The following is a 57218-nucleotide window of genomic DNA, read 5'->3' as shown; positions in this document are numbered from 1 at the left end:
GCACGGCTGTCGTCATGCTGGTCGCGCTTCTCGTTCTGCGGCTCGGGCGTCGCCGCTCAATCGCCTTCCAGTTCACTGTTGTCGTGATTGCCGCGATTGTGTCGATCGCACTCACGACCGTGGTGGTGACCGCGCAAATGTATCTCTCTGCCCACGATCTGCAGGTCGTTCTCTGGGTCGTGGGAATCTCCACGGTCATGAGTCTCGGTGCGGCCCTCGTGAGCGGGCGTGCGGTTCGGCGGGCGTTTGCCAAGCTGCGAGAAAGCGTCGCGCAGGTTGGTGCCGGCGACGTCGTTGCGGCCAACTCCGACACGTGGAAAGAGGTTGCCGAAGTATCGGTGCAACTCTCTGAAGCCTCCCAGCGGCTTGCTGCCGCTCGCGACGAAATCACTCGCCTCGACGCCTCGCGCCGCCAGTTCTTCGCCTGGATCTCCCACGACCTGCGCACTCCCCTGACCGGCATCAGCGCCCTCGCCGAAGCCCTCGATGCGGGAGTCGTGGATGACCCGAGTGACTACCTGCGCCAGATTCGCGCCCAGGTTGGCACGATGAATCGTCTCGTCGATGACCTCTTCGAGCTGTCGCTTATCCAGAGCGGCACCCTCAAGCTCCGGCCCGAGAACGTTGAGCTGCTCGATATTGTGTCGGATGCCGTTGCCGACGTCAGCCAGCTGGCTGCGGCCCGCGGCATCCAGATCAGCCATGCCGGCGTGGAGGGGCGGATGCTCTGGGCCGACCCCCACGAGCTCACTCGCGTCGTCGTGAATCTGCTCACCAACAGCATCCGGTACTCGCCGGCAGACTCGCAGATTCTGGTGAGTGCCGACCAGCGCGACGACACGAGCCTCGTGCTGTCGGTGCTCGATCAGGGCAGCGGGGTCGCCAGCGAAGACCTCAGCCACATGTTTGAGATCGGCTGGCGTGCCACCGAAGCCCGCACTCCCGATCAGGAGTCGAGCGGTTCAGGCGGTGCAGGACTCGGGCTCGCGATTGTGCGCGGCATCGTCGAAGCCCACGGTGGCGGCGTGAACGCCGAGAACGGCCCCGAGGGGTTCCGTCTCAACGTCGCACTGCCGACCGGTGTGGTAGCCCGCTAAGCGAGTAGTTCGTCGAGTTCGAGCCAGCGGTTCTCGACGGTGTCGAGCGCCTCTTGCAGAGCCTGCTGCTCGCCAACAAGGGCACCAAGACCAGCAAAGTCTGACTGGTCGTGAGCGGCCATGCGCTGGTGAAGTTCAGCGATCTGCCCCTGCAGCTTGGCGATCTTGCGACCGGCCGCAGCGTGCTCCTTTTGCGAGTTGCGCAGTTCAGCACCGCCCAACTTGGGCTTCGCTTTGGCGGCTGTGGCATCCGGAGCACCAGCGGCAGCGCCGCTTGCCCCCGTGGAGCCCTTGAGCTGCTGCGTGCGCAATTCGAGGTACTGGTCAACACCGCGCGGAAGGTGGCGGAAGCTGCCCTCCATCACGGCATACTGCTGGTCGGTGACGCGCTCGAGCAAGTACCGGTCGTGGCTCACGACGAGCAGCGTGCCGGGGTAGGTGTCGAGAAGGTCTTCGATCGCCGCAAGCATGTCGGTGTCGAGGTCGTTAGTGGGCTCATCGAGAATCAGCACGTTCGGCTCGGAGAGCAAAATGAGCAGCAACTGCAGGCGACGCTTCTGACCACCCGAGAGGTCTTTCACCGGGGTGGAGAGCTGCGTGCTTGTGAAGCCAACGCGCTCCAGCATCTGGGTCGGCGTCATTTCTTTGCCGCCCGTGACATAGGTGCTCTTGTGGCGACCGATGACCGTGCTGACGCGCTCGTTCCAAATGTCTTCGAGCTCAGCAAGCTGCTGCGTGAGCGTGGCGACCTTGATGGTCTTACCGCGCTTGACGCGACCCTTGGTGGGCAAGAGGGTTCCCGAGACGAGCGATAGCAGCGTCGATTTTCCGGCGCCGTTGACACCCAGGATGCCCGTGCGCTCACCAGGAGCGATGCGCCAGGTGACGTCTTTCAGTACAGTCTTCTCGCCCGCGGCTCCGGAGGCGGGATCCGTGACCTGATAGGTGACGGTGACGTCTTCGAGGTCAACGACATCCTTGCCGAGACGCTGCATCGCCATCGACGACAGCGAAACGCTATCGCGGGCGGGCGGCTCGTTTTCGATCAAATCATTCGCCGCATCGATGCGGAACTTCGGCTTCGTCGTGCGCGCCGGAGCACCGCGGCGCAACCACGCCAACTCCTTGCGCATGAGGTTTTGACGCTTCGACTCCGATGCAGCCGCCATGCGGTCACGCTCAACACGCTGCAGAATGTAGGCCGCATAGCCGCCCTCGAAGGGCTCGATCAGACGATCGTGCACCTCCCACGTTGCGGTACAAATCTCGTCGAGGAACCACCGGTCGTGAGTGACGACCAGCAACCCACCGGCGTTAGTGCCCCAGCGGCGCTTGAGATGGTTCGCAAGCCACGAGATACCTTCGACGTCGAGGTGGTTAGTGGGCTCATCCAAGAAGATGACATCCCAGTCACCAATCAGGAGAGCAGCGAGAGCAACCCGGCGACGCTGACCACCGGAAAGGTCGCCAACTTTGGCTTCCCATGGGATGTCAGCAGCAAGACCCGCAATGACGTCGCGAACCTTGGGGTCGCCCGCCCACACGTGCTCATCAATGTCGCCAATGACGGTCTCGTGCACCGTCTTGGTGCCATCGAGCTCATCGGCCTGATCGAGCATGCCGAGAGTGACGCCGTTGCGTCTGGTTACTCGCCCGTCGTCGGGGTCGAGCTTGCCCGAGAGCATCCGCATAAGGGTGGTTTTGCCGTCACCGTTGCGACCGACGATGCCGATACGGTCGCCCTCGTCGAGGCCGATGGTGACATTGTCGAAGATTACGCGGGTCGGAAATTCAAGATGAAGGGACTCAGCGCCAAGAAGGTGTGCCATTCGGGCAAGCCTACTGCGGTTAGGCGTTAATGATTCGCGCTCCGTGCACTGGGCCGGTTGCTCGCACCACATTCATTTGGGCTGCGCTGAGCGCAATCTGCAGTTCGAGAGCCGAATCGAGGTCGGCTGTGAGAAACGCTACGGTCGGCCCTGAGCCCGAAACAACACCCGCGAGAGCACCGTTCTTTTCGCCAAGTTCGATGACCGCGGCGAGAGAGGGCTGCAACTTGAGGGCGGGAGCCTGAAGGTCATTGTGGAGACATTCGGCGAGCATGTGCGGGTCGCCGGCGCGCAACGCCTGCAGCACATCGGTCTCGACCGTTGGTGCAACCTCGGCGGGAAAAATGTCTTGAGAGTGACGCTGACGGTGGAGGTCGAGCTCGGTGTAGACCTCCGGGGTGGAGAGCCCGAAGTCGGCGAGCGCCAACACCCACTGAAACTGTCCCTTGGCGAGAGCCGGGCTGAGTCGGTCGCCACGACCTGTTCCGATCGCGGTTCCGCCGGTGAGCGCGAACGGCACGTCGGAACCCAGTTCAGAAGCGAGGCCGAGCATTTCTTCGCGAGAGATGTTGGTGCCCCACAACGCGTCGCAGGCAAGGAGGGTTGCTGCGGCATCCGCAGAACCGCCACCCATGCCGCCGGTGACAGGAACATGCTTTTCGATCTCGAGACGAACGCCACCGCGGTAGCCGGTGCGGCGGGCAAGCAGGCGGGCTGCTTGAATCGCAATGTTCGAACCATCGGTGGGAACGCGCGACAGGTTTACCGTTCCCGTGACAGAAACAGAGAAGTCGTCGGCGTGGAATGCTCGAACATCTTCACACAGCGAAAGGGCCTGATAGGCAATCGCAACATCGTGATAGCCATCGTCGAGCAGCGAGCCCACTTTGAGAAAGACGTTGACCTTGCCGGGGGCACGGGCGTGAACCATTGTGGAGGCTGCCGGGGCGGTAGTCATGAACCAAACTTACCTTGTGCGGCGGACCTGTCTGTGCGCCGGATGGGGATAACTGGCCCCCGCGCACAATTGTGAGGGTCTCGTTACCGTAGCGAAATCACGGGGAAATAGTGAGCCCGCGGATCGCCGCATAGCGCGCTGTGACTGACTCCGCCCACTCGCTGCTCACGTGAGCAGCATTGGCTTCAAACCAGCTCAGAAACTGGGAGTGCTGCCACGTGGTTGCGCCCGCCATATCGAGAAAAGCAAACCACTCATCGGGATGCCGCCCTGTTCCTTCTAGAACGTCGCGGTCACTGGGGGTGCTGTTCGTTGCTTCCGACATGAGGTAAACCTACCGTCGTTCGGCACCAAACGGAATGGCTGCGCTACGCCGCGCGGGCAATAGCAAGGAAATCGTGCACCGTGAGCTCCTCGCCCCGAGCCGTCGGAGCGACACCCGCCGCAATGAGACGATCGGAGGCGGCGGTTGAGCTGCCCAACAGACTCGAGAGCGACTGACGCAACATTTTGCGACGCTGCTGGAAGGCGGCATCCACGAGCGCGAAGGTAGCTTTGCGTTCGTCGATCGTGCCGGGCTGTTCGCGGCGTTCGAAGCGCACGAGCACCGAGTCGACGTTGGGCACGGGCCAGAACACTTGACGGCTGACGAGACCCGCGGTGGAGAACTCGCCGTACCAGGCAGCCTTGATGCTCGGCGAACCGTAGACCTTGCTGCCGGGGCCCGCCGCGACGCGGTTGCCGACTTCGGCCTGCACCATCACGAGGCCGCGATCGAGCGAATCGAAGTGCTCCAAGAAGTGCAGCAACACCGGCACCGACACGTTGTAGGGCAGGTTCGCGACGAAAACACGGGGGTCGTTGGGTAGCTCAGTGACGCGCAACGCGTCGTCGGTGATGACGGTGAGTTGAGCATCCGGCTGCATCTGGCTGACGGTGATTGGCAACTGGGCAGCGAGGCGCTTATCGATTTCGACAGCGACGACGGATGCCCCGGTCTCGAGCAACCCGAGGGTCAACGATCCCAGCCCTGGTCCGACCTCGACCACGGTCTCACCCGAGACGACGTGCGCGGCCTTCACAATGCGGCGCACCGTGTTGGGATCAATGACAAAGTTTTGGCCCAACTTCTTGGTGGGCTGGATGCCGAGCAGATCAGCGAGATCGCGGATTTCGGCGGGACCGAGCAAAGTATTCATCGCGTGCCTACATTCTGTGCGCTCGAGACGGATGCAGCGGTCGCGTCGCCGCGCGCGGGTGCGGCCTCGATGCCGGCGGGAAGTTCGGTATCCCACGAACCATAGACGGCCTCGGTAGTGGCGGAGAGCTGAGCCGAAAGCTCGAGCTCGGTGATCTCGAGGTGGGCTGCCATCGCGCGCACTGTGTGCGGCATCAGGTACGGCGCATTGGGCCGTCCCCGCAGCGGATGCGGCGTGAGGTAGGGAGCGTCGGTTTCGACCATAATGCGGTCGAGATCGATCACCGAAAGAGCTTCACGCAGGTTCGCCGCGTTCTTGAACGTGACCGTGCCGGCGAACGACAAGAACCAGCCGTTATCGGCCGCGATGCGCGCCATTGCCGCATCGCCCGAGAAGCAGTGGAAGACCGTGCGCTCGGGAGCGCCGACGCGCAGCAGCGTCTCGATGACGTCGTCGTGGGCGTCGCGATCGTGAATCTGCAGCGCAAGGCCGTGCCGCTTGGCAATCGCAATGTGTTCTTCAAAGGAACGGAACTGCGCGGGGCGACCCGCGTCATCCGTGCGGAAGAAGTCGAGACCCGTTTCGCCGATGGCGCGCACTCGTGGAAGCGCGGCGAGTTCGTCGATGGCCGCGAGCGCGGCATCCAACTCTCCTGCTGCGTCGAGTTCGGGTGCATCGTTCGGGTGAATCGCTACCGCAGCGAGAACGCGCGGGTTGGTCGCGGCAAGTTCAGCCGACCAGCGACTCGTCGCGACATCGGTGCCAACCTGCACGACGCCACGCACACCGACCGAGGCTGCGCGCGCGAGGTGTTCGGTGAAGTCGAGCGCGCCGTCTGGCCCGCCGTCAGCGATCTCGAGGTGCGTGTGATTGTCGTAGACAACGCCCTCGAGCGGCTCGGGCAGCGGCGGATACTGCATCTTCTCAGAGGCTTTATCGTCGGCGCTGCGGTGACGCTGCCTAATAAACGGTTCGGTCACGCCGTGCCGCTCTCGGCATCCACTTCGATGCGCGGGAACAGTGACGATTCGAGCGCGGTCACGCGACCGGTGTTCGACCAGTTCGTGGCATCGTCGATGCGCTGCTCACGCAGTTCACCCACACCACCGATGGCTTGCCAGAGCTTTTCGGTTGCCTTCGGCAGCACGGGCGACAGCAAAATCGCGAGGGTGCCCAGACCGTTGACGGTCGTGGCCAACACGGTGCCAAGGCGTTCGCGGTTGGCGGGGTCTTTCGACAGCGCCCACGGCTCTTGTTCGGTGATGTACCCGTTGAGTTCATCCACGAGTTGCCATACCGAGGCCAGCGCTTCGTTGATCGCGAACGTGTCAATTAACGCGTTCGACTGCTCGGTCGCACGCTTCTGGGTGGCAATAATCGCTTCGTCGGATGCCGTCAGCTCACCGAGCGCCGGAATCTCACCATCGAAGTACTTATTCACCATCGCAATAACGCGCGAGGCAAGGTTGCCGAAGCCGTTGGCCAGCTCTGACTGGTAGCGCGCGCTCAGGTCTTCCCAGCTGAAGGAGCCGTCTTGACCGAACGTGATGGCGCTCATGAAGTAGTAGCGGAACGCATCCGAACCGAACGTGTCGGTGATTTGGCTCGGGGCGATACCGGTGAGCTTCGACTTGGACATCTTTTCGCCACCGACGAGCAACCAGCCGTGTCCGAAGACGGCGCGCGGCACGGGTAGCCCAGCGGCCATGAGCATGGCGGGCCAGATGACCGCGTGGAAGCGGGCAATGTCTTTACCGACGAGTTGTACGGCAGGCCAGCGCTTAGCGAACTGTTCGTCGTCGACGCCGTAACCGATGGCACTGACGTAGTTGAGCAGGGCGTCGAACCAGACGTACACGACGTGGGTTTCATCCCACGGAACCTTGACACCCCAGTCGAAGCTGGAGCGTGAAATGGAGAGGTCGTCGAGCCCCTGCTTGACGAACTGCACGATTTCGTTGCGCACGCTCGCGGGCTGCACGAAGTCGGGCTGGCTTTCGTAGAGGTCGAGCAGCTTCTGACCGAAGTCGCTCATGCGGAAGAAGTAGTTCTTCTCTTTGAGAATTTCGACGGGGCGCGAGTGAATCGCACACACGAGCTGCCCCTTGTATTCGCCGTCGGCGGCTGTGACGAGGTCATCAAGCTGCTTGTACTCTTCGCAACCGACGCAGTAGTAACCCTCGTATTCGCCGGCATAAATGTGGCCGTCGTCATAGAGGCGCTGCAGGAAGGTCGACACTGCCTTCTCGTGACGCTCGTCAGTCGTGCGGATGAAGTCGTCGTTGGCAATGTCGATCGTCTCGAGCAGCGGCTGCCAGGAGTCGGCAACGAGGCGGTCGGCCCACTCTTGCGGAGTCGTGTTGTTGGCCACGGCGGTGCGCAGAATCTTTTGGCCGTGCTCGTCGGTGCCTGTGAGCAACCAGGCGTCTTCACCCCGCTGACGGTGCCAGCGCGCAAGAACGTCGGCGGCCACCTCCGTATACGCGTGCCCGATGTGGGGAACGTCGTTTACATAGAAAATGGGCGTCGCAATGTAGAAGGAGTCGCCGGCAGACATGCCCCCATTCTATTCGCCTGTGTCGATTGATTACGCCGGGGGTGTTCAGAGCGCAGCAGTGACAGTCCACGACCGAGTCGGGAGTCGGATGCACGCCTCTCCAATGTGGGAGTGTGTGGTTTTTTCTGTATTTGTGTTGCATTGCCGTGGCAACAGGCGTACTCTCGCAGAAACGCAGTCGGGTGCGTTGGCAATCACTGGAGATTACGGATGTACGCAGAAGAGCGGCAACAGCACATAGAGGGCACGCTTGCTGACGTTGGTCGCGTCGCCGTAATCGACCTCGCCCGCACGTTCGACGTGTCAAGCGAAACGGTCCGTCGAGACCTCGATCAGCTCGAAGCACGAGGCGTATTGCGTCGCGTGCACGGGGGCGCGGTCTCGGCGGCTCGGATTAGTCGCGTCGAGGAAAGTGTCGCTGCCCGCACTGACCGCAACTCGGATGCCAAAGAGCGCATTGCGGTGGCCGCGATGGCCCTTATTCCGTCCACCTTCACCGGCGCGATCAGCATCGACTCGGGCACCACCACGAGTCGCTTGGCGCAGCACTTGCGTGACTGGCAGCCCGCGGCATCCACTGGTTCGCTGACCGTCATCACTCACTCGATTTCCATTGCGGCCATCGTGAGCGAGAGCCCGCACATTGAGGTTCAGCTCATCGGCGGTCGCTTGCGCGGCATCACGGGGGCTGCGGTCGGTTCCGCCACGCTCACCCAGCTGGCGGGCATCCGCCCCGATATCGCATTCTTGGGAGCCAACGGTGTTCACGCCGACTTTGGTTTCAGCACGCCAGACCCCGACGAAGCAGCAGTCAAGAGCGCGCTCACTCGCGGTTCGCGTCGCGCGATCGCCCTCGTCGACGCTTCTAAGCTCGGCATCGAAACCCTCATCAGTTTCGCGTCGCTCTCGGAGGTCGACACGATCATCACCGATCACTCCCCCGACGACGATCTCACTCGAGCGCTCGAGCGTGCGGATGTCGAAACGGTGATCGCATGATCGTCACCGTCACCGCCAACCCGAGCCTCGATCGCACGATCGAGCTCGACTCTGCTCTCGACCGCGGCGAAGTTCAGCGCTCAGCAGCTAGCAGTGAGCAGCCAGGCGGCAAGGGTGTCAACGTGTCGCGAGCGCTCATTGCGTCGGGCCTCGACACGATTGCTGTGCTGCCCGGCGATGCTTCTGACCCGATGCTGGTCGCCCTGCGCGCCGAGCACACTCCGACCGCTGGGCTGCCGATCGCGGGTCGCGTGCGCTCCAACGTGACGATCACCGAGCCCGATGGCACGACCACCAAGATCAACGAACCCGGCCCGCAGCTCACCGCTGATGACGATGCCGCCCTCATCGACCTTGTCGTCTCGCACGCTCGCCGTGCTGAATGGGTTGTTCTTGCCGGCTCGCTTCCTCCCGGCCTGAGCGACGACTTTTATGTGCGCGTCATTGAAGCCATTCGCGCTGCCGCTGCTGACGATACGGCTGCTGGCGCGTGCCCGCGCATCGCCGTGGACTCCTCCGGTGCCCCCATGCTCGCGCTCATTGAGTCGGGTGTTGGCGTTGACCTCATTAAGCCCAACGCCGAAGAGCTCGCCGAAATGACCGGCCTTCCCGACACCTTTGAGGACGACCCGGATGCCGCGGCCGCCGCCGCGCTCACGCTCGTGCACCGTGGCTGCCGTGCCGTTCTCGCGACCCTCGGATCGCGCGGAGCACTTCTCGTGACCGCCGACGAGACGTGGCGCGCGACCATGCCTCCCGTGGCGGCCAAGAGCACCGTCGGCGCCGGAGATGCCTCCTTAGCCGGTTACCTTCTCGCCGACCAGCGCGGTGCTGCCCCCGAACGACGCCTCGCGCAGGCCGTCGCTCACGGAGCAGCCGCCGCCTCCCTGCCCGGCAGCACCATGCCGAGCCCCGAAGACACCACCCCCACCGCCGCTGACGTGCGCTTACTCAGCCGCCCCACCGCACCATAAATCTCAGCATCACCACTGCTGCCTACAAGGAGAAAGCAATGTCGCACCTCATCACTACCGACCTCGTGTTGTTGGATGCCGATCTCGGCACCGACCGCGAAAGTGTCATTCGCGCGCTGACGAATCTCGTCGCCGAACAGGGCCGTGCCACGAACGCGGAGTCGCTCTTCGACGACGCCTGGGCTCGCGAACAGCTCACCGACACGGGAGTTCCCGGCGGAATCGCCATCCCCCACTGCCGTTCAGAAGCCGTCACCGAACCCACCCTCGTGATGGCACGCCTGAAGCCCGCCGTTGATTTCGGGGCGACGGATGCTGCAGCCGACCTCATCTTCTTGATCGCGGCCCCGGCCGGCGCCGACCAAGAACACCTCACGGTTCTCTCCGCTCTTGCCCGGTCGCTCGTGAACCCCGAGTTCGTTGACAGCCTGCGTGCCGCGGAAACCCGCGAAGACATCGTTGCTCTCGTCGAGCAGGCCACCGCGCCCGAAGAGAAGGCTGCTCCCGCCGCTGGGGCTGGATCTGCTGCTGGTGCTGGTGCCGCCGGGGCAGCGAGCACCGCCAAGCACGCTGCTCCCGCCGCGACCGCTGCCTCGGGCTCAGACGGCGCCGCGCGCCCCGTGTTGATTGCCGTCACCGCGTGCCCCACCGGCATCGCCCACACCTACATGGCCGCCGATTCACTCGCCGCCGCCGCAGAACGAGCTGGCGTCGAACTCCACGTCGAGACTCAGGGTTCGTCGGGGGCAACGCCGCTGGATCCTGCGGTTATTGCTGCGGCATCCGCTGTCATCTTTGCTGTGGATGTGGATGTGCGCGACAAGGCTCGTTTCGCCGGCAAGGCTCTTGTGCAGTCGCCTGTGAAGCGCGGCATTGACGCGCCAGACGAGATGATCGCTGAAGCTCTCGCCGCCGCGAGCGACCCCGACGCTGCGCGCGTTGCCGGTGACAGCGCAGCAAGCGAGGCCACCAGCAGCACGAGCGACGAGCACTTCGGCCAGACCGTCAAGCGAGCCCTGCTCACGGGTGTGAGCTACATGATTCCGTTCGTGGCGGGTGGCGGTCTGTTGATCGCTCTCGGCTTCCTGCTTGGTGGCTACCTGATCACCGACACCGCGAGCGACATCATCGCGCAGAACAGCCTCTGGAACTTGCCTGAGGGTGGCCTCGCGGCGTACCTCGGCGCTGCAGCCTTCAAGATCGGTGCTGCCTCGATGGGCTTCCTCGTTCCGGCCCTCGCCGGTTACATCGCCTACGCGATTGCTGACCGCCCCGGCATCGCCCCCGGCTTCACCGCCGGAGCCGTCGCTGGCCTCATGGGCGCTGGCTTCCTCGGCGGAATCGTCGGTGGACTCCTCGCCGGTGTCGCCGCGCACTGGCTTGCTCAGCGCAAGACCGCAGCTTGGTTCCGCGGTCTCATGCCCGTCGTCGTGATCCCGCTGCTGGCGTCGATCTTCGCCTCCGGCCTCATGGTGCTGATCCTTGGCGGACCGATCGCCTCCCTCACCGTTGCTCTCAACAATTTCCTCAACGGCCTGACCGGCGCCTCCGCTGTCGTTCTCGGCCTCATCTTGGGAGCCATGATGGGCTTCGACCTCGGTGGCCCCGTGAACAAGGTGGCGTACGCCTTTGCTGTCGCCGGTCTCGGTGCCGGTGCCATCGACAACCAGGCACCATGGATGATCATGGCCGCCGTCATGGCATCAGGAATGGTTGCGCCTCTCGCGATGGCGCTCGCCTCCACCGTGCTTGCTCGCCGCCTGTTCTCGCCCGTCGAGAAGGAAAACGGCAAGGCAGCCTGGTTGCTCGGCGCTTCGTTCATCTCGGAGGGCGCCATCCCGTTCGCTGCTGCTGACCCGCTGCGCGTGATCCCTGCCAGCGCCATCGGCAGTGCCGTCACGGGTGGAATCATCATGGCTGCGGGCGTTACCTCGCAGGCGCCGCACGGTGGAGTGTTCGTGTTCTTCGCGATCAATCCGTTCCCGATGTTCCTGCTCGCGATTGTTGCCGGAACCATCGTCACCGCCCTCATCGTCGTCGCCCTCAAGCGATTCGTGCGCAGGAGCAGCACCGTCACTGACGCGAACGCGCAGGTGCCCGTCGCGGCATAAGGTCGTAGGCTTCATCTACGCAACGCTGCCGCTCATGCGCCGAGAGCTTCACGTCGTGCGTCGAATTTGGGAGACTCAATGAAGATCACCGAAAGCGTGCACATTGATGCGCCAACGCAACGCGTCTTCGAGATTTTCACTGACCTCGACAGCACACCGTCCCGAGTCAGCGGCATCCTCTCGCTCGAAGTTCTTGAGGGCCCTGCGCAACTCTCTGTCGGCACCAAGTGGCGTGAGACCCGCGTGTTTGCGGGAAAAGAAGCCACCGAAGTGATGTGGGTGACGGCCTACGAGCAGGATGTGTCGTACACCGTGGATGCGCAGTCGCACGGCATGCACTACCAAAGTGTGTACCTGTTCATGCCGAGTCACGGCGGAACTCGGCTGGACTACCGCTTCACGATGACACCGCTCACCTTCGGGGCACGTCTCATGAGCGTGGTCGGATTACTGTTCCTCGGAGCAACAAAGAAGGCGCTCACGAAAGACCACCACGAGTTGAAGGTTGCGTGCGAGTCAGCGGCCTAAACCGCTCACGATGACAACGATCCCTCGCTTCAGCGGCGGGATGACCGTCAGCTGGAGTCGAGAGGTTACGGCTTGGAGCGCAAGGCCGCTTCGTAGAGTTCGCGCTTGCTGAGCCCGGTTTGCTCGGCCACTTCGGTCGCCGCCTCTTTCAGGCGAGCACCATCGGCGACCAGCGCGAGCACGTAAGTGACTGCGGTCGGGAGATCGGATGTCGCGGGCGGCGCACCCTCGACGACGAGACAGATCTCGCCTCGGGCGCCGTCTTTGAACTTGGCGGCAAGTTCAGCGGCGGTGCCGCGGGCAACCTCTTCATACATCTTGGTGAGTTCACGGCAGACGACGGCGCGACGGTCATCGCCCAAGGCGGTGGCGAGGTCGGCGAGCGCCGCGGGCAGACGGTTAGGGCTCTCGAAGAACACCATCGTGCGCTCTTCGCGCGCGAGGGTGCGGAAGTAGGCGACGCGGCCCTTGCGCGGCAAGAAACCTTCGAAGCTGAAGCGGTCAGTCGGCAGGCCGGAGACGGCGAGGGCGGTAAGCACAGCGCTCGGTCCGGGCAGAGCTGTCACGGTTACCCCCGCAGCGGCGGCTGCCGAGACGAGAGGAAATCCGGGGTCGCTGATGGCGGGCATCCCAGCATCGCTGAGCACCAGAACGTCGGCGTCACGGGCCAACTCGACGATCTCGGCGGCTTTCTCTGACTCGTTGTGTTCGTGCAGCGGGATGAGCCGCGGCCGGTTGTCGATGCCGAGAGCGCGCATGAGATGGATGGTCGTGCGGGTGTCTTCGCTCGCGATCACCTCAGCGTTCGTGAGGGCCTCGATGAGGCGCTGAGACGCGTCGCCAAGGTTGCCAATGGGAGTCGCCGCAAGAATGATCACTCGGCCATTCTCCCACCCGCGCACAACGCGCAGAATTCGGCTCCCGTTCGCGCGCAGATCACCCCTTCTGAGGTCGTAGGGTTGCACTATGTCGACTCGTCCGCCCTTGAGGGGAACGCCCCTCGGCGCTGTCATGCTTGTGGTGTTGGGCCTGATCTTTCAGGACGTCGGCGCTTCGGTAGCGGTGCTGCTGTTCCCCGAAGTCGGCCCCGCCGGAATGGTGTCGCTGCGCCTGGTTTTCTCCGCCGCGATTCTGCTGGCGATTGCCCGCCCCAACCTGCGCGCCATCTCGAAGCGCGCGTGGATCATGGCGGTCATTTTTGGTATTTCGCTCGGCGGCATGAACCTGCTGTTCTACGAAGCTCTCTCGCGCGTTGACCTTGGGGCGACCGTCACTATTGAGGTGCTCGGCCCGCTCGTACTCTCCGTTATCGTCGCCCGCCGCGCCAGCGCGTGGCTGTGGGCGGTGCTCGCCTTCGCCGGTGTCGCCCTGCTCAGCCTGGGCAGCGTTGGCGCCCTCGACCCCGTCGGTGTTGCCTTCGCGCTCGCCGCCGCCGTGTCGTGGGCAGGCTACATCTTGGCGTCCCGCAAAACCGGCCAAGTCTTTGCCGGCTTGGATGGCCTCGCTATCGCCATGGCAATCGGCGCGATCATCAGCCTCCCCTTCGGCATCTCGCAGGCCGGAAGCACTCTGCTTGAACCATCGATTCTCGTGCGCGGCCTCGCGGTCGCCATCTGTTCATCAGCGATTCCCTACGCCCTCGAACTCATCGCACTGCGTCGCATCTCCGCCGCCGCGTTCTCGGTGCTCATGGCTCTAGCTCCCGCTATCGCGACCGGCGCTGGCTTCTTCGTGCTCGGGCAAAGCATCACCCTGATTCAGGGAGTCGGAATCGCGCTCGTGATCGCAGCATCAATCGGGGCCGTGCGGGCGGCATCCCGCGTGCCCGGAGAACCCGGGGCGGGGCCGAACGCACTACTGCCCGAAGAGACCCCGCTGTAGCGGAAGCCTCCCCGGGCAGCGGGAGCGAGTGTTAGCGGTTAGCGCTCAGCGGGTGCAGGCTCTGAACTGCTGCTCGCGTCATCCGGAGCAACAACGTGCATGGGGTGACTGCGCTCGAGAGCGGCGCCCTCGACATCCACACTGGGCAGGATGCGGTCGAGCCACTTCGGCAGCCACCACGCGGAGGCCCCAAGCAAGTGCATGAGCGACGGGATGAGCAACATCCGCACGACGAAGGCATCGAACAGCACGCCGACGGCAAGACCGAAGCCGAGCGGGCGCACCATCGCGAGGTGCGAGAAGACGAAGCCTCCGAAGACGGCGATCATGATGATCGCGGCGGCCGTGACAACCGCTCGCCCGCTGCGCAATCCGCTCATGACCGCGGCCCTAGCCGGGACACCGTGAACGTACGCTTCGCGCATGCCCGAAACTAGGAACAACTGGTAGTCCATGGCGAGGCCAAACAGCACGCCCATGATGATGATCGGGGCGAAGTTCAACAGCGGCCCCGGATCGGTGACGCCGAAGACGGCACCCAACCAGCCCCACTGGTACACGGCGACCATCGCGCCGAACGCGGCCAGCAGCGACAACACGTAGCCGAGAGTCGCAATAACCGGCACGAGTAGCGAACGGAAGACCAGAATCAGGATGAGCAGCGAGAGCCCCACGACCACGGCGAGGTAGAGCGGCAGCACTCCCGCGAGCTTCTCGGAGATGTCGATGTTTCCGCTGGCCGAACCCGCAACACCGAGTTCGATTCCACCATCGAGCGGCGAACTGTCGCGCAGGTCGTGCACGAGTTGGCCGGTCGACTCACTCGACGGACCGTCAACAGGGATGACCTGGAACGCGAAGTAATCTGACTCATCCGAGACACCAACGGGGGCAACCGCGACGACGTCATCGAAGGCCAGCAGCATGTCGGCGAGGTCGGCTTGCGTCTCGACAACGGCATCCTCCTCCACACCTTCGGGCAGGGTGGCCGTGACTAAGAGCGCACCGTTCTGACCGGCACCGAATTCTTCAGCGACCGTCGTGTAGGCACGGTACTGGGTCGAATCGGCCGGCTCAGACGAACCATCCGGCAAGCCGAGACGCATCGAGAGCGCGGGGATGGCAACCACGAGCAGTCCAAGAATGGCAACCACGAGGATCGCAATCGCGCGGCTCGTGCGCATCGGTCGCGCGGCAACCTGCTTGTGCACCTCATGCCCGATTTCCTGGCGGGCACGACGCGACAGAACGCGAGTGCCGAGCAACGACAACAGTGCCGGGGTGAGGCTGACCGCAATAAGAACCGAGACGAGCACGCAGACGGCGCCGACCGTTCCCATCACACCGAGGAACGGGATGCCGCTGACATTGAGGGCGAGCAACGCCACCAACACCGTCGACCCGGCGAACAACACCGCATTGCCAGACGTGCCATTGGCGAGACCGATCGACTCGTGGAGCTCCATGCCCGCCGCCAACTGACGACGGTGACGCTGCACGATGAAGAGTGTGTAGTCGATACCGACAGCAAGGCCAAGCATCACACCAAGAATCGGCGTCACCGAGGTCATTTCTACGACGCCCGACAGAGCGAGCGAACCCGCAACACCCACGCCAACACCAATGAGCGATGACACGATCGGCAGCACCGCAGGCAAGAACGAGCGGAACAGCACGAGCAGGACGAGACCTGCAAGCAGCACACCGATCAACTCGCCGATGCCGAGAAGGCCATCGGTCGAGGTCGCAATCGACGACGAATAGTCGACGGTCACTCCATCGATCTGGATGGCATCCAGCTCAGCAGCGATCGCGCTCTTCGTCTCCCCCGAGAGGTCGAGCAGTTCGCTGTCGAACGTGAGGAGGCCGAGCGCCGTAGCGCCATCGTCGGAGACAAAGGTGATTGCGGCGGCGGCATCCATGAGGCGCTCGCCGTAGCCAAGCTGCTGCTCCTGCTCGTCGAGCAGCGTCGCGTTCTCGTCGATCGTGGCCTGCTGGGCGGTGAGCTCGGCTAGTCCGGCATCAATCTGAGCCTGTTGGGCATCGAACTGGGCGACGGATGCCTCGTAGAAGCCTGCCGCTTTGGCCTGCTCGATCGCGGCATCCAGTTGGGTCTGACCAGCCTCAAGTTCTTGAGCGCCTGCATCCAATTGGGCCTGGCCGTCAATGATCTGCTGCTTGCCTGCGTCGATCTGCTCGCGACCGTCGACGATTTGTTGCGCTTGCTCGTCGCGTTGGGCGTCAGTCTCGAAGGGGTCGATGACCGCGCTGACATCGTTCTGTGAGGTGAGCTCGGCGAGAGCATCCGTAATCTCAGACTGCTGCGAAGCAGAGAACGCTTCGCCGTCTTCTGAACCGAACACAACGGTGGCGGAGATGCCGCCAATGTCGCCGAGGCGGTCGGTGAGTTCGGAGGCCACACGCTCTGTTTCGGTGCCGGGAATCGACATCGTCGACGACAGCGTGCCGCCGAAGAGGGCGAAGCCACCAACGGCGAGACCAAGAACAGCGATCCAGCTCACGATAAAGAGCCAAGCGCGGCGGGCCGAGAGTCGGCCAAGGCGATACAGAAGTTCAGCCATGCTGAAGAGGACCTCTCGTAGAAAACAGTACGGGGCACTTCATCGGGCCATGGCCATCGTATTCGTCTTCAACGAGTTTTCCAACAACTGTCGGAAAACTCACATTCGCGGTGAGATTGTCTGCCAGAATCAAAGAATGGATGTGCGCGTAGAACGAACAAGACAGAGCCTGCAACAGGCACTCTTCGCCCTCACCCAAGAACGCGCCTTCGACGAAGTAACCGTCAGCGACATCGCCGAACGCGCCGGCGTCAACCGCAGCAGCTTCTACCAGCACTACGCCGACAAAGAGACCCTGTTGGCCTTCGCCATCGAAGCCGCGGCGGATGAGGCCGGCGTTCAACTGGCCGACCTCGACCCCGAAAGCGCCACAGCCCCGCCCGCGCTCAGCAACTATCTCGGCCACATCGATGCCAACGCGGCGGTCTACTCGAGCGTTTTAGGTCCACGAGGTTCAGCCCTCGTCGCCTCGCGCATGCGCACCCGGCTCAAACAGATCGTGCGCGAAGGAATCATCAACCACGGCAGCGACCAGCTGGAAGGCATCGCCCTCGACATCGAAAGTGCCAGCATCACCGGCGCAACCTTCGGCATCATCGAAGCGTGGCTCGCGATGGAACCGCGCCCATCGGCCGAGACCGCAGTGACCTGGATCTGGCAGTCCTTCGGAACCCCGAGCGGGCGCTGGGACGAAATCTTTCCCGCGAGCTAGCGTCGACTCCCCCAGAACACTGGGCTCCGGTCTGCAGCGCATGGTTTCCCTCAGTACCATTGCGGGGTGAGCCAGACGAACCCGCGCGACTTCGACGACATCCTGTCGAACGAGTTGCCGGCACGTGCGTCTGAGATTTCGGACGGCTCAGAGGCTTCGGATTCTTCAGCACCCCCGGGCCGCCACTATGCCGCCGACGAGGGCTCGGCGCTCGATCACTGGTGGGCGGCGAGAAGTCCGCTGACCCGCCGCTGGCTCGGCTGGGCTGGGCCGGCGATTGTGGTGCTGATTGCAGCATTCACGCGACTGGTTGGCCTCGGGCATCCGTCATCGCTGGTGTTTGACGAGACCTTTTATGTGAAAGATTCGTGGACGCTCGTGAATCTCGGCTACGAGGCACAGTGGCCAGCCGAAGCCGATGCCCTGTTCAACAGCGGCAAGGTCAACATCTTTCTGAATGACCCGTCGTTTGTGGTGCATCCGCCGCTCGGCAAGTGGCTGATCGGGTTGGGCATGCTGCCGGGCGGAGGCGAAGATCCCTTTGGCTGGCGCATCGCGACCGCCATTGTCGGCATTCTCGCGGTCGTGGTGCTCATGCTGATCGCCAAGAAACTGTTTGGCTCCACGCTGTTGGCGACTCTCGCCGGGCTCTTGATGGCGATCGATGGCAACGCGATTGTCATGAGTCGGGTCGCGCTGCTCGACAACTTCGTGATGATCTTCGCCCTGCTCGGGGTCGGTGCGATGCTGCTGGATCGCGAGCATTCGGCCACCCGGCTGGCGCTATGGATCAGTCGCCGTGGGCTCCGCGGCGCGAGCACCGAATGGGGTCCTGCGTTGTGGTGGCGGCCCTGGCTCATTCTCGCCGCCGTCGCCTTCGGGCTTGCTGCCGCCGTCAAATGGAATGGTCTCTATTTTTTGGCCGCCTTCGCCGTCTACAGCCTGGTAGTGGATGCTCTGGCGCGCCGCAGCGCCGGCATCAGCTTCTGGGGCTCCGGCACTCTCTTCAAGCAAGCCCCCGTCAGCTTCCTGCTGACCGTGCCGATTGCGCTGCTCGTGTACCTCAGCACGTGGACCGCCTGGTTCCTCAGCGACAACAGCTACGACCGCAACTGGGCCGAAAACGACGGCAACGCGTGGACAGGTTTCTTCAGCTGGGTGCCGCTCGACCTGCAAAGCCTGTGGCACTTTCAGTCGAGCGTCTACAGCTACCACGTGGGCGAAAGCCGACCACATCCGTATCAAGCAAACCCGCTGACCTGGCTGCTGCTCATCCGCCCCACGAGCATGTTCTACGAAAACTTGTCCCGCGGCGACGACGGCTGTCTCGCGGATGCCTGCGGCGCCTCCATCTCTGGAATCGCCAACCCCATCATCTGGTGGGCTGCGACCGCGGCCATGCTGTATCTCGTGTACCGGCTGGTGCGCTACCGCCAGTGGCAGACCGGCTTCATTCTGATGGGCATCGCCGCCGGCTACCTGCCGTGGTTGCTCTACCTGAACCGCACCGTGTTCCAGTTCTACACAATCGTGTTCGAGCCGTACCTGATCCTGGCGCTCGTGGCCGCACTCGGGGTGATCATCGGCAGATCCGACGACGATCGCTATCGACGCACGAGCGGGCTCGGCGTCGTCGCCGTCTTTGTCGTCGTCGCCATCGCGGTCAGCGTGTTCTTCTGGCCGCTCTGGACCGGCCAAACCATCGACTACGACCTGCTCCGGCTGCGCTGGTGGCTGCCGACGTGGATCTAGACCGACCACTTTCGTGGCGTTCTGTTACGTCGAAAGACCGCTGGCGGCATCCGTTCTCTGTAGCCTGAAGCCATGGCTGATCGCGACTATGGTTTCCGCACGCGTGCAATTCACGCGGGCAACATCCCTGATGCGGCGACGGGCGCTCGCGCTCTGCCGATCTATCAGACCAGCGCCTACGTCTTTGATGACACCGCGGATGCCGCAGCCCGTTTCGCTCTGCAGAAGTACGGCAACATCTATTCCCGGCTGGCCAACCCGACGGTCGCCAGCTTTGAGGAACGCGTCGCTTCGCTTGAAGGCGGCCTCGGCGCTGTGGCCACCGGCAGCGGACTGAGCGCGCAATTCATCACGTTCGCGGCGCTCGCGGGTGCAGGCGATCACATTGTTTCGAGTGCCAACCTCTATGGCGGCTCGATTACGCAGTTGGATGTCACGCTGCGCCGTTTCGGGGTCGAGACCACGTTTGTGCGCTCCTCCGACCCTGCCGACTATGCGGCGGCGATCACCCCGAAGACGAAGCTGATCTTTGCGGAGACCATCGCGAATCCCTCCGGCGAGATCGCGGACATTGAGGGACTCGCTGAGGTCGCGCACGCCCACAACATTCCGCTCGTTATCGACTCGACGGTCGCGACCCCGTATTTGAGCCGCCCGATCGAGTGGGGCGCCGATATCGTCACTCACTCGGCGACCAAGTTTCTCGGCGGTGCCGGCACCACTCTCGGCGGTGTCGTCGTCGAGAGTGGTCGTTTCGATTGGGCCAACGAGCACTTCCCCCTCTTCGATGAGCCTGTTCCCAGCTATGGCGGCCTCAACTGGAGCGGCAACTTTGGCGAATACGCCTTCCTCACTCGATTGCGCGCTGAGCAGTTGCGCGACATCGGGCCCGCCCTTGCGCCGCACTCGGCCTGGTTGCTCGCGACCGGTGTGGAGACTCTGCCTTTCCGGATGCAAGCCCACGTCGACAACGCCCGCATCGTTGCCGAGTGGCTCGAAGCCGACCCGCGCATCGAAACCGTGTACTGGGCAGGCCTGCCGGGGCATCCGCATTTCGAGCGTGCGCAGAAATATCTGCCCCAGGGTGCCGGTTCGGTGTTCTCGTTCGAGGTTCGCGGCACGGGAACGCAGAACAGTCGGGCCGTCGGTCAGAAGTTCATTGAGAGCGTTGAGCTGGCCAGCCACCTTGCCAACATTGGTGATGCGAAGACGCTCGTAATTCATCCCGCGTCGACGACACACGCGCAGCTCACCGAGCAGCAACTCATCGACGGCGGTGTACTGCCGGGCGTTGTGCGCATTAGCGTGGGAATCGAAGATCCAGAAGACATCATCGCCGACCTCGATCAGGCGCTGACCATCGCAGTGAAGGGCTAAGGATGTCGACAGAAGAAGTGCAGACCACCCAGCTCAGCAATGGGCTCACGTGCGATCTGCCCGCCAGTTCCCCGCTCGCCAAACTGCTCAAGTCGCAGCGAACCTGGGTGGGGCCGGATGCCAAAAAGCGTGCCGCGATCCTGCGCGCGGCGAAGTCAATCGCCATTGTCGGGGCCTCCCCGAATCCCTCACGGTCGAGCTATTTCGTGGGCACGTATCTGCTGCAGTCCACCGACTACCGCGTGTACTTCGTGAACCCCAACGCCGACACGATTTTGGGCCACAAGGCCTATCCCGATCTCGCGTCGCTGCCCGAAGTGCCCGACATCGTCGACGTGTTTCGCAAGGCCAGCGACATCCCCGCCGTGGTCGAGGACGTACTCGCCATCGGCGCACTGCATGGCCAGAATCCGGCCGTGTGGGTTCAGCTCGGAATCTGGAATGAAGAGGCCGCCGTTTACGCCGAATCGCAGGGGCTCACCATCGTCATGGACCGTTGCCTTAAGGTCGAGCACGCACGCTTCAACGGTGGCCTCAACCTCATGGGTTTCGACACCGGGGTTATCTCGTCGCGTCGCGCGGGGCGCTAGCCTCACGGGGCGTTACTCGCTCGGCACTCCCAGCAGGGCAAGGCCGTTGCGATCGCCGTGCTCGATCATGTCGCCGTAGTACTCAATAACGAAGGTGCGGGCGAGCTGCCCAGCCCGAGCGCCATCCTGGGCTTCGATGGCGTTGAAGATTTCGTAGTCATGGGCGAGCGACAGCTTCATTTGCGCGCCGGAGTCTGGCGCACTGTTGATGCGGTCGTTCACCAGATCAACGAGCGCGCCGCGGGCGGCATCACCGCAAATCTGCATGAGTTGGTTGTGGCTTGCCTCCCACACCGTGGCGTGGAATTCGACATCTGCTTGGCTAAACGCCGCTGAGCCGCCGGCGATGCTCGACTCCATGGCTTCCACCGCGGTGCGCATTACTTCGAGCTGCTCCGGTGTGCGATGTTCGGCAGCCAGGGTGCAGGATGCCCCTTCGAGCATGACGCGGAATTCAACCAGCTCAGTGAGCTGGATTGTGCCGCTGCGCACCAAGCGGTTCATCGCTTTATGCAGCGTTGCCGGTGATGCTTGGAGGATCTCTGGCCCGCGAGGATCGCCGGGGCGTGAGCGCACCAGCCCACCGCTTTCGAGCACACGAAGGGCTTCGCGCACGGTCGCGCGGCTCACAGCGAAGGTGCCCATCAGGTCTCGTTCGCTCGGCAGACGATCTCCGGGGTTGAGTTGACGCGTGGCGATCGCTTGCTCGATCTGTTCCACGATCGCTTCATACGCGCGCACAGGCTTGACGGCGACGAACTCAGTTTTGTCAGTCATCTACTTTCCTTTTGCACATCATTGTTGCCGATTTTTGATCATTTCGCGCCCCGTGTTGACGACCCTCGTGGAGCGTGCAACACTATCGGACACGTCCCAAGTGTACTGGTCAGACCAGTTGTTTCGGGCCGTTATCCATCACATTTCAACCCCGTTTCGCACCACTCCCTTTCCCGCAATAAATCGGAAACAAACCAAGGAGATTGTCAAGACATGAGGTCCTTTACCCGGCGGAAATCCCTCGCCATCACCGCAACCGCAATGGTTGCTTCCCTCGCACTCGTCGGATGTTCAGCCGCCGACGATTCCAGCGATGCTGCCGCAAGCACCGAGCTTGTTGTCGGCCTGCTTGCTTCCCCGGCAAGCCTCGACTACTCGACCACCGGCGGTGCCGCGATCCCGCAGGCACTGCTTTACAACGTCTACGAAGGCCTCGTCAAAATCGACAACGCCGGCGACATCCAGCCGCTGCTCGCTGAGTCCTACTCGGTCAGCGACGATGGACTCGTCTACACGTTCCTGCTCCACGAAGGCGTGACCTTCTCCAACGGTTCGCCCTTCACCGCCGAGAGCGTCAAGTTCAGCCTCGAACGCGTCGCCGACAACTGGACCGCCAACGGCCCTGGCTACCTCGACCCCATCGCATCCGTCGATGTTGTCTCCGACACCGAGGTCACGATCACGCTCAGCACTCCGAGCAACAGCTGGCTCTTCAACATGGCCGGCCCGGTCGGAACCATGTTCAGCCCGGACGGCATCGATGACCTCGCCACCGACCCGGTCGGCACCGGCCCCTACGACGTGAGCGAATTCACCTCAGGCACCAGCCTCGAGCTGACCGAGCGTGACGACTACTGGGGTGAAGCACCCTTCATGAGCGACGTCACGTTCAACTACTACGCCGACGCCACAGCACAGACCAACGCCCTGCTCGGTGGAGATATCGACCTCATCTCCGCGCTCACCGCGTACCAGCTCATCGGTCAGTTCGAATCGGATGACGACTTTGCCGTCTACGAGGGAACATCAACCGGCGAGACCACGATGACCTTGAACAACCAGAGCGACGCCTTCAGCGACGTTCGCGTTCGTCAAGCCGTCATGTACGCCGTCGACCGCCAGGCCGTGCTCGACACCGTGAACAGCGGCTACGGTTCGATCATCGGCTCGATGGTTCCGCCGACTGACCCCTGGTTCGATGACTCACTCGTTGACCTCTACCCCTACGACCCCGCCAAGGCAGAAGCACTTTTGGCCGAAGCAGGCGTCAGTGACCTCACCGTTTCGATGAAGCTCCCGAACCTGCCCTACGCGGTGGATGCCGGACAGGTCGTCAAGGATCAGCTCGCGCAGGTCGGCATCACCGCCGACGTCACCACACTGGAGTTCCCCGCAGTCTGGCTCGACGAGGTCTTCACCAACCACGATTACGACATCTCGATCATCGCTCACACCGAACCACGCGATGTCAGCGCATTTGCGGCGCCAACCTACTACGCGGGATACGACAACCCCGAAGTAATGGCACTGTTCGCTGAAGCTGACGCGAGCGACGAAGAAACCTTCGTCGAGTTGATGAAGGAAGCCACCGCGACCATGGCCGAAGAAGCCGCGGCCGACTGGCTCTTCCTGAACCCGAACGTGACGGCGGCAGACGCTGACCTCACCGGGGTTCCGCTGAACGCGCCGACGTTGTCATTCGACCTGACAACAATCGCACGCTAGAACTAGCCTCACCAGCACCACTCCCCTGACGGGTGGGGCCAGTACGTCACCATCCCTGACGCTCCGGCTCCGCCCGCCAGGCCCCAGATCCATCACTGCGAAAAGGCCCAATCATGTTGTTGACCATCGCCCGCCGAATCGGCATCTTTGCTGCGACTCTGGTGGCGGCATCCATCATCACCTTCCTGATGCTGTCGATCCTCCCCGGCAACGCGGCGCGCGTCGCCCTCGGCATCGACGCCACCGAAGCTCAAGTCGCCGCCCAAGAGCAACTCATGGGCCTCGACCGCCCCCTCTACGCTCAGTTCTTCGACTGGTTCGGACACCTCCTCATCGGCGACTTCGGCACCTCAACGGTGTCGGGTCAAGAAATTGGGCCCCAGATCGGCGACGCTCTTGCCATCACCGGAGTGCTCGTGATCTCCAGCGTGATCCTCGCGCTGCTCTTCGCCATCCCCATGGGCATCCTCTCGGCCGTTCGCCAGAACAAAGCCGACGGCGTGATCATCTCCGGCATCAGCCAGATCGGAATCTCGATCCCCGGCTTTCTCTTCGGAATCCTTCTTGTGGCGCTCTTCGCCGTCAAGCTCAAATGGCTGCCGGCTGGAGGCTGGGACGACCCGGGAGAAGACTTCATTGGCTTTCTCGAGCACCTCATCCTTCCGGCCATCGCGCTTGGCTCGGTGCAGGGCGCAGTGCTCAGCCGCTACGTTCGCTCATCGGTACTCGAGGTGATGCGCGAGGACTTCCTTCGCACCGCCCGCGCCAAGGGCCTCACCCCCAACCGTGCGCTCATGCGACACGGCCTTCGTAACGCCGCCATTCCTGTGATGACCGTGCTCGGCCTTCAAATTGCATCGCTGCTGATTGGCGCCGTCGTCATCGAACGCGTCTTCGCGATCCCCGGCCTCGGCAGCCTCCTGCTCGACAAGGTGGCCCTGCGCGACCTGCCAAGCATCCAAGGAATTGTGATGGTTCTCGTGGCCCTCGTACTGCTGCTCAACCTTCTCATCGACATCGCCTACACCATCGTTGACCCCCGACTCCGGAGCGCATCATGACGACAACCACTCCCGCTCCCGCAGCCCCGCGCCTGCGCAAAAACGCCATTCCTTCGGGCAAACGCCGCAACGGCAACCTCGTCGTCGGCATCATCCTGATCGGGCTCATCGTCTTCGCCGCCGTGCTCTCCGCGTTCTGGACTCCGTTCGACCCCGAAGGTGTCTTTCCCGGAGAACTTCTGCTTCCACCCGGTGCCGAGCACCTCCTCGGCACCGACAACTTCGGTCGCGACGTACTCAGCTCGATCCTTCGTGGCGCCCAAATTTCACTGATCGTCGGAATCGTCGCCGTCGGCATTGCGGCTGTACTCGGAGTTCCTTTCGGAATCGTCGCTGGCATGAACCCAGGACGACTCGACCAGTTCATGATGCGGGGCAACGACATCCTGCTCGCCTTCCCCGCCCTGCTGCTCGCCATCATCTTCGGTGCCGTCTTCGGAGCAAACACCACCACCGCGATGGTCGCGCTCGGCATCGGTTCAGCGCCATCCTTCGCCTCAATCGCCCGCAGTGGCACTCAACAGGTGATGAGCCGTGAGTATGTGCAGGCGTCCAAAGCCTCCGGAAAAAACGGCTGGTTTGTGGGCGTCAAGCACGTGCTGCCCAACATCTCCGGAATTCTTATCGTGCAAGCATCCGTCTCCTTCGGCATCGCCGTGCTCGCCGAAGCAGCCCTCTCCTACCTCGGCCTCGGCACCACCCCGCCGACACCGTCCTGGGGCCGCATGCTGCAAGACGCCCAGGGCTACCTCTACGTTCAACCGCTCTTGGTCGTCTGGCCCGGAATCGCGATCGCGATTGCGGTGCTCGGCTTCAACCTCCTCGGTGACGGATTACGCGACCGGCTCGACCCCAGAATGCAGGTAAAACGATGACCACGACAGACTCCCCCATCGAACCGACGCTCAGCGTTCGCAACCTCACCGTCAACTCCGCCTTCGCCGAGCTACTGCACGGCATCAGCTTCGACATCGCCCCCGGAGAGCGCGTCGGACTCATCGGAGAATCCGGTTCCGGCAAATCCCTGACCGCAACATCCGTTATGGGATTACTGCCCGAGACACTCGCCGCCAATGGCGAGATTCACCTTGCCGGTGGCCACGGAGATCTCGTGCACGCCTCCGAATCCACGTTGAGCCAGTTGCGCGGCAACACCATGGCCATGGTCTTCCAAGAGCCCATGACCGCGCTGAACCCGCTCATGAAAGCTGGCGCGCAAGTCGCCGAAATCATGACGCAGCACGGCACGGTTCCGGCCGGCCAATCGGCCGCCGCCCGCGCCGTTGAGCTGCTGGCGCAAGTGAAGCTACCGAACCCCGCCGAAGCCGCGCTCGCGTTCCCCCACCAGCTCTCGGGCGGTCAACGCCAGCGCGTCATGCTCGCCATGGCCATGGCCAACGACCCCCAGCTGCTGCTGTGCGACGAACCAACCACCGCTCTGGATGTCACGGTGCAGGCAGAAGTGCTGCGCCTGATCGAGGGGCTCGTCACCGAACGCGGCACCTCGCTCCTCTTCATCACCCACGACATCGGAGTGGTCGCCGAAGTCTGCGAGCGCGTACTCGTCATGTACAAGGGCGACATTGTGGAAGACGGAACGGTCGAGCAGGTCATCACCAACCCGCAGCATCCGTATACGAAAGCACTCATCGCCGCGTCGAACCTTTCTGTCGTGGATGAGCGGGGTCGCCTGCACACGATTGCGACCAGTGCGATCACGCTTCCCACCGCTGCCGAGCTCGCCGCTGCGCTCGAGGAGCCTGCTGCTCCGACCGCCCCGGTGGAGCCGACCATCGCCACTCCGGCGTCGGCAAGCACGCTCGATTTCGTCATTCCTCACCAGCGCCGCACCGACCCGGATGAGCGGATCATCTTCAACGAAATCGAGGGCGAGCCGCTGATTCGGGTGCGCGACCTCACGCGCCAGTACAAGCGCCGCGGTGGTGGCAAGCTCTTCGGCAAGCCGCCCGTCGTGCACGGTCTGCGCGGGCTTGATTTCGATGTGGCCAAGGGCCAGCGCTTCGGCATCGTCGGCGAATCAGGGTCGGGAAAGTCGACGCTGATGCGCTTGATGTGTGCCCTCGATGAGCCCACCGGCGGCAGCATCACGGTCTCCGGGCAAGAGCTTGCGGGCGCGAAGGAGCGCGAGTTGCGCGACTTCCGCAGCCAAGTGCAGATCGTGTTCCAAGACCCCATGGGGTCACTCGATCCGCGCATGAAGGTCGAGCAGATCGTGGCTGAGCCACTGCGCGGGGTCAGCCGCGATGAGTCCCGCGAGCGAGTGATTGCCCAGCTGGAATCTGTTGGCCTTGACGCGGATGTCATGCACCGTCATCCGCACCAGTTCTCCGGTGGTCAGCGCCAGCGCATTTCGATCGCGCGGGCCCTCATCACGCGTCCTCGCGTGTTGGTGGCCGATGAGGCAGTGAGCGCTCTAGATGTTTCGGTACGCGCACAGGTGCTCAACCTGCTCTCAGACCTTGTCGACGAGTACGCGCTCACGCTGTTGTTCGTCTCGCACGACCTCGGGGTTATCCGGCACGCGTGCGACACCGTTGCGGTGCTGTCGGATGGTCGCATCGTCGAATGCGGACCGACAGACGACGTCTACGACAATCCCCTTCACCCGTACACCCAGAAGCTCGTGAGTGCGACACCGTCGATCTCCGAGCTCGCCGGACGGGCCCGCTCGTGAGCGGCGCAGCCGGCGCCGGCCGCCGCGACGTTGGATCCATTACTGATGTCGACGGCATCCGTGTTGGTCAGGTCAACAAGCAGGGCGATGGTTGGCTCAGCGGCGTGACCGTGGTGTTGCCTGACTCCGACACCATCGGCGGCGTTGATGTGCGAGGCGGTGGCCCCGGCACTCACGAGACCGATGCCCTCGACCCACGCACGCTGGTGCCCACGGTCGATGCAGTTGTACTCACGGGCGGGAGTGCTTTTGGGCTCGCTACGGCCCAGGGCGCTCAGCGCTGGTGTGCCGAGGATGAGCGCGGAATCCTCGTCGGAACTCTCCCCCACGAGGTGGTGCCGATTGTTCCCGCTGCCGCAATTTTTGATCTCGGGCGCGGTGGAGAATTTGGCAATCGCCCTACCGAGCAAATGGGCTACGACGCCGCAGCAGCCGCTGCCGCCAGCCCACCCTTCAGCCCCGTTGAGCGCGGCAACGTCGGTGCTGGCACCGGTGGCGCGCTCGGCGGACTCTACAAGGGCGGCGTCGGCACAGCCTCGGTCACTCTCCCCGGAGACAACGGAGACATCGTCGTCGGGGCAATCGTGGTCGTCAATGCGGTCGGGATGCCGTGGCTTCCTCAGACGGCTGCGTCCACTACCGCAGGCGGTAAAGCTGCAGCCGCGGCGGCTGGCCTCGAGCCGGTGCGTTCGGCATCGCCGCCGCAGGGACTCAACACGACCATCGCTGTAGTCGCGACGAATGCGATTCTCGATCCGGCGGAAGCGTCGCGCACGGCGACGACCGCCCACGATGGGTTCGCTCGGGTGTTGAACCCCGTGCACACGCTCACCGATGGCGACACCATTTTTGTGCTCGCTACGTCTAAAAAGGAACTGGCCGGCGATGACCGCAGCGGCCGCGTAGCGTCGCTCTTCGCTCTGCAAACCGCAGCGGCCGAAGCCATGCGTCTCGCGATCCTGGATGCCATTGATTGCGCTCGCACCGTGACGACCCCGGTAGTGACTCTGGAACGTTTCCCTCTCCCCACTGACCTCGACTGGAGCGTCCTCGCATGACCGCCACCCCCACCGGCAGCACCGCATCGCTGGCAACGCTGACCGCTACTGAACTTGTTTCTCTCTTCGCGAGCCGAGCGATCTCCCCCGTCGAGGTCACCCGCGCTGTGCTCGAGCGAGCGGAAGCCAAGCAGGCTGAGCTGAACTGTTTTTATGCCATTGATGCCGCGGGGGCTACCGCTGCGGCTGAGGCGAGCGAGAAGCGCTGGGCTGCTGGCGAACCGCTGGGCGCCATCGACGGCGTTCCGGCCACGATCAAAGAGAACGTAGCGCTGGCCGGCTTCAGCCAGCCCTCGGGCACGGCAGCGAAGTTCGACGCGCCTCCGGCCACCGCCGACGGCCCTCTCGCGGCCCGCCTCAAAGAATCGGGTGGCGTCATTTTCGGCATCACTGTGATGCCTGATTACGGGATGCTCTCCTCGGGTGTCTCGTCGCTGCACGGCATCACCCGCAGCCCCTGGAACCCTGCGTGGACTGTTGGTGGTTCCAGTGGTGGAGCCGGTGCTGCAGCGGCGGCGGGCGTTGGCCCGCTGCATTCCGGTTCTGACATCGGCGGATCACTGCGCCTTCCGGCAACGTGGCTCGGGCTTGTCACGCTCAAGCCCAGCTCGGGACGCGTCGCCGTCGATCCGCCTTACATGGGTCGCGTCGCTGGCCCCCTCACCCGCACGGTCGATGACGCGGCCCTCATGATGAGCGTGATGACGCGACCCGATATTCGTGACTACACGAGCCTCGGCCAGCAAGATCTCGACTGGAGCGACATCCACTATCCCGACCTTGAGGCTGCGATGCGCGGCAAGAAGGTCGCCTTCCACTTGGAGGGTGGCGCTGGCTTGCCGACCGACCCTGAGGTCGCCGCTGCGATTCAGGATGCCGTCAGCCACTTTGCTGCCGCCGGTGCCGAGATCACAGAGATAGCCCCGCCCATGACCGAGGAGTATCTCGATGACCTCGACATGTTCTTGCGGGTGCGTTCGCTCGGAGACTTCGAGGCGCTGAGCCCGGAGCGTCAAGCGATGGTGCTGCCGTTCATCCAAGACTGGGTTCTCGCCGGGCAGGGAGTTACCGGCGTTGAATCGCTGCGTCATTACCAAACGATTCAGTCGATGCGTGACAGCACGGTGCGCTCCACCGCGCCCTACGATCTGGTGCTGTCTGCAGCATCGCCCGTCGCGGCGTTCCCTGCCGAGTGGCCGATGCCCAGCAATGATGCCGCAACCTCGCTGCACCACATTGCCTACACGGCTCCCTACAATTTCTCGGAACAGCCAGCATCGACACTGAACTGTGGTTTCACCGCCGACGGTCGCCCGATCGGACTACAGATCGCCGGGCGCCGCTATGACGACCTCGAAGTCATGCGCGCCAGCCACTGGTACGAGCAGACCCGCCCGTCCGACGCCGCCCCGGCTTGGCCACTGTGAATCGACGCTGGGGCGGCCCCCTCGCCCTGGCCGGCATCCTGCTCGTCGCCCTGAACCTTCGCCCGGCGGTCGCATCGTTGTCGCCGATTATCGTCGCCGTGCAGCGGGACATTTCGCTCGACAGCGTTGCTCTCGGCATCCTCGGTATGCTCGCGCCGGCATGTTTCGCTGTCGCCGGCCTCACGATGCATTTGGTCAGTCGTCGCCTGCACGCGGAGTGGATTCTGCTTGGCGCTCTCGTGGCAATTGTGGGCGGTCAGCTCGTGCGTGCGACGAGCTTCTCCTTCGCGGGCCTCCTCCTGGGTGGCATCTTCGCGTTCCTCGGCATGGGCGTCGCGAACGTTCTTTTGCCTCCGCTGGTCAAGAAGTACTTTCCGCGACGCATCGGGCTCGTCACGTCGCTGTATGTGACGCTTATCTCCGTTGGCGCGCTCGTGCCACCGTTGCTGGCGGTGCCTCTCGCGCAGGCGACAGGGTGGCGTGAGTCGCTCGGCTCCTGGGCACTCATTGGCATGCTGGCGATCATCCCGTGGATCGCACTCGTTGTCGGGCGTCGCAGTCGAGACACCGCCAATGCCGCCTCCACAATCCCGACGCCCCGCATCGGTGGCCTCTGGAAATCACGGATCGCGTGGGGCGTTTCGCTCATCTTCGCCATCTCCAGCTTCAACGGCTACGCGATGTTCGCGTGGCTGCCCCCCATGCTGGTATCGACCGCGGGCGCCACCGAAACCGAAGCCGGGCAACTTCTCTCGCTGTTCGCGACCATCGGCATCCCTGCCGCGATCCTCGTGCCCTTTATTGCGAACCGGATGCGCGAGCCACTGCTCCTCGTCTACCCGGGCGTTGCCGCCTTCGTTGTCGGGTATCTCGGGCTCATCCTGGCACCGTCGGTCATGACCTGGCTGTGGGTTTCCATCCTCGGAATCGGCACGCTGATCTTTCCGCTGAGCCTGCTGCTGGTCAACCTACGCACCCTCACCTATGAAGGCTCAATCGCGCTCAGCGGTTTCGTGCAGGGAGTCGGCTACGTGCTCGGAGCCCTCGGACCGCTGTCGGTCGGTGTCGTTCACGCCATCTCGGGCAACTGGACGGCGCCCCTCATCGTGCTGCTCGTCGCCTCCGCCGTGGTGGGTGGCGTTGCACTGCTACTGATGACTCCGGGAACTCTAGAGAATCCGGGTGGGGGCTCGCGGCGGTCGCATGCCACGGCGACGTCAGCCTAGGCGGTGGCCAGCGGTGCACTAACTTAGCTCTATGGCTGTAGCGCACACTCGACGGGCGCGCGCTGCACGACGCCGCAAACGTCGTGTCGACGCTGCCGACAACGATCTCACCGCCGAGCAGTGGGAATCGCTCAAGCGCGAGTGGGGCGGCTGCGCGTATTGCACCGCTGCCGATGCTGCGCTTCAAAAAGATTGCGTTCAACCGATCTCCCGCGGCGGCAGCTACACCGTGGGCAACGTCGTGCCCGCCTGCGGCTCCTGCAACGCCAGCAAAAGCAACAGCGAAGTGACGTCGTGGATGCGCCGCAAACGCCTCGATGAACGCGCCTTCCTCACGCAGTACGTGCACGTGCGGCAGGCGCTCGGGATTCTGTAGCTCGCCCGCGTGACGTTGTCGACCGTTAGCTCGCTCCCAGCAATGCTCGCAGCGCAGGTGCATCCGTGAGTGGCAGGCGACACACAAACTCTTCGCACAGATACGCCGTCGGTGCGCCGCCGGTAGCGGTGCGCGCGGCAAACAGCTCGAAACCGGATGCCGCAAACGCGTCCGCCTGAGCCTGCGAGACCGCGACACCAATGCCCCCAGCGCGGTGCAGCCTGCGCGCCAGACTCGTGAGCTCGCCGCTCGTTGCGGCGCTTCCGTCGGAGGTGCCGCCAGCCTCGCTGGCAGGATCACCGGAGTCCGCCGCGCCTGTCTCCTCCGCCGTCACGACGACGAGTTGGCGCAAGGGTGCACCGAGCTCCGACATGAGGGTGAGGGCGGTTCCGAACGAGATCGGTTGCTGGGCTGCGAGTTGGCCGACCAGCTTCATAGAAGCCTCGGCGGCATCCCGATATTGGGCGTCGCCGGTGAGAGCGAAAAGGGTGTGAGCGGCGGCGGCCATGGCGCTGAGGCCGCTGGGGTGGGCTCCGTCGCTGATGTCGGCTTCGGTCGAGAGACCCTGCGCGGCGAGCACGGAATCGCTGCCGCCGGGGAGGCCGAAGGGCGAGCTTCCCGAGCCCGCGGCTCCGGCTGCGAGCGCTCCGTCGACGAGGTCACGGGCCGCGAGCGCGTACCGAACCTCGCCGGTAGCGATCGAGAGCTCGAGCAGACCTTGGGCGAGCATTCCGCTGTCTTCAAGGGTTGCGGCGGCGTCGGAAAGGATGCCATCGATGGAGGTGCGCACGAGGCGCTGCCCCGCACCGCCAACACCGCCCACATGCTCAGCCAGCAAGAAGTCAGCGGCACCGCGAGCCAGCGCGATCCACTCGGTGTTGCCGTGACGAGCGCCGGCGAGGGCGAGAGCTTCGATGACGAGACCGTTCCAGCCGGTGAGGATCTTGTCGTCGCGGGGCGGGGCTTCGACGCGGGCGCGGCTCGCGGCATCCAGCGAATAGTAGAAACCTTCGACGCGTTTGCCGTCGACAGTGCTCTCGGAGTCGAGGCCCGATGCGAATGCTCCAGAGGGCAGCAACAATCGGTCGCGCAAGAACTCGGCGACGCCCGTGGCGATCTCAGCCGAGTCGGCGAGCGCGTAGGCGGCAAGCAGTTGGGCGTTGTCGTAGAGCATGCGTTCGTAGTGCGGATCGCTCCAGTCGGCCTGGGTGGAGTAGCGGAAGAAGCCGCCATCAACCGGGTCGCGCAGGGCGGATGCCGCCATCGCCGCCAGCGTGCGGTCGGCGAGACCGGCTGCCTCGGGCGAGTGTTCGGCGGAGCGGGCACCGCGATCGAGAAGGAACCGCAGCACCGGCGTGACCGGAAATTTGGGGGCGTCGCCGAATCCGCCATGGTCAAGATCTTCGGCGGCCGCGAGCGCGTCAATAACGTCGGCAAAGTCGGTGACGAGTTCGCTCTCCACACCGCGGCTCTGAGCGAGCGCCTGGGCAATCGCAGCACCGCTCGTCTCCACTTGCTCACGCCGCGCAGCCCACGCATCCATCACCGATTCGAGCACTTGCCGAAATGCCGGATGCTGCCCCACAGCGGTCGGCGGCCAGTAGGTGCCGGCAAAGAAGGCTCGCCCCGCAGGGGTGACGAACACGTTGAGCGGCCAGCCCAGGTTCGGCGTGAAGGCGGATGCCGCCGCCAGATAGGTGGAGTCCACTTCGGCGTGCTCTTCGCGGTCGACTTTGATCGCTACAAAGTTCTCGTTGAGGTAGGCGGCCAGTATGGGGTCGCTGAATGATTCGCGCGCCATCACATGACACCAGTGGCACGTGGAGTAGCCGATGGAGACGAGCACGGGCACATCGCGGCGTTCCGCTTCGGCAAAAGCTTCGGCAGACCACTCCCACCAGTCCACCGGATTGGTGGCGTGTGATCTCAGGTACGGGCTCGCAGCAGTTTCCAGACGATTGGGCATAGTCTCAGAGTATGTCGAAGTTGACCGTGACCTACATTGGCGGCCCCACCGCGTTGCTCGAATATGCGGGATTGCGCATCGTGACTGATCCCACATTCGATGCCCCGCAGCTTTACCCCGACGAGGGCGGTGTGCCGCTCACCAAGACAGCGGGTCCGGCGCTGAGCCGAGCGGATGTTGGCGCTGTCGATCTGGTGTTGCTATCGCATCACGAACACCAAGACAACCTCGACTACGAAGGGCTCGAACTCCTCGCCACCGGCGTGCTGACGATCAGCACCATGAAGGCGGGCTCTGACCTCTTCGGCGGCGGTGTTGTCGGCCTCGACTCGTGGGAATCTCGCGAAGTCGGCGCCGTGACCGTCACCGCAGTGCCGGCCCTGCATGGCCCTCCCGGTTCTGAGGCCCGGCTCGGCCCGGTCACCGGTTTCGTACTGCAGGCCGAGGGCGAACCCACCATCTACGTCAGCGGCGACAACGCCTCCCTGCCGCTCGTGCAGCAAATCGCCGACCGATTTCCCGACATCAGCATCGCGGTGCTCTTCGCGGGCGCTGCCCGCATCACCGCGGTCAACGGTCCTCTCACGTTGACATCAGCGGATGCCGCAGAAGCCGCCCGCATCTTGGGCGTCGACCACGTGGTCGGCCTCCACACCGAAGGGTGGGAACACTTCACCGAAACCCGTGCCGACCTCGGAGCTGCGTTCGCGGGGACGGGGTTGCTCGTGGAGACACCGCCAGGGGTTGCGGTGGAGGTAGGGCTTTCGCAGGTCGAATAACGACGTCCTGCTTAGCTCATCACGGTGGCCCCTTGCTACATGCCCAAGAACGCGAACACCACGCCCGCTATGAGCGACAGTATCCCCAACGCTCCCCAAGCCACTGCGAAGCCGACCAATATCCGACGATTTCTGCGGTCACTGGGTACGAGACGCGCAAACCACGTCCAACCCATTTTCTCGAAACGCTCGCGACTCTTGCGCGCGTAAGTTTCTCGCTGGGTCCAAGCGTGTGTGGCAACGAACAGCAACAACATACCGAGAAAAAGAAACCCTTGGGCATTGGTTGCCGGGATCGGCGCCCCTGGATCTGACGTTAGCAGTTCCATGACCATCCGATTCTTGGGGAACATCCCCGCTGAGAAATCTGCCCACTATTCGCGCGCATGGTGCCCTAAATCGATGCAGCGCCATCAGCGAATGAGCGAGATCACTGCGATCTCGTCCGGCCCGCGTCGACAGATTCCGGCGCCGTACTCGTCAGAAGAGTTGATGCGCTTGCCATCTTCGGGATTCAGCAGCTCTCGGCGCTTCGTCGAGTTCGCGGTGATGTCGCTCACGTCTCGATCGCGCTGGAGAAGCACCCGCTTCACGCTAGGTCGCTCCACAAATTCGGAGAGCGCGCGGCCGTTGCTATAGCCCATCGAGGTATCGAACTCCCAGCGAAGGCCACGCTCGTCGATGAGTGCCATAGCCATCATCCGCACCTTAGGCGGAGATTTCCGCCCGCGCTTGCTCATGTCGCCTCCTGCGCTCGAGTCTAGTGACGAGCGATCTCGGCAGTGATCGTGGACAGCCCAGCGAGCGGGAGCATCCGAAATTACCTGACCTTACCAAAATATGTTTTCCAAGCTATATTGGGAAGCAAGAAGGGCGGTGATCACTATGGCAAATGCATCCACATTAATCCGTGCTGCCCGAAAAAGTGGACGGCTCACCCAGGAGCAGCTTGCTTCTCGTTCCTCGATCGATCAGGGCAGCGTTTCACGCTCGGAACGAGGTCGCGATGCAAGCTACGACACCGTCGATCGCCTGTTAGCCGGAGCGGGGCACCGGTTGTATTCGGCCCCCACTCGCCGGGACGACGCAGCAACCGCCGCCACCAATATCCGTCACCAGCTCGCAGCCGGTGACAAAGACAGAGCCCTTCGGGCCTTGCTGCAGCTCAACGACAACCTTGTGGCCGAGCACGGACTGATTCGCGGAGTCCTCGGGCTTGCCGAGCCCGAGTCGACTCGAGACCCGGTGTGGGATGCCGCACTAGCGGCGCTTGTAGCGTGGCGTCTCTCCGACGAGGGAATACCTCTGCCGCAGTGGGTTGATCTCCCCAACCGGTTCCTCAGCAAACACCGAACGCTTGACGTAGATCCCGCAGACCCTATTGCTCCACTCGCAGATGTCCCCGCCGAGTTCGCTAAACGTGGCGTTCTTGCGTGGCGTGACACGTTCGAGAGCGTGTAGTCGTGGCAACCACTCTCGACAGGGATGACATCATCACCGGGTTGCGTGAACTCATTGCGGAGCTACGCGCGGAGGGCGAAGTGGCAGGAATCCGGTTGGTTGGCGGAGCGGCCCTCTCGTTGCGCTATTTCGACCGCGGAACCACCCAAGATCTCGATTCACTGCACGTTCGCCCGGGGAGTGATGCTGCGGTCGCCTCAGCCGCCGCCCGCGTTGCGCAACGCCACGATTGGGATCCCACCTGGCTCAATTTTGAAGTCACCAAAGCGGATGCTCTGCCGACCCTCGGCCGCGCTGTTGAATGGGACACGATCTATGATCGCGACGACATCGTCATTCAGGTCGCATCCAAAGAGGCACTCTTGGCGATGAAACTGCGAGCCAACCGCCCCGGTCGTGACACCCGCGACATCCGACTACTTCTGAGCTTGTGCGAGATCAGCTCCCTCGACGACGCTGACGAGTTGTACGAGGAGTTCTACCCGGGTGACACCCTCGACCCCCGAGCGGTATCGATGGTGACCGCGATACTTGCCGACGGGAAAAGCGATACCCCCGAGCGACCAAAGTCGATCAACTTCTAGAGCTACGCCAGCGTTGTTTCCGTTAATCTGAACGCTCGCTCGACACCTTCGAACCTTGTGACGCTAAGTGTCCCGGTTGACCTCTCACCGAAACGTTTGGGGGATTTCTCGCAGGGGCGAAAAATCACCTTTGAACACGTCGAGCCCAAATAGCTCACCGAACTGATCCACGTTCAGCGTGGCGGAAACCCACATGCCGTCAACATCAAAGAAAGTTACCTCCGCTACTTGATCCTCGAAACGTCGTTCGAGCGAAGGAGGGCCGATCGCCAAGCTGCCCATACCGCCATCGTTCATTGCTGCAACGGTCAATTCTGTGAGGACGGCAGGCGAACCCGAGAACCGCGGGGCTCGTTCGACCAAAGCACGCAAAAGCCGCAGCTCTGCCTCGGTTGGGGATCGGTGTGCACTCGCCATTGAGCCAATCTAGCGGCGGCGGTGCGAATTCGCCCCAAGACCGCAGGACGAAAGCTCCTGATCAGCCCCAAGACCGCAGCAAGCTCTTTTAGGAGCGCTAGTACCGCAGACCGGTCCATGCTGCCTCTTTCGGCCAAGCGCTAGGGAGTCGGGATCTCGCGAGTTTCGTGCAGCTGCACGTCGCCATTGACTGCCACGACTTCAAGCAGCACACGCCAATCCTGACCATTGCGCTCGACGATGGCGGGCCGGCCCTGGCTCATATCAATGACGTCATCATCCGTAAGGGTGACACCGTATTCTTCTGCTGCCCACTCCTGCACGGCAGTCGAGTAGTCCGCAAATGCCGCAGTGTGGCGCTCATCGAAGCTGTCTGCGGCAGCGATCAGTCCAAACGCACTCGCCGTTCCGGCGGCAATCGCCAGCACGGTGAGCCCGAAAGCACGGAGCCGAAACTTGCGGCCAGGGCCGGCAAGCCAATAGAGGACTGCGATTACAGCGATCCCGAACGTGGCAACGGCACCCAGAAACGGGATAAATGCCCAACCCTCTGTGGGGCTCTGATAGAGACCGGGGTTTGTCATGACTCTGGTCCTCGCCGCTCAATTCGTTGTGTTGCGCGCTCGCTCATAGCGCGAGCAACACTCTGTGAAGGTCAAGCGTACCAGCGCTCCCCACGACAGAGGCCGGCATCCGCTCACCGAAAGGAGTGCGGATGCCGGCCTCGATACGAAGCGCGAAGCTGTCCTTAGAAAGTAGCCTCGTCGGGGTTCGTGCCTACACGCTGGTCGCGGTCGATCGCATCAATCGATGCCATCTCGTCCGCAGAAAGTGTGAAGCCAAAGACGTCGAAGTTTTCGGCCATACGCTCACGCGAGTTCGACTTGGGGAACACGATGATGCCGCTCTGCAGGTGCCAACGGATCGCAACTTGAGCAGGTGAAACGCCATGTGCTTCGGCGGCAGTCTGCAGTGCCGTCTCGCTGAACAGGTCGTACTTGCCTTGCCCAAGCGGGCCCCACGCCTCCGTGTGGATGCCAAGTTCGGCACCATAGGCGCGCAGCTCGCGCTGAGCAAACGCGGGGTGAAGTTCAATTTGGTTCACTGCGGGCACCGTTTCGCTTCCCGCAAGAATTTTCTCGAGGTGCGGGCGGTGGAAGTTGCTGACACCGATCGATCGCGTCTTGCCTTCAGCCTTGATGTCTTCCATCGTGAGCCAGGTCTCGAGGTACCGGTCGAGGTCGGGGCGAGGCCAGTGGATGAGATACAGATCCACATAGTCGAGGCCCAGCTTTTCGAGGCTGAGATCCATGGCATCGCGAGCAGAGTCGGTGCCCTGGTCGCTGTTCCACAGCTTCGTCGTGAGGAAGATTTCTTCACGCGGGATGCCCGAGGCTTTGATGGCGTTGCCGACGCCCTGCTCGTTGCCGTAAATCATGGCGGTGTCGAGGTGGCGGTAGCCAACCTCGAGCGCGTCGGTGACGATGCGCTCGGTTTCTGCGGGGTCAACCTTGAAGACTCCGAACCCGAGCTGCGGGATGGAATTGCCGTCGTTGAGTTCAATCTGGGGAACAGTCATGTCCCCATCCTGCCACTCACGCCTGACGATTCCACCCTCGCAGATCACGCTCCCAGCGAACGGGCAAACCTTCTAGCTGATGTGGCGCTCGTCAACACCCGAGTACGCGGCGAGGGGGCGGATGAGGGCGTTCGAAGCAGCCTGCTCCATGATGTGAGCGGTCCAGCCGGTGATTCGCGCAGCAACGAACAGCGGCGTGAACATGTCGGTGTCGAAGCCGATGAGGTTGTACGCGGGGCCGCTCGGGTAGTCGAGGTTCGGCTTGATGTTCTTGCGGCTCGTCATGGCCGTTTCGAGTGCCTCGTAGAGTTCCATCATGTCGGGGCGGCGATACTCGGCGATCAGAGTTTCGAGCGCCGCCTTCATGGTGGGAACCCGCGAGTCACCGTTCTTGTAGACCCGGTGGCCAAAGCCCATGATCTTGCGCTTTTCGGCGAGCGCCGTCTCGAGCCACGCTTCGGCGTTCGCGGCAGTGCCGATCTCGTCGAAGACGTGCATGACAGCTTCGTTCGCTCCACCGTGCAACTGACCCTTGAGGGCGCCGATTGCGGCAGTGACGGCGCTGTAGAGGTCACTGAGCGTGCTCGTGACGACCCGGGCGGTGAAGGTTGAGGCGTTGAAGGAGTGCTCGGCGTACAGAATCATCGAGACGTCGAACGCGTTCACGACAACGAGGTCAGGAACCTCGCCGAAGGTCATGTGCAAGAAGTTGGCCGAATAGCTGAGGTCATCGCGCGGCTCAACAAGTTCCTGATCGCGGCGACGGCGCTGGTCGTACGCGATGATCGCGGGCAGCTTCGCAAAGAGAGTCAGCGAGCGCTGAAAGTTGAGGTCTGCGTCGATCATGCTGGCGGGGTCGGTGAGGGTGTCATCCATCGCGCCGATCACGCTGACGGCGGTGCGTACGACATCCATCGGATGCGCGCTGAGCGGCAGCTCGTCAATCACACGCTTGGTGTGAGCGTCGAGGTGACGCTGCGCCCGCTCGACGCGCTGGAACTCTTCGAGCTGCTCGCCGGTCGGCAGTTCACCGTGCCACAGCAGATAAGCCACCTCTTCAAAGGTGCACTTCTCGGCCAATTCCTGCACGGGGTAACCGCGATAGAGAAGGGAGTTAGTCTCCGGGTTCACTTTGGAGATCGCAGTGGTGTCGGCGACGACGCCGGCCAACCCCTTGCGAATCTCGGCGGCGGGGGTACCTGTTAGGTCAGTCATGGTGCTCCTCGGTGGTGTCTTTCGAGTTCAAGTTAATGAGTGCGTCGTTTAGTGGTGGTTGTCGAGCGTGAAGTTGAACACCGATGAATCGAAGGTGTTGTAGCTTTCGTAATCGAGCAGTTCATACAGGCGAGCCCTCGTCTGCATCTCGCCGACAACAGACTGCTGAGTGCCGTCGGCGTTGATTGCATCGAGAGTGCGCTCCGCAGCACCCATGGCACTACGCAACAGGGTTACGGGGTAAATAACAATGTTTACGCCGATATTGCCCAATTGGGTTGTCGTGAAAAGTTCGCTCTTACCAAACTCTGTCATGTTTGCGAGGATCGGAACGTCCACGGCGTTACGCATCGCCTCAAACTCGCTGAGGTCCTTCATCGCCTCAGGGAAGATCGCGTCGGCGCCCGCGTCAACAAGCTGCTTCGCGCGGTCCATCGCAACGTCCAGACCGTCAACGGCGCGGATGTCGGTGCGAGCCATGATCAACAGGTTCGGGTCGCGACGGGCATCGACTGCGGCGCGGATGCGCTTGAGCGCAGTATCCGTGTCGACTACTGCTTTGCCGTCGAGGTGTCCGCAGCGCTTCGGGTTGACCTGGTCTTCGATGTGGAGCCCGGAGACACCCGCATCTTCGAGAGTCTGCACGGTGCGAGCCACGTTCATGGGTTCGCCAAAACCGGTGTCGGCGTCAACGAGTGACGGCAGGTCGGTCATCCGCGAGATCTGCTGTGAACGACCGGCCACCTCAGTGAGAGTCGTCAGGCCGATGTCGGGCAAGCCCAAATCGGCGCTGATGACAGCACCCGAAATGTAGACGCCGTCAAAGCCCTTGTCTTGAATGAGACGAGCGCTCAGCGGGTTGAACGCGCCGGGCACGCGCAGCAGTTCGCCGCTCGCAAGACGCTCGCGAAACTGGGCACGCTTGGTTGCTGGATCGGTTTGGGCGTACAACATTAGAAGATTCCTTTGGCGGTGATGGCGGGGAAGTTGCCGCGGACGGTCAACTCACCAAGTTCGGATGCCGAGAGTTGCGGCAGGCGCTGGGCGACGTCCAAGAAGCGTTCGATTTCGTCGCTCGCGAGCACACCATCCGCGAGGGTGCGGAACTTGTTGATGTACTGCTCACGGGCGAAGGGCCGAGCACCGAGCGGATGCGCGTCAGCGACGGCGATCTCTTCAACGATGCGGCTTCCGTCAGTCATTTCGATCTCGACGCGACCGCCGAATGCCTTCTCGGCGGGGTCGATCGAGTGGTAGCGACGCGTCCATTCGGCGTCCTCTTCGGTGGTCACACGCTTCCACAATGCGACCGTGTCTGCGCGGTTGGCGCGCTCGGGAGCGTAGCTGTTGACGTGGTGCCACGCCTGGTCCTGAAGCGCGACCGTGAAGATATACGGGATGGAGTGGTCGAGCGTTTCGCGGCTCGCGTTGGGGTCGTACTTTTGCGGGTCGTTCGCGCCCGAGCCGATCACATAGTGCGTGTGGTGGCTCGTGTGCAGCACGATGCGGTTGATGTTCTCTTCGACGAGTTCAGGATGCTCGCGCCCCAGCTTGCGGGCGAGGTCGATCCACGCCTGTGCCTGGTACTCAGCCGAGTGCTCCTTTGTGTAGGAGTCGAGGATCGCGGTGCGGGCCTCCCCCAGCTCGGGCAGCGGAACCTCGTAGTGTGCGTCTGGACCGTCGAGCATCCACGCAATTACGCCGTCTTCACCTTCATAAATCGGGGTGGGGCTGGTCTGGCCGCGCATGGCACGGTCGACGGCTTCGACAGCCATCTTGCCGGCGAAAGCGGGAGCGTGTGCCTTCCACGTGGAGATCTCGCCCTTGCGCGACTGGCGCGTGGCGGTGGTCGTGTGAAGAGCTTGGCCAACGGCCTGGAAGATTGTTTCGGTGTCGAGCCCGAGAAGAGTACCGATGCCGGCGGCCGCACTCGGGCCGAGGTGGGCAACATGGTCGATCTTGTGCTTGTGCAGGCAGATCGCCTTCACGAGGTCGATCTGAATCTCGTAGCCCGTAACGATGCCGCGCAGCAGGTCGGCCCCCGTGCGGCCCGTGTGCTGGGCAACAGCCAAGATCGGCGGGATGTTGTCGCCGGGGTGCGAGTAGTCGGCAGCCAAGAAGGTGTCGTGGTAGTCGAGCTCGCGAACGGCAACACCGTTAGCCCAGGCTGCCCACTCCGGGCTGACGCGAAGATCAGAACCGAACACAGTGGAGCCCGGCTCCGCGGGGTGACGCTCAGCTTGCGCTCGCGCTGACACCACCGGTGCACGAGTGAGGGATGCAGTGGCAACAGCGGCGTTGTCAATCACACGGTTGATGACCATGTCGGTCACGGCATCCGTAGGTTCAAGCTGTTCGGCTGCGATCGCCGCGATCTTGTGGGCAAGTTGGTCTTCGCGAGCGAGATTCTCGTCGCTGCGGTAGACGCGGAGAGCATGATTTTTCACGGTGGAGCCTTTCAATTGGCGGCGCGCAGAGGGGAATCTGCAGCCATGGCTAATGCGCTTGTGAGCGCGTGATGGAGATGAACATGAGTAGCGTGCGCGGCAAGTTCTTGGTCGCCGGCAACGATGGCCTGCACGATAAGGAGGTGCTCTTTGGCCGCGGCCGCTAGGCGCTCGGGGTTGTCTTTGGCGAGTCGACGCACGCGTACGAGGTGGGTGCGCAGTGAGTTGAGGGCACCCGTGAGGTAGTCGTTCTCCACGGCGTCATCGACGGCCGCATCAAAGCGACGCACGAGATCGAAGTAGGCGCTGCGGTCGCTGTCATCGCGCGCCAGCAAGTCAGGAACGGTTTCAAACTCCCGCTCGAGATCGGCGAAGGTGCTTCCCGTGTGGTGCAGCGCCGCCAGACGTACCGCTTTCACTTCGAGGGCCTTGCGCACATCAAAGAGTTCGCGGATGTTGTCGACCGATACATCGGTAACGACAAGGCCGCGACCAGACTGGCTCGACACCAGCCCATCCGTCATCAGTCGTGACAGCGCTTCTCGCAGCGGCGTGCGGGACACCCCGAGTCGCGCAGCCTGCTCGACCTCACCGAGAATCGTTCCGGGCGCCAGACGCCACTCGATGATGTCGTCGCGCAGAGCTTGATAGGCGCGGTCACTGGCGCGGATGGGTGTTGCCATGCGCACCTCCCAGGCGGGACAAGATCAAGCTTGTATGCAATCGAAGCAATTATAGGTCAATTTTTGGCATAATAGACCGCTTGCCCCACAAATTGTATACAAAATTTTGAGACTAATCGCGCCGCACAATCCTTGAAATTGCCCGCCCCACGCGAGTTGCGAGACTCGAATCTGGCTCTATGAGTTCGATCTCGCGCGAAACTCGTTCATGAATTCTGTTTTGTTGACGGTATGCGAGCGAATGTGCGAGGGAGTCCAATGCCCAACTCCTCGTTTGGAACCTCGGATTCAAGAAGTATTCCGTCAACACTGCGGCTAGAAACAAAAGAGCCGCGAAAAAACCCCCAAGAGTGCCGGCCGCCTCGCTCGCGAAGATCCAAAAATAGACGACGAGCCCGATTGCCCCTATCGCAAACGTAAGCGAGACCATCAGACTTTCAGCTCTATCCCACCCAGTCGATTTGAACAGCACCAACGTCGCTGCTTTAGCCTTCGCGAGCACGAATCCGAGCCCCGTTGCCGCCAGGAAACAGAGCGCCAAGTACACCAGTAGTGCCCCCCAGCCCACGTCGAACCCGTAAAAACTTGCAGCAGCACTTGCCGCTGCGACGAGCGCTGCACCTGCGATTCCACGGCCTAACAGGCTCAGCGTAAAGTCGACTCGCGTCGTGCGGTCGTGGAGTGATTCCAACAGAGTCTGCGCAGCCGCCTGAGTTTCTTTTAGCGCTTTGAGTTTTAAGGAGGTTTCAAAGAAACCGAACTCGCCCAAGCCAATCGCAAGAACGAAAATTAACACATTGGCGGCGCTCACCGGCAGCAAAGTTCCGAAGTCAGCTGCAGTGCGCAGGCTGCTTGAAACCACGAAAAACGACGTTAAGCCAGCTGCAACCGACAGAGTAATGGCCAGATTCGAGAGTGCACGTCGTATCCGTTGGATTTCGGAATCCCCGCCGGCCAGCTGCCCGCCAACCACGACAATATACAGGGCTAGACACGTCTGAATCGTGACGCTCAAGTACCAGCCGATGTGCTCAACTAGAACTCGACCAATCTCTTGCGAGTAGTCGAACCAAAGGCGCGGCGTCTCTCGGTCGAAGACCATCCCGTCCCTGAAGAAATAGCACAACATCAAAACGAGGAATGCCAGCAAATAGAGAGCGACCATCTGCGCGATGATGTCCTTAACCGGTCGCAACTCATGACTTCGACCGCTGTATTTAGGTGCCATTCCTAAAATATATGGCGCGCATGTTACAAAAGCAATTTAATCTCACCTAATCGATGGAATGTTTATCCCCTCATTGCGAATGCCTTCAGCCCGATCAGAATCACCCTTACGCACAGTAGCGCAGCGCACTCCTCCCGGGCCCGTTGACCCATGGGCGCGATCATGATCCCAATGTCGGCGGCCCCTGCTAGCGCAGCGCCTTCGCCTCGAGATACGCACTAAAGGCTTCGCGGCTCGATTTGCGGGGCGTGAACCCGAACGTTGATTTGAGAGCGCCGTTGTCGAGCACCGGGCGATAGAGCAAGAAGTTCACCTGTGCTCGTTTATGCGGCGTGAGCTTCAGAGCATGCCCGACCGTCAAGACCACGCTGAAGAGCCACGGCGGGATGATGATCAATCGCTTGCCGAGCGCTGCCGCGATCTCGCGAACAGTCATCTTGCCATTTCCGGCCACATTGAAGATGCCGGCCGGCCCACCGCTTGCTGCGCGCACCATCACCTCAACGACGTCATCCACCCACACAAATACGAAGGGGCTGTCTGAGCCTGCAAGTTTGAGCACGCGACGCGTTTCCCACAACGCCGTGATCTGATTGTCGACTGCGGGGCCCAAAATGGTGCCGATGCGGAACACCGTCTGAGTGAGTTGCGGTGCTGTCTCGCGCAACTCAGCCAGCATCTCCTCGACCAGGCGCTTGTGCCGACTATAGGGAAAGTCGTCATTGCCGCGAAGCGGATCGCCCTCGGTAATCCATTCAGCGTTCTCGCGGTGATACCCATACGCTGCACCGCTGGATGACACAACGATGCGTGACACTCCCGCTTCTACGCAGGCATCGAAGACGGCGCGTGATCCCTCAACGTCCACCGCGAATTCTTGGCTAACCGTCGTGCTCTTGCCAGGGTTCACGATGGAAGCGAGATGCACCACCGTGTCGATGTGGTGGCGACGCAACAGAGCAGGAAGGCCCGCGGCATCCGTCACATCGAGACGTTCGTAGAGCACCCCTGGCAGCCGCACACCGGGGCCGGGAGTGCGAATATCAGCGCTCACGACACATTCAATGGCATCGGATGCAGCCAACCCGGCGACCACAGAGGTACCCAAGAATCCGGTGCCACCCGTCACAAGAACTCGACTCATGCGTGTGCCTCCGCGTCATATGCGGGGTTACCGGAGATCGGCCCCGAACGGTCTGTGGCACCCCGAGCCTTACGGCGTCCCCACCAGGTCGCGAGTGCGAGTCCGGCGATGATGTCCCAGATACCCCACCATCCCGCAACAACGGCCATTCCGCCTAGTCCCCCAAAGAAGGCGAAGACAAGTCCTAGGCCGAGACCGGCGTTGCGGATTCCGACTTCGAACGTGACTGCTTTGGCTTCGTAGAGCGCGAGCCCACCGAGTCGCGCACTGGCGTAGCCGAGACCGAGCGCGACCGCATCGTGCAGGAACACCGCGAGCAGCACTACCCCTACATAGGCGATGAAGAACTGAAAGTTTCCGGCGAGCGCCGCGATGATGAATCCGAGGAGCGCAAGCAGACTGATCCATTTCACGGTGGGTTGCACCTTTTTGGCGAAGGCGGGCCAGCGGTTTTTGATGGCGAATCCCACGGCGAACGGCAGCCCGATGATGAACACAATTTCGAGCAGCATCTGCCAGCCATTGATGCTGACGCTTTCCAGAATCGTGGATGCGGTGGGGTGCCAGCCGCCCCACAGCGACAAGTTCACGGGAAGCATGACGATGTAGATCACGTTGGTGACCGCCGTCATCGAGACCGAGAGAGCAACGTTGCCCCGCGCCCGATAGGTGAGCACTTGGGAAATGTTTCCCGGCGGACAACACGCAACCAAAATCATCCCGAGGGCAATCGACGGACCGACCTGCAGCAGCAGGGTAAGCCCAAAGGTCACAGCAGGCAGCAGCACAAGTTGAGCAACGAGCGAGATCGCGAATGCGCGGGGTGCTTTCAGAACTGCCCGAAAGTCTTCGAGACTCGTATCGAGTGCGATCCCGAACATGATGAGGCCGAGCACGATGCTGAGCGCGATGAGTGAACCCGGGCTGAAGTTGAGTTGCGCATCATCGATCGTCATGAATTGACCTTCCGGGTGAGCGTCTCAAGCAAGCGTCGAATGGTGCGCCGGTAGGCATCTTTGTTGACGTAGTACGACATGCGCTCGAGTGCCAAATATTTGTAGCCACCGGTGAGGTCGGGCCACGGTTCTTCGGCGGTCTCTCGAAAGTGGGCGGCGGCGCGCGGAGCGGTGTCTTGAGCTGCCAGATACGCCGCCAAGAGCTCCGCCTGTTCGTATCTTCCCTGCCAGCCGATACCGCTCGCTTCGATCATCCCCATCACGTAGAGACCATTGAAGCTTGGCGGGAAAATATTCAGATACAGCTCGGGCGCGTCGGAAGACCAATTAAGGTGCTCCCGCCCCACAAAGGGGTACGCGAGCGTGTAACCGGTAGCCAACACGATGAGGTCGTAGTCTGCCTCGGTGCCATCGCTAAAGTGCACGGTGTTGCCGTCGAAACGTTCGGGAGCAGGCACCACGCGCAGATCGCCCTGGCCGAGATAGCCAAGCACGAGAGTGTTCACGATCGGATGTGATTCGTAGATGCGGTAGTCCGGCTTCGGGAAACCAAATTTCACCGGGTCGCCCGTGAACGCGCGCAACACTCGCTTGTCGACAAATTGTTTGAGGCGGGCTGGCAGCGGGCGGCCCTGATTGAGGGTGTCCGCCGGTTTACCGAAGAGGTAGCGCGGAACAAAGTAGTAGCCCCGGCGCACACTCAGGTCGATGCTGTCGGCATGGTGCACGGCATCCACCGCAATATCGCAGCCGCTATTGCCGGCACCCACCACGAGAACCCGCTTGCCCGCAAACATCGTCGCCTTCTTGTACTGGCTCGAATGAATGATCTCACCAGCAAATTCACCGTCAAATTGCGGGATGCTGGGGCGGGCTAGCGTGCCGTTGGCGAGCACAACACCGTCGAAGCGTTCCGTTCGCGGCTCGTGCCCCGCGGTAGTGCTCGTGACGTTCCAGCCGTCATCATCGGTGGGTTCGAGGCGGTCGACGGTGGTGTTGAAGAGGAACTTCTCGCCCAGATCGAACCGATCGCTATAGGCCCGAAAGTACTTTTTGAGTTCGCGGTGGCTGGGGTAATCCGCCGTGGTCTGCATGGGCAGCTCGTGAAACTCGGTGGTGGTGCGCGACGAAATCAAGTGCGCCGACTCGTACATCGTGCTGCGCGGATTGTCGATATTCCAGAGGCCACCAACGTCATTAGCAGACTCAAAACCGACGAAATGGATGCCTGCCTTATCGAGAGCGCGGGCAGCGGCGAGTCCCGAAGGACCAGCGCCGATGATGGCGATGGTGCGAGGCATTCGTTCCTCCCGGGATGAACAACGATATTCAAGGCGTTTCCGCAGCCTACTAGACCGTTTTTGGCGGGTAGACCAATTTGTCGAGGCGTAGCATTTTGTTGCAAGAACTAAACCCAGTGCGAATACTGGGCGTGCAGGATACCCGCCGGCATCTACCCGAAAGATGCCGATCTTGCACACAAGGGATCTAACCACTATGCCCGAAACTCCTACGGTTGCGCCTTCACGGCGTCGCCAGTGGGGCGCTGAGTCGCGCCTCGAACCGCTGCCCACTGTCCATCCCGCGCCGAGCGACCGCAAAATCGCGCTCGCTCGCCTCGCTATTGTCGCCACCGTTGTGTTTTGGCTGACCTACGTGATCTACACGATCGTTCGTCAGTTCATCAACAACGGCACCGAGAGTTTCCGTTTCACGACGGAGGCCATCTCCTACGTCATCGTGGTGACCTTCCTGACCTTCTCGGCGCTCATGTACTTGATCGCCCGTCACGGCGCCTTCCAACGCTTTCGCGCGCACGCTCGTGTGCCGCGGGCTGAACTCGACCGACACTTTGCCGACAACCAGGGCTCCATCACCGTGTTGGTGCCCAGCTACAGCGAAGAGCCCGATGTTGTTCGTGCCACCCTCTGGTCGGCATGCCTTCAGGAGTACCCCAGCCTTCGCGTCGTGCTCCTGCTCGATGACCCGCCCTTTCCCGATGACCCGGATGCCGCAGCCCAGCTGTCGAAGTCGCGCCAGCTCACCGAAGAGATTCAGCGTGAGCTTGCAGCGCCCCGCGCACGTTTCGCTGATGCTCTGTCGACCTTCGAATCACGACTGCGCCAACAACGCCCGATGGGCATCGCTGAGCTCGAGGATCTTGCCGGTCAGTACCAGTGGGCATCCGCGTGGCTCGAGAACAAGGCAGACAACGAGCAGCGCATCGACCACGTTGATGAGTTCTTTGTCACGCAGGTCCTTCAGGGCTTAGCTGGCGAACTGCAGCTGACGGCCGACGCGTTGGGCGCAGCGCTCGACGAGCGCATGGTTCCGCCAGCAACTCGACTGCACGAGCTCTACCGCCGTCTCGCGCGCACTTTCGATGCTGAGCTGTCGACCTTCGAGCGCAAGTTGTACGCCTCCGTTTCTCACGAAGCGAACAAGGCGATGAACCTCAACGCCTACATCGGCCTGATGGGTGGCAACTACCGCCCCGAAGAAACTCCCGACGGCACGGTGCTTCGGCCCGTAAGCCACGCCGGAGCCGGCGACCTCTCTATTCCCGATTCGGAATACCTCCTCACCCTCGATGCCGACTCGCTCCTGCTGCGCGACTACTGCCTGCGCCTCGTCTACCTTCTCGAGCAAAAAGACAACGCTCGCGTTGCCGTGACGCAGACTCCGTACTCGTCGTTCCGCGGTGCTAGCACGCGCATCGAACGCCTCGCTGGGGCCACCACCGACCTGCAGCACATCCTGCACCAGGGCAAGTCGTACTACGGCGCCACCTTCTGGGTGGGCGCCAACGCCGTCATCCGCAAGGCTGCTCTGGATGACATTGTCGAGACCGAAACCGAGGGCGGCTTCACCGTCAAAAGGTACGTTCAAGACCGCACGGTTATCGAAGATACCGAATCGAGCATCGACCTCGGCACCCACGGTTGGACGCTCGTCAACTACCCCGAGCGCCTGAGCTACAGCGCCACCCCGCCCGACTTCGGATCCTTGGTTGTTCAGCGCCGACGTTGGGCCAACGGTGGTCTCTTGATCATGCCGAAGCTCATGCGCCAGATGCGTGAACGTCGGGCCCGTGGCGAAACGGTGCCGTGGACCGAGTTCTTCCTGCGCGTGAACTACATGACGTCGATTACGTGGGCCAGCTTCGGCCTCGTCTTCCTCCTCGCCTACCCGTACGACAGCCGACTGCTGAGCCCGGTGGTTCTGCTGGCGGCGGTTCCGTACTTCTTGGCAATGGGAAGCGACCTGCGCTACAGCGGCTACAAGTTCAGCGACATCTTCCGCATCTACGGCTTCAACCTGATCCTTCTTCCGGTGAACTTGGCCGGCGTGCTGAAGTCGCTTGAGCAGGCCATCACGAGCAAGAAGATTCCGTTCGCTCGCACCCCCAAGGTGCGCAACCGCACGGCAACCCCGCTGCTGTATGTGATTGCACCGCTGATCATCATTGGGTTCTCCGCCTTCACCTTCTGGCGCGACCTCAATGCCGGCAACTGGGGCAACGCCGCTTTCGCAGCGTTCAACACGATCCTCGCTGGGCTCGCACTCGTCTCCTATATCGGCATCTGGAATGCGATCGTCGACATCTGGATCGGTGTCACTAGTCCTCTGTTCGTCGAACGCAAACCCAAAAAGCAGAAGGCGGAACCCGAGCCGGAGTCGACCACGCTCGACTGGCGTTCGATCCTCTACTACGGGGATGACAGCGGATCGCACCGCAAGGTGCGCGACTCCATTGTCTTCGCCGAGATGCTCCCCCCTATTGATGAAACCAGAGAGGTCCGATCATGAGTTCAGCTACCCGTCGTCTTTCCTTCTGGCGACTCGTTATTGCAGCGATTGTGGCTGTCGCCGTTGCTGCTGGCGGCCTGTTCGCCTATCAAGCCTGGGCATCCACCCAAGCGGCACCAGCCCCCGACCCGTGGTTCGCCGCCTATGTGGATGTCACGGCAACGCCAAGTTACGAGTTCGAGTCCGCTGTGAACGACAGCGGAAAAGAGGTCATGCTGTCGTTCATCGTCGCTGCGACCGATGATGCCTGCACTCCCACCTGGGGCACCGCCTACACAATGGATGAGGCAGCAGTATCGCTCGACCTCGATCGCCGCATCGCACGCTTGCAACAGCAGGGTGGGGATGTCGGGGTATCGTTCGGCGGCCTGCTGAACGACGAGCTCGCAACATCCTGCACCGATCACGACAGTCTCGTTGAGGCCTACAGCTCGGTGATTGACCGCTACGCCTCCACCACGATCGACCTCGACATTGAGGGCGAGAACCTCAGCGATACCGCTGCCGGTGAACGTCGCGCCGCCGCTATTGCTGACCTGCAGCAGTCGCGCCGCGCTGCTGGCGACGACCTCGCTGTATGGCTCACGCTGCCCGCTGCCACCTTCGGCCTCACCGAAGATGGCACCACAGCAGTCACGCAAATGTTGGATGCCGGAGTAGACGTCTCTGGCGTCAACATCATGACGATGAACTTTGGTCAGAGCATGACCGACGACGAAACCAGCGGGGATGCCTCCATTCGTGCCCTTCAGGAGACTCACCGCCAGCTCGGCATTCTCTATGACCAAGCGGGAATCGAACTGACGGATGCCACCCTCTGGACGAAGCTCGGGGCAACCCCGATGATCGGCCAGAACGACAACGAAGACGAAGTCTTCACGATGGACGACGCCACGACCCTCAACGAGTTCACAACCGAGCAAGGAATCGGGCGCATGTCGATGTGGTCGCTCAACCGCGACACGACCTGTGGCCCGAACTATGCCGATGTCACTCGTGTTTCCGATGCGTGCAGTGGTGTGGATCAGGGCGACCTCTTCTTCGCTGATGTGCTGGCAGAGAACTTCGAGGGCGAGCTCGCCAGTTCGGCCAAGACCATCACTACTCAAGAACCGTCTGATCCTGCCGACCTCGCCGACGACCCGGCAACCAGCCCCTACGCAATTTGGGACGAAGACGCCAGCTACCTCGCGGGCACCAAGGTCGTGTTGCACCGCAACGTGTACCAGGCCAAGTGGTGGACTCGCGGAGATGTTCCCGATAACCCAGTACTCAACTCGTGGGAGACGCCGTGGACGCTTGTCGGCCCGGTTCTTGAGGGCGAGACCCCGGTCGAGGTTCCGACCGTGCCTGACGGCACCTACCCCAACTGGGATGGCACGTCAGTGTACGAAGAAGAGGATCGCGTTCTCTTCGACGGTGTTCCTTACGAAGCCAAATGGTGGACCCAGGGCGACAGTCCCGCAGCGTTCTCCTCTGATCCAGATGGATCACCGTGGATTCCGCTCACCTCTGAAGAAGTCAAAGCCATCGCCGACAGCAGCACGATTGACGAGTCGACGACACTAGCTCCAGCCAGCACGGAACGCTAGATTTCCCGTTCTTTGCCCGGTTGGTCACGGGAGGCAGGCGGCGGGAATCGGGTTCCCGCCGTCTGCTGAGTTTCCATTCCGCTAGGAGAAAAGGCCTTCGCGCTCGGCACGGCGGCGACGCTGTTCTTCCGGATCCGGCAGAGGTACAGCAGCAATGAGTCGCTGGGTGTATTCCTCTTTCGGACTACGCAGCACTTGATCGCGCGTTCCCTGTTCCACAATCTTGCCGCGGTGCATCACTGCGATGCGGTCGGCAAGAATATCGATCACCGCCAAGTCGTGGGTCACGAACAGGCACGCGAATCCGAGTTCTTTCTGCAGTTCTTGAAAGAGCTCAAGCACCTTCGCTTGCACCGAAACGTCGAGCGCCGACGTTGGCTCATCGGCCACAAGCAGTTTGGGGCTGAGCGCCAGAGCGCGCGCGATGCCGACACGTTGGCGCTGCCCTCCCGACAGTTCGTGCGGGTACCGGTTGCGCATGTGAGAGGAAAGCTGCACTCGGTCGAGCAGAAGACTCACGCGGGCTTCTTCGTCTTTGCGACTGAAACCGCCACCGAGACGCATCGGTTCTCCGATACTCTCGCCAATCGGCATCCGGGGGTTCAACGACGAACCCGGGTCTTGAAAGACGATGCCGATATCGCGACGAACCGCGCGGAGTTTGGCCTTGTTGATGCCCACCATGTTGGTGCCGACGATGTCGAGCGTGCCCTCTACCGCGGGGAGCAGGCCGACAACGGCACGACCGATCGTGGTCTTGCCCGAGCCAGACTCCCCCACAAGGCCGAGCACTTCACCCTGACGAATCGTGAGGTTGATGTTATCGGCGGCGCGGAACGCGGGAACCCGACCCCGCTTGGGGTATTCAATGGCGACGTTAGTCATCGTCACGACGACTTCACGATCATCCTTCGAGGCGGATGCTTCGCCAGCTTCACCGAGGTGAGGCACGGCCGCGAGCAGAGCCTGAGTGTACGGATGCGTGGCGCCGGCGAACAGCGAATCTGCTGTTCCGGTCTCCACAACTTCGCCATCCTTCATCACCATCACGCGGTCGGCGAGGTCAGCGACAACGCCCATATCGTGAGTGATGAGGATGATCGCGCTGTCGAGCTTCGAACGCAAGTGGTGCAGCAGTTCCAGAATCTCGGCTTGCACGGTCACGTCGAGAGCCGTCGTCGGCTCATCGGCGATGAGCACGCGGGGGTCGCACGAGATGGATTGCGCGATCATGGCGCGTTGACGCTGGCCTCCCGACAACTGGTGCGGGTACGAGTCGAACGCCTTCTGCGGGTCGGGAAGCTCCACCATCGCCAGCAGTTCGAGGGCGCGCTTCTTGGCATCCACCCGCAACATGCCGGCGTTGTGCACTTGAAGCGCCTCAACGATCTGGAAGCCGATGGTGTACACCGGGTTGAGCGCCGTCATGGGCTCTTGGAAGATCACCGCGATGCCGGCACCGCGCAGCTGACGCAGTCGGTGGAGGGAGGCTCCGACGAGTTCTTCACCGGCGAGCTTCACACTGCCCGAGATACGGCCGTTCTCGGGCAGAAGCCCAAGCAGTCCCATGGCGCTCGTGCTCTTGCCCGAACCTGATTCGCCCACAATGGCGAGAACGTCGCCGCCGTGCAGCGTGTAGCTGACGTTCTTGGCCGCTGTGACCCACTCGCCTTCGACCCAAAAGTCAACGCCAAGGTCAGTGACCTCGATCGCGGGAACCTTTGCGGTTGCCTCGGTAGTAGCTGATTCAGTCATCAGGAGTCTCGCCTTTCACCCTGGATGCGTGGCTCTCGTGGGAACATGGTTCCGTGTCGCCAAACTTCACCCTGCACTCGCGATTCGGGCGCGTACTTTCGATTGTTGTCATTGCTGCCTTTGCAGCGGGACTCGTTGTCACGGCTGTTCAAGGCCGGTGGCTGGATGCCCTGCAAGTCGCCCCCGTTTTCGGACTGCTCAGCGTGCTCACGTGGGCCATGTTCTGGCGCCCCCAGGTGCGCGTGACCGCTGCCGGCGTGACCCTGCATAACGTGCTGCGCACCATTGAGGTCGCGTGGCCCGAGATCCGCCGCATCGACACCAAATACGCTCTCACTCTGGAAACCGCGCACGGCAAAGCCACGGCGTGGGCCGCGCCCGCTCCGGGCCGCCATGCGGTCTTCAGCGCCGTGCGCCAAGACGGCAAGAACCTGCCCGAATCGAGCTACCTTGCGGGCACGGTGCGACCCGGCGACCTCATCACGTCGGATTCCGGTCAGGCCGCGTTCGTCATCCGCACGCACTGGGAGCAATTGCGCGATGCTGGTCACTTGGATGCTGCCACGAGCGAGTTCACCAAGCTGCGAGTCACGTGGCACTGGCGCACCATCGCGGCTCTCGTTGCGCTGACGCTGCTCAGCATGCTCACGTCGTTCAACTAGCTGCGACGCCATCACTTGTTCGACGTCCTGTCGCCGGGACGTGCTCCGGGAATGTAGGCCTTGAAGAAGCTGCCGACCTCGGAACCCAGGCTGCGCTGACGCGGCACGCGCTTCTGGCGGGGGTCGAACGCATCGCGCAGACCATCACCGATGAAGTTGATGCACAGTGCGATCACGACGATGAAGAGTCCGGGCCACCAGAACAGCCAAGGCCGTGTCTTGAACGCCTCGTTGTACTCACTGATGATCTGACCGAGCGAAATGTCGGGCGCTTTGATGCCGAAGCCGAGGAAGCTGAGCGAGGTCTCGAGCAGAATCACCGCGCTCATCAGCAACGTCGCGCTGACGACGATCACGCCAACAGTGTTCGGCAGGATGTGACGGAAGATAATGCGGAAGTCGCTCGCCCCAGCAACCCGGGCCGCTGCGACGAACTCACGTTCGCGCAGGCTCAGGAACTCAGCACGAACGAGTCGCGCCATTCCCGTCCACGCGATGAGACCCAACATGAGTGCAAGCATGATCGAGTCGCCACCGATCGTCCGCCCGAGAACGGCTCCGAGAACCAGAAGCGGGATGATGATGATCACGTCGGTGAGGCGCATGATGAGCTGGTCAACCCAGCCCCGGTAGTAGCCGGCGAGGGCTCCGAGCACGACACCAATGACGGTCGAAACGACCCCGACAATGAATACGACCGTCAGCGACTGCTGCATTCCGCGCATCACTCGGGCGAAGACGTCCTTGCCGGTATTGTCTTGGCCGAAGGGGTGCTCGCCGAAAGTGAATGGCCACCACGTAAAGGTCGGCGCACCACCGGGAAGCACGATGTCGTAGCGTTCCCACCACGTCGATCCCCACCAGCCGGGGATACGGAAACCGTCAACGATGAGTCGCGTGGAGTTGGCATCCGGAACGAGACTGCCGGAGCCGCCAACGATCGTGCCGACCGAGGTAAACGCCAACAGCACGAGGAACAATAAGACGTACATCGAGATGACCGCACCACGGTGCTGAAAGAAGCGACGACGAACAATCGTTCCCTGACTCAGCCCGACGGTCGCGCGCTGTTCAATACTGAGTTCTTGGCCTGACGACTGGTCGTCTACGGCCGGAGTCTTGTCGCTCATGATCAGCTCACCCGAATTCTGGGGTCAAGCGCCGAATACAGGATGTCGGCGAAAACGTTGAAGAGAACCGCAAGAACACCGGTGACGAGGAAGAATCCCATCACTAGGTTCACATCAGTGTGCGCGAGTCCCTCGTTAAAGAGGGAGCCCATCGCCTGCCAGGCGAAGACTCTTTCTGTGATCACGGCACCACCGATCACCGCCCCAAAGTCGAGCGCGATAATGGTCGCGATCGGGATCATCGCGTTGCGGAAGGCGTGACGCATCACGACCGTGCGCTCACCGAGCCCCTTGGCGCGCGCCGTGCGCACGTAGTCCTGGTTCATCACGTCGAGCAGACTGGCGCGGGCATAGCGCGTGTAGGCCGCGAGCGAGATGATCATGAGCGCGATGGTGGGCAGCAGCATGTGGGTCAGCGAGTCGAGCATGTTCAGCCACGTGTCATCCACACGACGGATGGCCGGAGTCGAGGCACCAATCGTCGCGATGACACCGTTGCTGAGCGGGATGCGAGCCACGTACTCGTCCCAGCGGATGAACATCTGGTCGAGCACGAGCGGGATGACACCCAATCCGCCGACAAGGGCTGCGGTTCTGGCAACGACAGCTTTGCCATCGCCTCCGACGAAGAAGCCCACGAGAAGACCAAGACCTACCAAGATGGCGACCACGAGCAGTACCGTCCACGGGCTGTTGACGTAGTAAAAGAGGAACTGAAAAGGCCAGCTCAAGACGATCGTCAGCACCACGACGATTCCGACTGCAAGCAGCGCACGTCGATTGTGGAAACCGGTGGAGGTAAAGAGCACTACGGCCGCAGTGGCAATAGACATCAACGCGATACCGATGTAGCCAATCGATGGACTTTCAAACCAGCGGGTCACATCGAGCGAAACCAGCAGAAGTCCGATTCCGCCGCCAACACTGGCGAATGATAGGACACGGGTGCGCAGCTCCCCGCCGACGACCGCCGACGCGATCAATCCCATGACCACGCTGATGCCGACTATCGACCACCACGGAATGACAGGGTCACCCAGGAACGCGTTGAATTGAATGGCGCCGAACTCTTTGAGAAGCACGGCCACCCAGAAGATGGGGAGCGAGTAAAAGACGAAGGTGAGGAACGTGACGACGTAGTCGTAACCGCTGTACTGGCGAAGCGCGGTTGTCATTCCGATGGCGACACCGATGACGATCGCGAGGATCGTGGCAGCGAGTACCAGTTGAAGAGTGGAGCCGAGAGCTCCCGAGATGGCTTCGATGACGGGCTGTTCGCCTCGCGCCACCGAGACGCCGAGGTCGCACTGGCCAATGAAGCAGCCCCCTACCCCGGCAAGCCACGAGAAGTAGCGCAGCACCGGGGGCTGATCAAGATTGAGCAGCGTAGTGAGGTACGCAATTTGGTCTTGAGCGCTCGGATCTCGACTTCCCCGAAGCTCTAAGAGTGGATCACCAGAGTTAGCGGTAAGCACGTAGACGATGAATGAAGCCACTAAAAGAACTAAGAGAGTGGCAACAAAACGCCTGGCGACAAAGGTCAGCACCGGAGATCCTCATTTCGGGGGCAAAGCTCACGAACAAAAACAGTGCCGCAGAGCGGCAAACGACGTGCGCAGAAGTGGGCCGGACACAGGGTCCGGCCCACTCGTGAGCGCTACCGAGTAATTACTCGGAGTCTGTCGGTGCCCACTCCCAGAAGTTCCAGAAGTAGGTCGGCGACAGTGGGCTCGGGGCCACGTTCGTTACTGAGTTGTTCCAGACGGTGATTCCGGGGAACTGGAAAATGGTAACGCCGTACGCGTCATCCCATACCAGCTTCTCGACCTCAACCTGGATCTCGGTCTGGACCGCAGGGTCCAGCTCGGTTTCGAGGTCCTTGAGGAGTCCGTCTACCTCGGTGTTGGAGTAACCACCGAAGTTGCTTGGCTGGCCGGTACCGAGGTACTGGTCAGATCCGGTGAGCGCGAGGCTCGTCGACTGCCACGCGAAGATAACCGCGTCGTGAGGGTTGATCGGCAGTGCTTCTGTGTCGGTGAATGCCCACGTCGGCTCTGAGTCGTCAACGACCGTGAAGCCGGCAAGAGCAGCCGACTGCTGGATGAATTCGAACTCGGATGCCCGGCGAACGTTGCCCTCGGGGTACCAGAACTTGACCTCAACTGGAGTGGTTACTCCAGCGTCAGCAAGCAGCTGCTTTGCGCCCTCGATGTCGACCTCGGCGTAGTCAGCCGAACCATTGCTCGATGCGATCTCGTCGTAGCCAGGTGCACCAGGAATCTGGAGAACAGAGTCACGGAGAGTGGCGTTTTCGTTCAA

50 protein-coding genes (2 of these 50 running past the window's edge) are annotated in these 57218 nt (G+C 62.3%); 24 read left to right on the top strand and 26 right to left on the bottom strand.

Annotated features, from left to right (window positions below; genetic code table 11):
- Positions 1-1097: the 3' portion of a sensor histidine kinase gene (locus ACWFSR_RS03245; RefSeq protein ID WP_447523061.1), read on the top strand. It extends 52 nt beyond the left edge of the window; the window shows 1097 of its 1149 coding nt (coding positions 53-1149); the start codon falls outside the window, past its left edge; the stop codon is at positions 1095-1097.
- On the opposite strand, the gene ACWFSR_RS03240 is transcribed toward ACWFSR_RS03245, so the two are convergent.
- The 6 genes from ACWFSR_RS03240 to metG form a co-directional block, all read right to left on the bottom strand.
- Entirely contained in the window at positions 1094-2926 is a 1833-nt protein-coding gene (locus tag ACWFSR_RS03240; protein ID WP_197107543.1) for an ABC-F family ATP-binding cassette domain-containing protein, read from the bottom strand. The two genes, ACWFSR_RS03245 and ACWFSR_RS03240, sit on opposite strands and share 4 nt — an antisense overlap.
- A gap of 19 nt (positions 2927-2945) precedes the next feature.
- Positions 2946-3884 carry a 4-(cytidine 5'-diphospho)-2-C-methyl-D-erythritol kinase gene (locus ACWFSR_RS03235; protein WP_197107545.1) on the bottom strand — a complete coding sequence of 313 codons (939 nt, stop codon included), beginning with the start codon at positions 3882-3884 and terminating at the stop codon, positions 2946-2948.
- Between the two features lie 97 nt (positions 3885-3981).
- Positions 3982-4209, bottom strand: a complete 228-nt coding sequence (locus tag ACWFSR_RS03230) for a 4-diphosphocytidyl-2C-methyl-D-erythritol kinase (RefSeq protein WP_197107547.1) — start codon at positions 4207-4209, stop codon at positions 3982-3984.
- Positions 4210-4252: 43 nt separating this feature from the next.
- A complete protein-coding gene (gene rsmA / locus ACWFSR_RS03225; protein WP_197107549.1) occupies positions 4253-5083 on the bottom strand; it encodes a 16S rRNA (adenine(1518)-N(6)/adenine(1519)-N(6))-dimethyltransferase RsmA in 831 nt (276 codons plus the stop codon).
- Complete coding sequence (locus ACWFSR_RS03220) at positions 5080-6063, bottom strand: TatD family hydrolase (protein ID WP_447523060.1); 984 nt, start codon at positions 6061-6063, stop codon at positions 5080-5082. The genes rsmA and ACWFSR_RS03220 overlap by 4 nt, the downstream gene beginning before the upstream one ends.
- Positions 6060-7640: a methionine--tRNA ligase gene (gene metG, locus ACWFSR_RS03215; RefSeq protein WP_197110328.1), complete on the bottom strand. Its 1581-nt coding sequence runs from the start codon at positions 7638-7640 to the stop codon at positions 6060-6062. Before metG ends, ACWFSR_RS03220 begins: the two co-directional genes overlap by 4 nt.
- 210 nt (positions 7641-7850) lie before the next feature.
- Between metG and ACWFSR_RS03210 the strand changes: the two genes are divergently transcribed.
- The 4 genes from ACWFSR_RS03210 (at position 7851) to ACWFSR_RS03195 (ending at position 12252) form a co-directional block, all read left to right on the top strand.
- The gene (locus tag ACWFSR_RS03210; RefSeq protein ID WP_197107554.1) at positions 7851-8639 is read left to right on the top strand and encodes a DeoR/GlpR family DNA-binding transcription regulator; all 789 of its coding nucleotides are present in this window, start codon (positions 7851-7853) and stop codon (positions 8637-8639) included.
- Complete coding sequence (locus ACWFSR_RS03205) at positions 8636-9613, top strand: 1-phosphofructokinase family hexose kinase (protein ID WP_447523059.1); 978 nt, start codon at positions 8636-8638, stop codon at positions 9611-9613. Before ACWFSR_RS03210 ends, ACWFSR_RS03205 begins: the two co-directional genes overlap by 4 nt.
- A gap of 38 nt (positions 9614-9651) precedes the next feature.
- Positions 9652-11724: a PTS fructose transporter subunit IIABC gene (locus ACWFSR_RS03200; protein ID WP_447523058.1), complete on the top strand. Its 2073-nt coding sequence runs from the start codon at positions 9652-9654 to the stop codon at positions 11722-11724.
- Between the two features lie 78 nt (positions 11725-11802).
- The gene (locus ACWFSR_RS03195; protein ID WP_197110332.1) at positions 11803-12252 is read left to right on the top strand and encodes an SRPBCC family protein; all 450 of its coding nucleotides are present in this window, start codon (positions 11803-11805) and stop codon (positions 12250-12252) included.
- Positions 12253-12317: 65 nt separating this feature from the next.
- On the opposite strand, the gene rsmI is transcribed toward ACWFSR_RS03195, so the two are convergent.
- Positions 12318-13130: a 16S rRNA (cytidine(1402)-2'-O)-methyltransferase gene (gene rsmI / locus ACWFSR_RS03190; protein ID WP_197107561.1), complete on the bottom strand. Its 813-nt coding sequence runs from the start codon at positions 13128-13130 to the stop codon at positions 12318-12320.
- Positions 13131-13263: 133 nt separating this feature from the next.
- Between rsmI and ACWFSR_RS03185 the strand changes: the two genes are divergently transcribed.
- Positions 13264-14133, top strand: a complete 870-nt coding sequence (locus ACWFSR_RS03185; protein ID WP_197108557.1) for an EamA family transporter — start codon at positions 13264-13266, stop codon at positions 14131-14133.
- Between the two features lie 38 nt (positions 14134-14171).
- Here ACWFSR_RS03185 and ACWFSR_RS03180 read toward each other — a convergent pair whose 3' ends face one another.
- On the bottom strand, positions 14172-16715 hold the full coding sequence (locus ACWFSR_RS03180) for an MMPL family transporter (RefSeq protein ID WP_197107563.1): 2544 nt from the start codon (positions 16713-16715) through the stop codon (positions 14172-14174).
- A gap of 136 nt (positions 16716-16851) precedes the next feature.
- Here ACWFSR_RS03180 and ACWFSR_RS03175 point away from each other — a divergent pair, with 136 nt between their 5' ends.
- The 4 genes from ACWFSR_RS03175 to ACWFSR_RS03160 all read left to right on the top strand — a co-directional run bounded on the left by ACWFSR_RS03175 (position 16852) and on the right by ACWFSR_RS03160 (position 21146).
- Positions 16852-17427: a TetR/AcrR family transcriptional regulator gene (locus ACWFSR_RS03175; protein WP_231600030.1), complete on the top strand. Its 576-nt coding sequence runs from the start codon at positions 16852-16854 to the stop codon at positions 17425-17427.
- 66 nt (positions 17428-17493) lie between these two features.
- Positions 17494-19179: a dolichyl-phosphate-mannose--protein mannosyltransferase gene (locus ACWFSR_RS03170; RefSeq protein ID WP_447523057.1), complete on the top strand. Its 1686-nt coding sequence runs from the start codon at positions 17494-17496 to the stop codon at positions 19177-19179.
- Between the two features lie 72 nt (positions 19180-19251).
- The gene (locus ACWFSR_RS03165; RefSeq protein WP_197110335.1) at positions 19252-20556 is read left to right on the top strand and encodes an O-acetylhomoserine aminocarboxypropyltransferase/cysteine synthase family protein; all 1305 of its coding nucleotides are present in this window, start codon (positions 19252-19254) and stop codon (positions 20554-20556) included.
- Between the two features lie 2 nt (positions 20557-20558).
- On the top strand, positions 20559-21146 hold the full coding sequence (locus tag ACWFSR_RS03160) for a CoA-binding protein (protein ID WP_447523056.1): 588 nt from the start codon (positions 20559-20561) through the stop codon (positions 21144-21146).
- Between the two features lie 12 nt (positions 21147-21158).
- Here the strand turns inward: ACWFSR_RS03160 and ACWFSR_RS03155 are convergent, their stop codons facing one another.
- The gene (locus ACWFSR_RS03155) at positions 21159-21923 is read right to left on the bottom strand and encodes a FadR/GntR family transcriptional regulator (RefSeq protein WP_197107587.1); all 765 of its coding nucleotides are present in this window, start codon (positions 21921-21923) and stop codon (positions 21159-21161) included.
- A gap of 213 nt (positions 21924-22136) precedes the next feature.
- Here ACWFSR_RS03155 and ACWFSR_RS03150 point away from each other — a divergent pair, with 213 nt between their 5' ends.
- From ACWFSR_RS03150 to ACWFSR_RS03115, 8 genes are all read left to right on the top strand, one after another.
- Entirely contained in the window at positions 22137-23648 is a 1512-nt protein-coding gene (locus ACWFSR_RS03150; protein WP_197107589.1) for an ABC transporter substrate-binding protein, read from the top strand.
- A gap of 113 nt (positions 23649-23761) precedes the next feature.
- The gene (locus ACWFSR_RS03145; protein ID WP_197107591.1) at positions 23762-24709 is read left to right on the top strand and encodes an ABC transporter permease; all 948 of its coding nucleotides are present in this window, start codon (positions 23762-23764) and stop codon (positions 24707-24709) included.
- Positions 24706-25584 (top strand): ABC transporter permease, encoded by an 879-nt coding sequence (locus ACWFSR_RS03140; RefSeq protein WP_197107593.1) that lies wholly within the window; start codon positions 24706-24708, stop codon positions 25582-25584. Before ACWFSR_RS03145 ends, ACWFSR_RS03140 begins: the two co-directional genes overlap by 4 nt.
- Entirely contained in the window at positions 25581-27404 is a 1824-nt protein-coding gene (locus ACWFSR_RS03135; RefSeq protein ID WP_447523055.1) for a dipeptide ABC transporter ATP-binding protein, read from the top strand. Before ACWFSR_RS03140 ends, ACWFSR_RS03135 begins: the two co-directional genes overlap by 4 nt.
- Positions 27401-28462, top strand: a complete 1062-nt coding sequence (locus ACWFSR_RS03130; RefSeq protein ID WP_447523054.1) for a P1 family peptidase — start codon at positions 27401-27403, stop codon at positions 28460-28462. The genes ACWFSR_RS03135 and ACWFSR_RS03130 overlap by 4 nt, the downstream gene beginning before the upstream one ends.
- Entirely contained in the window at positions 28459-29889 is a 1431-nt protein-coding gene (locus ACWFSR_RS03125; protein WP_447523053.1) for an amidase, read from the top strand. Before ACWFSR_RS03130 ends, ACWFSR_RS03125 begins: the two co-directional genes overlap by 4 nt.
- Positions 29886-31115, top strand: a complete 1230-nt coding sequence (locus tag ACWFSR_RS03120) for an MFS transporter (RefSeq protein ID WP_197107600.1) — start codon at positions 29886-29888, stop codon at positions 31113-31115. The genes ACWFSR_RS03125 and ACWFSR_RS03120 overlap by 4 nt, the downstream gene beginning before the upstream one ends.
- Before the next feature lie 31 nt (positions 31116-31146).
- The gene (locus tag ACWFSR_RS03115; RefSeq protein ID WP_197107610.1) at positions 31147-31491 is read left to right on the top strand and encodes an HNH endonuclease; all 345 of its coding nucleotides are present in this window, start codon (positions 31147-31149) and stop codon (positions 31489-31491) included.
- A gap of 25 nt (positions 31492-31516) precedes the next feature.
- On the opposite strand, the gene ACWFSR_RS03110 is transcribed toward ACWFSR_RS03115, so the two are convergent.
- Complete coding sequence (locus ACWFSR_RS03110; protein ID WP_447523052.1) at positions 31517-33457, bottom strand: thioredoxin domain-containing protein; 1941 nt, start codon at positions 33455-33457, stop codon at positions 31517-31519.
- Positions 33458-33468: 11 nt separating this feature from the next.
- Here ACWFSR_RS03110 and ACWFSR_RS03105 point away from each other — a divergent pair, with 11 nt between their 5' ends.
- Positions 33469-34236 carry an MBL fold metallo-hydrolase gene (locus ACWFSR_RS03105; protein WP_447523051.1) on the top strand — a complete coding sequence of 256 codons (768 nt, stop codon included), beginning with the start codon at positions 33469-33471 and terminating at the stop codon, positions 34234-34236.
- A 413-nt stretch (positions 34237-34649) separates the two neighbouring features.
- Here ACWFSR_RS03105 and ACWFSR_RS03100 read toward each other — a convergent pair whose 3' ends face one another.
- A complete protein-coding gene (locus ACWFSR_RS03100; protein ID WP_447523050.1) occupies positions 34650-34976 on the bottom strand; it encodes a hypothetical protein in 327 nt (108 codons plus the stop codon).
- A 145-nt stretch (positions 34977-35121) separates the two neighbouring features.
- Between ACWFSR_RS03100 and ACWFSR_RS03095 the strand changes: the two genes are divergently transcribed.
- Positions 35122-35697 carry a helix-turn-helix domain-containing protein gene (locus ACWFSR_RS03095; protein WP_447523049.1) on the top strand — a complete coding sequence of 192 codons (576 nt, stop codon included), beginning with the start codon at positions 35122-35124 and terminating at the stop codon, positions 35695-35697.
- 2 nt (positions 35698-35699) lie between these two features.
- A complete protein-coding gene (locus ACWFSR_RS03090) occupies positions 35700-36281 on the top strand; it encodes a hypothetical protein (protein WP_447523048.1) in 582 nt (193 codons plus the stop codon).
- 84 nt (positions 36282-36365) lie between these two features.
- Here ACWFSR_RS03090 and ACWFSR_RS03085 read toward each other — a convergent pair whose 3' ends face one another.
- From ACWFSR_RS03085 to ACWFSR_RS03035, 11 genes are all read right to left on the bottom strand, one after another.
- On the bottom strand, positions 36366-36698 hold the full coding sequence (locus ACWFSR_RS03085; protein WP_447523047.1) for a DUF6984 family protein: 333 nt from the start codon (positions 36696-36698) through the stop codon (positions 36366-36368).
- A 140-nt stretch (positions 36699-36838) separates the two neighbouring features.
- The gene (locus ACWFSR_RS03080; protein WP_197107644.1) at positions 36839-37282 is read right to left on the bottom strand and encodes a hypothetical protein; all 444 of its coding nucleotides are present in this window, start codon (positions 37280-37282) and stop codon (positions 36839-36841) included.
- 164 nt (positions 37283-37446) lie between these two features.
- Positions 37447-38277 carry an aldo/keto reductase gene (locus ACWFSR_RS03075; RefSeq protein ID WP_197110356.1) on the bottom strand — a complete coding sequence of 277 codons (831 nt, stop codon included), beginning with the start codon at positions 38275-38277 and terminating at the stop codon, positions 37447-37449.
- A 72-nt stretch (positions 38278-38349) separates the two neighbouring features.
- The gene (locus ACWFSR_RS03070) at positions 38350-39492 is read right to left on the bottom strand and encodes a bifunctional 2-methylcitrate synthase/citrate synthase (RefSeq protein ID WP_197107655.1); all 1143 of its coding nucleotides are present in this window, start codon (positions 39490-39492) and stop codon (positions 38350-38352) included.
- 48 nt (positions 39493-39540) lie between these two features.
- The gene (gene prpB, locus ACWFSR_RS03065) at positions 39541-40446 is read right to left on the bottom strand and encodes a methylisocitrate lyase (RefSeq protein ID WP_197110357.1); all 906 of its coding nucleotides are present in this window, start codon (positions 40444-40446) and stop codon (positions 39541-39543) included.
- Positions 40446-41939, bottom strand: a complete 1494-nt coding sequence (locus ACWFSR_RS03060; RefSeq protein WP_197107659.1) for an MmgE/PrpD family protein — start codon at positions 41937-41939, stop codon at positions 40446-40448. Before ACWFSR_RS03060 ends, prpB begins: the two co-directional genes overlap by 1 nt.
- Before the next feature lie 11 nt (positions 41940-41950).
- On the bottom strand, positions 41951-42622 hold the full coding sequence (locus ACWFSR_RS03055; RefSeq protein WP_197107661.1) for a GntR family transcriptional regulator: 672 nt from the start codon (positions 42620-42622) through the stop codon (positions 41951-41953).
- A gap of 112 nt (positions 42623-42734) precedes the next feature.
- A complete protein-coding gene (locus ACWFSR_RS03050) occupies positions 42735-43850 on the bottom strand; it encodes a hypothetical protein (RefSeq protein ID WP_447523046.1) in 1116 nt (371 codons plus the stop codon).
- Between the two features lie 187 nt (positions 43851-44037).
- Positions 44038-44994: an NAD-dependent epimerase/dehydratase family protein gene (locus ACWFSR_RS03045; RefSeq protein WP_197107663.1), complete on the bottom strand. Its 957-nt coding sequence runs from the start codon at positions 44992-44994 to the stop codon at positions 44038-44040.
- Complete coding sequence (locus ACWFSR_RS03040; RefSeq protein ID WP_447523045.1) at positions 44991-45950, bottom strand: bile acid:sodium symporter family protein; 960 nt, start codon at positions 45948-45950, stop codon at positions 44991-44993. The genes ACWFSR_RS03045 and ACWFSR_RS03040 overlap by 4 nt, the downstream gene beginning before the upstream one ends.
- Positions 45947-47251, bottom strand: a complete 1305-nt coding sequence (locus ACWFSR_RS03035; RefSeq protein WP_447523044.1) for a flavin-containing monooxygenase — start codon at positions 47249-47251, stop codon at positions 45947-45949. The genes ACWFSR_RS03040 and ACWFSR_RS03035 overlap by 4 nt, the downstream gene beginning before the upstream one ends.
- 196 nt (positions 47252-47447) lie before the next feature.
- Here ACWFSR_RS03035 and ACWFSR_RS03030 point away from each other — a divergent pair, with 196 nt between their 5' ends.
- Together ACWFSR_RS03030 and ACWFSR_RS03025 are read left to right on the top strand one after the other, a co-directional pair.
- A complete protein-coding gene (locus ACWFSR_RS03030) occupies positions 47448-49760 on the top strand; it encodes a glycosyltransferase family 2 protein (RefSeq protein ID WP_197107668.1) in 2313 nt (770 codons plus the stop codon).
- On the top strand, positions 49757-51352 hold the full coding sequence (locus tag ACWFSR_RS03025) for a chitinase (RefSeq protein ID WP_197110362.1): 1596 nt from the start codon (positions 49757-49759) through the stop codon (positions 51350-51352). Before ACWFSR_RS03030 ends, ACWFSR_RS03025 begins: the two co-directional genes overlap by 4 nt.
- Before the next feature lie 81 nt (positions 51353-51433).
- Here the strand turns inward: ACWFSR_RS03025 and ACWFSR_RS03020 are convergent, their stop codons facing one another.
- Entirely contained in the window at positions 51434-53107 is a 1674-nt protein-coding gene (locus ACWFSR_RS03020) for an ABC transporter ATP-binding protein (RefSeq protein ID WP_197107672.1), read from the bottom strand.
- Positions 53108-53160: 53 nt separating this feature from the next.
- Here ACWFSR_RS03020 and ACWFSR_RS03015 point away from each other — a divergent pair, with 53 nt between their 5' ends.
- Positions 53161-53769, top strand: a complete 609-nt coding sequence (locus tag ACWFSR_RS03015) for a PH domain-containing protein (protein ID WP_197110363.1) — start codon at positions 53161-53163, stop codon at positions 53767-53769.
- Between the two features lie 11 nt (positions 53770-53780).
- Here ACWFSR_RS03015 and ACWFSR_RS03010 read toward each other — a convergent pair whose 3' ends face one another.
- The 3 genes from ACWFSR_RS03010 to ACWFSR_RS03000 form a co-directional block, all read right to left on the bottom strand.
- On the bottom strand, positions 53781-54899 hold the full coding sequence (locus tag ACWFSR_RS03010; protein WP_447523043.1) for an ABC transporter permease: 1119 nt from the start codon (positions 54897-54899) through the stop codon (positions 53781-53783).
- 2 nt (positions 54900-54901) lie between these two features.
- Positions 54902-56446 carry an ABC transporter permease gene (locus tag ACWFSR_RS03005; RefSeq protein ID WP_447523042.1) on the bottom strand — a complete coding sequence of 515 codons (1545 nt, stop codon included), beginning with the start codon at positions 56444-56446 and terminating at the stop codon, positions 54902-54904.
- A gap of 121 nt (positions 56447-56567) precedes the next feature.
- Positions 56568-57218, bottom strand: the 3' portion of a protein-coding gene (locus ACWFSR_RS03000; RefSeq protein ID WP_447523041.1) for an ABC transporter family substrate-binding protein. The gene runs 1119 nt beyond the window's last position; only the last 651 of its 1770 coding nucleotides appear in the window; its start codon lies beyond the right edge, outside the window; its stop codon occupies positions 56568-56570.

This window comes from Salinibacterium sp. NYA9b, assembly GCF_976973725.1.
Note: the sequence above shows the minus strand (reverse complement) of the source record. Positions and strands in the feature narration are given on the sequence as shown.

Excerpts from the sequence above, each read along its gene's own strand:
- ACWFSR_RS03240 (WP_197107543.1), bottom strand. The coding sequence starts at position 2,926 with ATGGCACACCTTCTTGGCGCTGAGTCCCTTCATCTTGAATTTCCGACC.
- ACWFSR_RS03235 (WP_197107545.1), bottom strand. The coding sequence starts at position 3,884 with ATGACTACCGCCCCGGCAGCCTCCACAATGGTTCACGCCCGTGCCCCC.
- ACWFSR_RS03230 (WP_197107547.1), bottom strand. The coding sequence starts at position 4,209 with ATGTCGGAAGCAACGAACAGCACCCCCAGTGACCGCGACGTTCTAGAA.
- rsmA (WP_197107549.1), bottom strand. The coding sequence starts at position 5,083 with ATGAATACTTTGCTCGGTCCCGCCGAAATCCGCGATCTCGCTGATCTG.
- metG (WP_197110328.1), bottom strand. The coding sequence starts at position 7,640 with ATGTCTGCCGGCGACTCCTTCTACATTGCGACGCCCATTTTCTATGTA.
- ACWFSR_RS03210 (WP_197107554.1), top strand. The coding sequence starts at position 7,851 with ATGTACGCAGAAGAGCGGCAACAGCACATAGAGGGCACGCTTGCTGAC.
- ACWFSR_RS03205 (WP_447523059.1), top strand. The coding sequence starts at position 8,636 with ATGATCGTCACCGTCACCGCCAACCCGAGCCTCGATCGCACGATCGAG.
- ACWFSR_RS03200 (WP_447523058.1), top strand. The coding sequence starts at position 9,652 with ATGTCGCACCTCATCACTACCGACCTCGTGTTGTTGGATGCCGATCTC.
- ACWFSR_RS03195 (WP_197110332.1), top strand. The coding sequence starts at position 11,803 with ATGAAGATCACCGAAAGCGTGCACATTGATGCGCCAACGCAACGCGTC.
- ACWFSR_RS03185 (WP_197108557.1), top strand. The coding sequence starts at position 13,264 with ATGCTTGTGGTGTTGGGCCTGATCTTTCAGGACGTCGGCGCTTCGGTA.
- ACWFSR_RS03180 (WP_197107563.1), bottom strand. The coding sequence starts at position 16,715 with ATGGCTGAACTTCTGTATCGCCTTGGCCGACTCTCGGCCCGCCGCGCT.
- ACWFSR_RS03175 (WP_231600030.1), top strand. The coding sequence starts at position 16,852 with ATGGATGTGCGCGTAGAACGAACAAGACAGAGCCTGCAACAGGCACTC.
- ACWFSR_RS03165 (WP_197110335.1), top strand. The coding sequence starts at position 19,252 with ATGGCTGATCGCGACTATGGTTTCCGCACGCGTGCAATTCACGCGGGC.
- ACWFSR_RS03160 (WP_447523056.1), top strand. The coding sequence starts at position 20,559 with ATGTCGACAGAAGAAGTGCAGACCACCCAGCTCAGCAATGGGCTCACG.
- ACWFSR_RS03155 (WP_197107587.1), bottom strand. The coding sequence starts at position 21,923 with ATGACTGACAAAACTGAGTTCGTCGCCGTCAAGCCTGTGCGCGCGTAT.
- ACWFSR_RS03150 (WP_197107589.1), top strand. The coding sequence starts at position 22,137 with ATGAGGTCCTTTACCCGGCGGAAATCCCTCGCCATCACCGCAACCGCA.
- ACWFSR_RS03145 (WP_197107591.1), top strand. The coding sequence starts at position 23,762 with ATGTTGTTGACCATCGCCCGCCGAATCGGCATCTTTGCTGCGACTCTG.
- ACWFSR_RS03140 (WP_197107593.1), top strand. The coding sequence starts at position 24,706 with ATGACGACAACCACTCCCGCTCCCGCAGCCCCGCGCCTGCGCAAAAAC.
- ACWFSR_RS03135 (WP_447523055.1), top strand. The coding sequence starts at position 25,581 with ATGACCACGACAGACTCCCCCATCGAACCGACGCTCAGCGTTCGCAAC.
- ACWFSR_RS03125 (WP_447523053.1), top strand. The coding sequence starts at position 28,459 with ATGACCGCCACCCCCACCGGCAGCACCGCATCGCTGGCAACGCTGACC.
- ACWFSR_RS03115 (WP_197107610.1), top strand. The coding sequence starts at position 31,147 with ATGGCTGTAGCGCACACTCGACGGGCGCGCGCTGCACGACGCCGCAAA.
- ACWFSR_RS03110 (WP_447523052.1), bottom strand. The coding sequence starts at position 33,457 with ATGCCCAATCGTCTGGAAACTGCTGCGAGCCCGTACCTGAGATCACAC.
- ACWFSR_RS03105 (WP_447523051.1), top strand. The coding sequence starts at position 33,469 with ATGTCGAAGTTGACCGTGACCTACATTGGCGGCCCCACCGCGTTGCTC.
- ACWFSR_RS03100 (WP_447523050.1), bottom strand. The coding sequence starts at position 34,976 with ATGAGCAAGCGCGGGCGGAAATCTCCGCCTAAGGTGCGGATGATGGCT.
- ACWFSR_RS03095 (WP_447523049.1), top strand. The coding sequence starts at position 35,122 with ATGGCAAATGCATCCACATTAATCCGTGCTGCCCGAAAAAGTGGACGG.
- ACWFSR_RS03085 (WP_447523047.1), bottom strand. The coding sequence starts at position 36,698 with ATGGCGAGTGCACACCGATCCCCAACCGAGGCAGAGCTGCGGCTTTTG.
- ACWFSR_RS03080 (WP_197107644.1), bottom strand. The coding sequence starts at position 37,282 with ATGACAAACCCCGGTCTCTATCAGAGCCCCACAGAGGGTTGGGCATTT.
- ACWFSR_RS03075 (WP_197110356.1), bottom strand. The coding sequence starts at position 38,277 with ATGACTGTTCCCCAGATTGAACTCAACGACGGCAATTCCATCCCGCAG.
- ACWFSR_RS03070 (WP_197107655.1), bottom strand. The coding sequence starts at position 39,492 with ATGACTGACCTAACAGGTACCCCCGCCGCCGAGATTCGCAAGGGGTTG.
- prpB (WP_197110357.1), bottom strand. The coding sequence starts at position 40,446 with ATGTTGTACGCCCAAACCGATCCAGCAACCAAGCGTGCCCAGTTTCGC.
- ACWFSR_RS03055 (WP_197107661.1), bottom strand. The coding sequence starts at position 42,622 with ATGGCAACACCCATCCGCGCCAGTGACCGCGCCTATCAAGCTCTGCGC.
- ACWFSR_RS03050 (WP_447523046.1), bottom strand. The coding sequence starts at position 43,850 with ATGGCACCTAAATACAGCGGTCGAAGTCATGAGTTGCGACCGGTTAAG.
- ACWFSR_RS03045 (WP_197107663.1), bottom strand. The coding sequence starts at position 44,994 with ATGAGTCGAGTTCTTGTGACGGGTGGCACCGGATTCTTGGGTACCTCT.
- ACWFSR_RS03040 (WP_447523045.1), bottom strand. The coding sequence starts at position 45,950 with ATGACGATCGATGATGCGCAACTCAACTTCAGCCCGGGTTCACTCATC.
- ACWFSR_RS03035 (WP_447523044.1), bottom strand. The coding sequence starts at position 47,251 with ATGCCTCGCACCATCGCCATCATCGGCGCTGGTCCTTCGGGACTCGCC.
- ACWFSR_RS03030 (WP_197107668.1), top strand. The coding sequence starts at position 47,448 with ATGCCCGAAACTCCTACGGTTGCGCCTTCACGGCGTCGCCAGTGGGGC.
- ACWFSR_RS03025 (WP_197110362.1), top strand. The coding sequence starts at position 49,757 with ATGAGTTCAGCTACCCGTCGTCTTTCCTTCTGGCGACTCGTTATTGCA.
- ACWFSR_RS03020 (WP_197107672.1), bottom strand. The coding sequence starts at position 53,107 with ATGACTGAATCAGCTACTACCGAGGCAACCGCAAAGGTTCCCGCGATC.
- ACWFSR_RS03010 (WP_447523043.1), bottom strand. The coding sequence starts at position 54,899 with ATGAGCGACAAGACTCCGGCCGTAGACGACCAGTCGTCAGGCCAAGAA.